The organism is Arthrobacter sp. ISL-72, from assembly GCF_018613755.1.
In the GTDB taxonomy this organism is placed as follows: domain Bacteria; phylum Actinomycetota; class Actinomycetes; order Actinomycetales; family Micrococcaceae; genus Arthrobacter.
On record NZ_JAGGPP010000023.1, the window covers coordinates 57,003 to 114,673 of the forward strand.

Annotated in this window: 49 protein-coding genes and 1 pseudogene (2 of these 50 cut by a window edge); 31 read left to right on the plus strand and 19 right to left on the minus strand. The window is 66.4% G+C overall.

Annotated elements, in window-relative coordinates; translation table 11 throughout:
- Together J7I92_RS18190 and J7I92_RS18195 are read right to left on the minus strand one after the other, a co-directional pair.
- A protein-coding gene (locus J7I92_RS18190; RefSeq protein ID WP_214842827.1) for a CaiB/BaiF CoA-transferase family protein crosses the window boundary here: on the minus strand, positions 1-1,182 show its 5' portion. 66 nt of this gene lie to the left of the window's left edge; the window shows 1,182 of its 1,248 coding nt (coding positions 1-1,182); the start codon lies at positions 1,180-1,182; its stop codon lies off the left edge, out of view.
- A 59-nt stretch (positions 1,183-1,241) separates the two neighbouring features.
- A complete protein-coding gene (locus tag J7I92_RS18195) occupies positions 1,242-2,651 on the minus strand; it encodes an SLC13 family permease (protein ID WP_214842829.1) in 1,410 nt (469 codons plus the stop codon).
- A 141-nt stretch (positions 2,652-2,792) separates the two neighbouring features.
- On the opposite strand from J7I92_RS18195, the gene J7I92_RS18200 reads away from it, so the two are divergent.
- Positions 2,793-3,500 (plus strand): FadR/GntR family transcriptional regulator, encoded by a 708-nt coding sequence (locus J7I92_RS18200; RefSeq protein ID WP_214842831.1) that lies wholly within the window; start codon positions 2,793-2,795, stop codon positions 3,498-3,500.
- 38 nt (positions 3,501-3,538) lie between these two features.
- Here J7I92_RS18200 and J7I92_RS18205 read toward each other — a convergent pair whose 3' ends face one another.
- A complete protein-coding gene (locus J7I92_RS18205) occupies positions 3,539-4,030 on the minus strand; it encodes a MarR family winged helix-turn-helix transcriptional regulator (RefSeq protein ID WP_214842833.1) in 492 nt (163 codons plus the stop codon).
- A gap of 137 nt (positions 4,031-4,167) precedes the next feature.
- On the opposite strand from J7I92_RS18205, the gene ribA reads away from it, so the two are divergent.
- Both ribA and J7I92_RS18215 read left to right on the plus strand, forming a co-directional pair.
- Entirely contained in the window at positions 4,168-4,872 is a 705-nt protein-coding gene (gene ribA / locus J7I92_RS18210) for a GTP cyclohydrolase II (RefSeq protein WP_285290129.1), read from the plus strand.
- The gene (locus J7I92_RS18215) at positions 4,869-6,083 is read left to right on the plus strand and encodes an acyl-CoA dehydrogenase family protein (RefSeq protein ID WP_214842834.1); all 1,215 of its coding nucleotides are present in this window, start codon (positions 4,869-4,871) and stop codon (positions 6,081-6,083) included. The genes ribA and J7I92_RS18215 overlap by 4 nt, the downstream gene beginning before the upstream one ends.
- Before the next feature lie 40 nt (positions 6,084-6,123).
- On the opposite strand, the gene J7I92_RS18220 is transcribed toward J7I92_RS18215, so the two are convergent.
- From J7I92_RS18220 to J7I92_RS18235, 4 genes are all read right to left on the minus strand, one after another.
- On the minus strand, positions 6,124-6,702 hold the full coding sequence (locus tag J7I92_RS18220; protein WP_214842835.1) for a hypothetical protein: 579 nt from the start codon (positions 6,700-6,702) through the stop codon (positions 6,124-6,126).
- A gap of 81 nt (positions 6,703-6,783) precedes the next feature.
- A complete protein-coding gene (locus tag J7I92_RS18225) occupies positions 6,784-7,641 on the minus strand; it encodes an SDR family oxidoreductase (protein WP_214842836.1) in 858 nt (285 codons plus the stop codon).
- Between the two features lie 409 nt (positions 7,642-8,050).
- On the minus strand, positions 8,051-8,710 hold the full coding sequence (locus tag J7I92_RS18230) for a class I SAM-dependent methyltransferase (RefSeq protein WP_214842837.1): 660 nt from the start codon (positions 8,708-8,710) through the stop codon (positions 8,051-8,053).
- A gap of 57 nt (positions 8,711-8,767) precedes the next feature.
- Positions 8,768-9,919: a DUF6226 family protein gene (locus J7I92_RS18235; RefSeq protein ID WP_214842838.1), complete on the minus strand. Its 1,152-nt coding sequence runs from the start codon at positions 9,917-9,919 to the stop codon at positions 8,768-8,770.
- A gap of 133 nt (positions 9,920-10,052) precedes the next feature.
- Between J7I92_RS18235 and hrpB the strand changes: the two genes are divergently transcribed.
- The 8 genes from hrpB to J7I92_RS18275 all read left to right on the plus strand — a co-directional run bounded on the left by hrpB (position 10,053) and on the right by J7I92_RS18275 (position 23,223).
- On the plus strand, positions 10,053-12,770 hold the full coding sequence (hrpB, locus tag J7I92_RS18240; protein WP_214842840.1) for an ATP-dependent helicase HrpB: 2,718 nt from the start codon (positions 10,053-10,055) through the stop codon (positions 12,768-12,770).
- Between the two features lie 110 nt (positions 12,771-12,880).
- Positions 12,881-15,067 carry an RNA polymerase recycling motor ATPase HelR gene (gene helR / locus J7I92_RS18245; RefSeq protein WP_311380424.1) on the plus strand — a complete coding sequence of 729 codons (2,187 nt, stop codon included), beginning with the start codon at positions 12,881-12,883 and terminating at the stop codon, positions 15,065-15,067.
- 102 nt (positions 15,068-15,169) lie between these two features.
- The gene (locus J7I92_RS18250) at positions 15,170-15,775 is read left to right on the plus strand and encodes a PadR family transcriptional regulator (RefSeq protein ID WP_214842842.1); all 606 of its coding nucleotides are present in this window, start codon (positions 15,170-15,172) and stop codon (positions 15,773-15,775) included.
- Between the two features lie 152 nt (positions 15,776-15,927).
- The gene (locus tag J7I92_RS18255; RefSeq protein WP_214842942.1) at positions 15,928-16,080 is read left to right on the plus strand and encodes a hypothetical protein; all 153 of its coding nucleotides are present in this window, start codon (positions 15,928-15,930) and stop codon (positions 16,078-16,080) included.
- A 111-nt stretch (positions 16,081-16,191) separates the two neighbouring features.
- A complete protein-coding gene (locus J7I92_RS18260) occupies positions 16,192-18,372 on the plus strand; it encodes an elongation factor G-like protein EF-G2 (protein WP_214842844.1) in 2,181 nt (726 codons plus the stop codon).
- A gap of 124 nt (positions 18,373-18,496) precedes the next feature.
- Positions 18,497-20,041: an MDR family MFS transporter gene (locus J7I92_RS18265; RefSeq protein WP_214842846.1), complete on the plus strand. Its 1,545-nt coding sequence runs from the start codon at positions 18,497-18,499 to the stop codon at positions 20,039-20,041.
- Between the two features lie 28 nt (positions 20,042-20,069).
- On the plus strand, positions 20,070-22,601 hold the full coding sequence (locus J7I92_RS24250; RefSeq protein WP_214842848.1) for a PEP/pyruvate-binding domain-containing protein: 2,532 nt from the start codon (positions 20,070-20,072) through the stop codon (positions 22,599-22,601).
- Positions 22,594-23,223 (plus strand): TetR/AcrR family transcriptional regulator, encoded by a 630-nt coding sequence (locus tag J7I92_RS18275; protein WP_214842850.1) that lies wholly within the window; start codon positions 22,594-22,596, stop codon positions 23,221-23,223. The genes J7I92_RS24250 and J7I92_RS18275 overlap by 8 nt, the downstream gene beginning before the upstream one ends.
- On the opposite strand, the gene J7I92_RS18280 is transcribed toward J7I92_RS18275, so the two are convergent.
- Together J7I92_RS18280 and J7I92_RS18285 are read right to left on the minus strand one after the other, a co-directional pair.
- The gene (locus tag J7I92_RS18280) at positions 23,220-23,897 is read right to left on the minus strand and encodes an alpha/beta family hydrolase (RefSeq protein WP_214842852.1); all 678 of its coding nucleotides are present in this window, start codon (positions 23,895-23,897) and stop codon (positions 23,220-23,222) included. The genes J7I92_RS18275 and J7I92_RS18280 overlap by 4 nt on opposite strands.
- A gap of 17 nt (positions 23,898-23,914) precedes the next feature.
- Positions 23,915-25,831, minus strand: a complete 1,917-nt coding sequence (locus J7I92_RS18285; RefSeq protein ID WP_214842854.1) for an amylosucrase — start codon at positions 25,829-25,831, stop codon at positions 23,915-23,917.
- A gap of 160 nt (positions 25,832-25,991) precedes the next feature.
- On the opposite strand from J7I92_RS18285, the gene ligD reads away from it, so the two are divergent.
- Complete coding sequence (gene ligD, locus J7I92_RS18290) at positions 25,992-27,014, plus strand: non-homologous end-joining DNA ligase (RefSeq protein WP_214842856.1); 1,023 nt, start codon at positions 25,992-25,994, stop codon at positions 27,012-27,014.
- Positions 27,015-27,023: 9 nt separating this feature from the next.
- On the opposite strand, the gene J7I92_RS18295 is transcribed toward ligD, so the two are convergent.
- Positions 27,024-27,644, minus strand: coding sequence for an L-threonylcarbamoyladenylate synthase (locus tag J7I92_RS18295; protein WP_214842858.1), 621 nt, complete (start codon positions 27,642-27,644; stop codon positions 27,024-27,026).
- Positions 27,645-27,804: 160 nt separating this feature from the next.
- Between J7I92_RS18295 and J7I92_RS18300 the strand changes: the two genes are divergently transcribed.
- Entirely contained in the window at positions 27,805-28,221 is a 417-nt protein-coding gene (locus J7I92_RS18300) for a VOC family protein (protein WP_214842860.1), read from the plus strand.
- Between the two features lie 42 nt (positions 28,222-28,263).
- Here J7I92_RS18300 and J7I92_RS18305 read toward each other — a convergent pair whose 3' ends face one another.
- Positions 28,264-28,413: a hypothetical protein gene (locus J7I92_RS18305; protein WP_214842862.1), complete on the minus strand. Its 150-nt coding sequence runs from the start codon at positions 28,411-28,413 to the stop codon at positions 28,264-28,266.
- On the opposite strand from J7I92_RS18305, the gene J7I92_RS18310 reads away from it, so the two are divergent.
- Together J7I92_RS18310 and J7I92_RS18315 are read left to right on the plus strand one after the other, a co-directional pair.
- Positions 28,399-29,781 (plus strand): MBL fold metallo-hydrolase RNA specificity domain-containing protein, encoded by a 1,383-nt coding sequence (locus J7I92_RS18310; RefSeq protein ID WP_214842863.1) that lies wholly within the window; start codon positions 28,399-28,401, stop codon positions 29,779-29,781. The two genes, J7I92_RS18305 and J7I92_RS18310, sit on opposite strands and share 15 nt — an antisense overlap.
- Positions 29,782-29,952: 171 nt before the next feature.
- Positions 29,953-30,822, plus strand: a complete 870-nt coding sequence (locus J7I92_RS18315; RefSeq protein ID WP_214842864.1) for a universal stress protein — start codon at positions 29,953-29,955, stop codon at positions 30,820-30,822.
- 11 nt (positions 30,823-30,833) lie between these two features.
- On the opposite strand, the gene J7I92_RS18320 is transcribed toward J7I92_RS18315, so the two are convergent.
- From J7I92_RS18320 to J7I92_RS18335, 4 genes are all read right to left on the minus strand, one after another.
- On the minus strand, positions 30,834-31,634 hold the full coding sequence (locus tag J7I92_RS18320) for a maleylpyruvate isomerase family mycothiol-dependent enzyme (RefSeq protein WP_214842865.1): 801 nt from the start codon (positions 31,632-31,634) through the stop codon (positions 30,834-30,836).
- On the minus strand, positions 31,634-32,482 hold the full coding sequence (locus J7I92_RS18325) for a fumarylacetoacetate hydrolase family protein (protein WP_214842866.1): 849 nt from the start codon (positions 32,480-32,482) through the stop codon (positions 31,634-31,636). Before J7I92_RS18325 ends, J7I92_RS18320 begins: the two co-directional genes overlap by 1 nt.
- Entirely contained in the window at positions 32,483-33,622 is a 1,140-nt protein-coding gene (locus J7I92_RS18330) for a cupin domain-containing protein (protein ID WP_214842867.1), read from the minus strand.
- Positions 33,623-33,724: 102 nt separating this feature from the next.
- The gene (locus J7I92_RS18335; RefSeq protein ID WP_214842869.1) at positions 33,725-34,546 is read right to left on the minus strand and encodes an IclR family transcriptional regulator; all 822 of its coding nucleotides are present in this window, start codon (positions 34,544-34,546) and stop codon (positions 33,725-33,727) included.
- A 49-nt stretch (positions 34,547-34,595) separates the two neighbouring features.
- On the opposite strand from J7I92_RS18335, the gene J7I92_RS18340 reads away from it, so the two are divergent.
- The 9 genes from J7I92_RS18340 to J7I92_RS18380 all read left to right on the plus strand — a co-directional run bounded on the left by J7I92_RS18340 (position 34,596) and on the right by J7I92_RS18380 (position 41,999).
- Positions 34,596-35,936 carry an aromatic acid/H+ symport family MFS transporter gene (locus J7I92_RS18340; protein WP_214842871.1) on the plus strand — a complete coding sequence of 447 codons (1,341 nt, stop codon included), beginning with the start codon at positions 34,596-34,598 and terminating at the stop codon, positions 35,934-35,936.
- Positions 35,929-37,179: an FAD-dependent oxidoreductase gene (locus tag J7I92_RS18345; RefSeq protein ID WP_214842872.1), complete on the plus strand. Its 1,251-nt coding sequence runs from the start codon at positions 35,929-35,931 to the stop codon at positions 37,177-37,179. Before J7I92_RS18340 ends, J7I92_RS18345 begins: the two co-directional genes overlap by 8 nt.
- A 100-nt stretch (positions 37,180-37,279) precedes the next feature.
- Entirely contained in the window at positions 37,280-37,774 is a 495-nt protein-coding gene (locus J7I92_RS18350) for an HAD domain-containing protein (RefSeq protein ID WP_214842875.1), read from the plus strand.
- Positions 37,775-37,943: 169 nt separating this feature from the next.
- A complete protein-coding gene (locus tag J7I92_RS18355) occupies positions 37,944-39,152 on the plus strand; it encodes an inorganic phosphate transporter (RefSeq protein ID WP_214842877.1) in 1,209 nt (402 codons plus the stop codon).
- Positions 39,153-39,374: a hypothetical protein gene (locus J7I92_RS18360; protein ID WP_214842879.1), complete on the plus strand. Its 222-nt coding sequence runs from the start codon at positions 39,153-39,155 to the stop codon at positions 39,372-39,374.
- 239 nt (positions 39,375-39,613) lie between these two features.
- A complete protein-coding gene (locus tag J7I92_RS18365; RefSeq protein WP_214842881.1) occupies positions 39,614-39,784 on the plus strand; it encodes a hypothetical protein in 171 nt (56 codons plus the stop codon).
- Complete coding sequence (locus J7I92_RS18370; protein WP_214842883.1) at positions 39,768-40,550, plus strand: hypothetical protein; 783 nt, start codon at positions 39,768-39,770, stop codon at positions 40,548-40,550. The genes J7I92_RS18365 and J7I92_RS18370 overlap by 17 nt, the downstream gene beginning before the upstream one ends.
- On the plus strand, positions 40,547-41,419 hold the full coding sequence (locus tag J7I92_RS18375) for a hypothetical protein (RefSeq protein WP_214842885.1): 873 nt from the start codon (positions 40,547-40,549) through the stop codon (positions 41,417-41,419). The genes J7I92_RS18370 and J7I92_RS18375 overlap by 4 nt, the downstream gene beginning before the upstream one ends.
- Before the next feature lie 13 nt (positions 41,420-41,432).
- Positions 41,433-41,999, plus strand: coding sequence for a dihydrofolate reductase family protein (locus J7I92_RS18380; RefSeq protein ID WP_214842887.1), 567 nt, complete (start codon positions 41,433-41,435; stop codon positions 41,997-41,999).
- Between the two features lie 15 nt (positions 42,000-42,014).
- Here the strand turns inward: J7I92_RS18380 and J7I92_RS18385 are convergent, their stop codons facing one another.
- A complete protein-coding gene (locus J7I92_RS18385; RefSeq protein WP_214842889.1) occupies positions 42,015-42,479 on the minus strand; it encodes a hotdog fold thioesterase in 465 nt (154 codons plus the stop codon).
- Positions 42,480-42,690: 211 nt separating this feature from the next.
- Here J7I92_RS18385 and polA point away from each other — a divergent pair, with 211 nt between their 5' ends.
- The 3 genes from polA (at position 42,691) to rpsA (ending at position 48,339) form a co-directional block, all read left to right on the plus strand.
- Positions 42,691-45,330: a DNA polymerase I gene (gene polA / locus J7I92_RS18390; protein ID WP_251040136.1), complete on the plus strand. Its 2,640-nt coding sequence runs from the start codon at positions 42,691-42,693 to the stop codon at positions 45,328-45,330.
- A 35-nt stretch (positions 45,331-45,365) separates the two neighbouring features.
- A complete protein-coding gene (locus tag J7I92_RS18395) occupies positions 45,366-46,655 on the plus strand; it encodes a GNAT family N-acetyltransferase (RefSeq protein ID WP_214842894.1) in 1,290 nt (429 codons plus the stop codon).
- 205 nt (positions 46,656-46,860) lie between these two features.
- On the plus strand, positions 46,861-48,339 hold the full coding sequence (gene rpsA / locus J7I92_RS18400; RefSeq protein WP_013600871.1) for a 30S ribosomal protein S1: 1,479 nt from the start codon (positions 46,861-46,863) through the stop codon (positions 48,337-48,339).
- 192 nt (positions 48,340-48,531) lie between these two features.
- Here rpsA and J7I92_RS18405 read toward each other — a convergent pair whose 3' ends face one another.
- The 3 genes from J7I92_RS18405 to J7I92_RS18415 form a co-directional block, all read right to left on the minus strand.
- Positions 48,532-48,960 carry a DUF1810 domain-containing protein gene (locus tag J7I92_RS18405; RefSeq protein ID WP_214842896.1) on the minus strand — a complete coding sequence of 143 codons (429 nt, stop codon included), beginning with the start codon at positions 48,958-48,960 and terminating at the stop codon, positions 48,532-48,534.
- A 205-nt stretch (positions 48,961-49,165) separates the two neighbouring features.
- A complete protein-coding gene (locus J7I92_RS18410) occupies positions 49,166-49,864 on the minus strand; it encodes a YigZ family protein (RefSeq protein ID WP_214842898.1) in 699 nt (232 codons plus the stop codon).
- A gap of 238 nt (positions 49,865-50,102) precedes the next feature.
- Positions 50,103-51,809 (minus strand): HNH endonuclease signature motif containing protein, encoded by a 1,707-nt coding sequence (locus J7I92_RS18415; protein ID WP_214842900.1) that lies wholly within the window; start codon positions 51,807-51,809, stop codon positions 50,103-50,105.
- 162 nt (positions 51,810-51,971) lie between these two features.
- On the opposite strand from J7I92_RS18415, the gene coaE reads away from it, so the two are divergent.
- From coaE to J7I92_RS18435, 4 genes and pseudogenes are all read left to right on the plus strand, one after another.
- A complete protein-coding gene (gene coaE / locus J7I92_RS18420) occupies positions 51,972-53,219 on the plus strand; it encodes a dephospho-CoA kinase (RefSeq protein WP_214842902.1) in 1,248 nt (415 codons plus the stop codon).
- Positions 53,220-53,228: 9 nt separating this feature from the next.
- Positions 53,229-55,310, plus strand: coding sequence for an excinuclease ABC subunit UvrB (gene uvrB / locus J7I92_RS18425; RefSeq protein WP_214842903.1), 2,082 nt, complete (start codon positions 53,229-53,231; stop codon positions 55,308-55,310).
- A 164-nt stretch (positions 55,311-55,474) separates the two neighbouring features.
- Positions 55,475-56,503 (plus strand): TerC family protein, encoded by a 1,029-nt coding sequence (locus J7I92_RS18430; protein WP_214842904.1) that lies wholly within the window; start codon positions 55,475-55,477, stop codon positions 56,501-56,503.
- 130 nt (positions 56,504-56,633) lie between these two features.
- Positions 56,634-57,671, plus strand: a pseudogene (locus tag J7I92_RS18435) (MFS transporter) (its annotated part continues 396 nt past the right edge of the window); the annotation flags it as partial.

Here is a 57,671-nt window from a genome sequence, read left to right on the forward strand (position 1 = left end):
CTGCCGGATCTGCTCGCCGTCCTGGTCCAGCAACGGCGGCGCGGTGTGAGTTTTCACTGTGGTTTCCGCAGCATCGGCGGAGCTGAAGAACCGCAGCGGCGGACCGGGCAGGCTCACGGTGCCCAGGATCCTGTGGTCGACATTGATCACCAGCCCCTGCGAATGGACCTGCTCCCACTCGTACACTTCGTCCAGGGTGCGGACCTTGCCTGCGGGGATGCCCGCATCGTCGAGCTTGGCGAGGAGCGGCCCGGCCTCGACATCGGAGAAGGCACGCTCCACTTCTTCGATGACCTTTTCGCGATTGCGCACGCGGTCCGCGTTGGTGGCGAACTCGGGCCGGGCGGCATCGATTCCAAAGGTCGTGGCGAAGGTGTTCCAGAGTTTTTCGCTGCCCACGCTGATCTGGACCCGGCCCTGCCGGCAGTGGAACAGGCCGTACGGGGCGATGGAGGGGTGATGGTTGCCCTGTGCCCGGGGGACTTCGCCGGCAACTGTGGCCCTGGTGCCTTGGAACGCGTGCACCCCGATAAGCGCGGCGAGCAGTGACGTGCGGACAATCTGGCCCTGGCCCGTCCGCTCGCGCTGCAGCAGCGCCGCCAGCGTACCGAATGCGCCGTACATGCCGGACAAAAGATCGGCGATCGGAACTCCCACCCGCTGCGGGTCATCCGGGCCGGCCCCGGTAAGGGACATCAGGCCGGCTTCGCCCTGCAAGATCTGGTCGTAGCCGCTGCGCCGGGATTCCGGTCCGTCGTGCCCGAAGCCCGTGATGGAGAGGATTACAAGTGCCGGATTCAGGGCGTGCATTTCCGCTGCCGAGAAGCCTAGGCGGTCCAGGACACCGGGGCGGAAGTTCTCTATGACGACGTCGGCGCGTTCCAGCAGCTCGCGCAAAACTGTCCGCCCGTCGTCGCTCTTCAAGTCCAGGGCGATGGATTCCTTATTCCGGTTGCAGGACAGGAAGTATGTTGCCTGCGGATCGTCCTCGGGGCCGACGAAGGGCGGCCCCCAGCCGCGGGTATCGTCACCCGTTCCGGGGTTCTCCACTTTGATGACCCGGGCGCCAAGATCAGCCAGCATCATGCCGGCGTGAGGTCCTGCCAGGGCCCGGCTCAGGTCCACCACGAGGTAGCCCGAGAGGGGACCGTCGGTCCGGGGCGTGAATTCAGTGCTGTCCATGGGGTTTCCTTCTCTTGCTTGTTGGTGCCTGCGAATGCTCTGCGGATGAGGACGTCCGATTACAGCCAGCCGGGAACAACCATGACCAGCCAGGCGATGGCGGGCCCAGCCACAACGACGATGCCGCTGTACGCCAGGATCTGCTTGTAGAACCTGTCCTTGTCCACGTCTTCGGGCGCGTTTGCCAGCACCAGGGCTCCGTTGGTGGAGAACGGGGAGACGTCGACGATGGTGGAGGCCACGGCCAGCGCTGCGATGACGCCGACGGCACCGACTTCCCCCGTGGCCAGGAACGGCACAGCCAGGGGAATGAGGGCAGCCAGGATGGCGGTTGAGGAAGCGAAGGCAGAGACCACCCCGCCGATGTAGCAGATCAGCAGCGCTGCGAGCAGCGGCATGCCAAGCTGCGCAACGCCGTCGGACACGAACTTGATGGTGCCTGCTTCTTCGAGGACTCCGACAAAGGTGAGCATGCCGCAGAGCAGCAGCACCGTGGACCAGCTGATTTTGTTGACGGCGCCCTTCTGGGCCGCCGGCGATACCAGGGCCAGAACCATGGCGATGGTGATGGAGACGAATCCGACGTCCACCTTGAAACCCAGGGAGATCACGGCGAGGGCGATCAGGCCGAGGATGGTTACGAGCTGCGGAGCGGAGGCGCGTGCGTTGGCGACGGTCTGTTCGCCTGCCCCGGGAGAAGAATTCTTCGCCTCGCCGCTGCCTCCAGTGGTGCCTTTGGACGACACACGCGCGGAGGAAATGTCCGTTCCGGAGCCCTGCAGGGTAACACCGGCGGCGCGGGCGCCCACGCTCATGGCCATGCGCTTCTCGGCGGCCTGTTCCACCAGCCGGCTGCCGGTGGAAGACCGGAACTTGTTGCTGCCGAGAACGATGAACAGTACCAGTGCAATGGCCAGGTTGAAGATGAAGCTTGCCAGGAAGATCGCCATCGGGCTGGCTTCCAGCTCCGTCTTGGCAATGATGCCGTTGACAGTGACGCCGTAGACGGCGATGGGGGAGAACCCGCCGGCCTGCGCTCCATGGATCACCATCATGCCCATCATCAGCGGGTTGATTTTGTGCTTTGCCGCGAAGCTGAGAGCGATCGGCGCGATGATCGCGACGGCTGCCGGCGAGAGGGCGCCAACTGCCGTGATGACGGCGGTGATTGCAAACATGATCCACGGGATCAGGGCCACTTTGCTGCCAACCAGGCGCACCGCGCCCCGGACCAAAAGGTCGATGGTGCCGTTGTTCTGCGCGATGGCGAACAAGTATGTGACGCCGACTATTGTCAGGAACAGTCCGCCGGGGAAATTGGCGAGGATGTCGCTAGTGGACATTCCCAGGACTACGGAGCCCAGCAGGAATGCTCCGACAAAGGCCAGGGCGCCCATGTTGAGGGGCAGGACGGTGGCGAGCAGGAACATCACCGCCAGGATGATGATGGACAGGACAGGAGCGGACATCTTTGTACCTCCGGATCGGACATGCGGTTTTGGTTGGGGAAAGCTTCGACTGGCTTAGTGGCCTAGCCTCCTAGACACTAGGTGTCTTTGTCAATAGTTCTCCGGTACTCTTGGGGTTCAGGACTCCGTGAAAGGATGCACATGGCAAAGCAGAGGGCAGCCCAGCAGATTGCCCGCGTTTCCCGGCCCCGGCTCTATGAGCAGCTGGTGGAGCAACTGCTGGACTTCATTGAAGCCGCCGAGTTGGGCCCTGGAGATACTTTGCCTGCCGAACGGGAGCTCGCCGAGCGGCTGGGCGTTTCGCGCGCAACGCTGGCGCAGGCCCTGGTGGCCTTGGAAGTGCTCGGCGTCATCGATGTCCAGCATGGCACCGGAGCGGTCCTGGTCTACCGGCCCAATGTTCCGTCCGTAATCAAGGGGCTGCGCGACCACCGCAATCGCCTCCCGGAGATCGTCGAGGCGCGAAGCACTCTTGAGGTGAAACTTGCTGAGCTGGCCGCGGTCAGGCGCAGCGACGAGGACATGAAGGCCATCGATAAGGCGCTGGAGGCGATGGCCGATGAAGTTGCCTCGGGGGCCCGGGGCGCCCACGGCGACGAGCTGTTCCACCAGGCCGTCACTGCCGCCGCACACTCCGCGGTGCTGGCCCAGTTAATGACCTTTATCGCCGGAATGGTCTTGGAAACGCGTCTCGAGTCGCTCGGCCAGCCGGGACGCCCGGAGCAGTCCCTCGCTTCCCACCGCAAGATCGCCGACGCGATCCGGGACCAGGATCCGGACGCGGCTTCCGCGGCGATGCAGGAGCACATTGACCTCGTCTCTGATGTGGCGCTGCTGAAGAACGCGTAAGTCGGCCTAGCCGCGGAGCCTATCCTGGCCGCCTTACGCTAGCCGGCGCCGCTGCGGGGGCAGCAGAAGGTGTCGATGGCGCGCATAATGCGGTCCCCGATGTGGCCGAGCTGCCGGCACTGCGCCTTGGTCAGGGGATCGAAGACAAGGTTACGCACAGCTTCGACATGCCCGGGGGCGGTGTGAACCACCTTCGCCCAGCCGTCCTCGGTGAGGATAGCCAAGGTAATGCGGCCGTCCGAGGGGTCCGGGGAACGGTGCACCCAGCCACGCTTTTCAAGGCGGCCGACGACCTGGGACAGGCGGGGGAGGCCTGATTCGATGAAGCCGGCCAGTTCGCTCATCCGGCGGGTCCGGTCCGGGGCTTCGGACAGTCCGGCGAGGACCATGTACTCAAAGTGGCTTAGCCCGGCATCCCGCTGGAGCTGGGCGTCAAGGGCGGCAGGCAGCCGCATCATTACGCCCACCAGCGAACGCCAGGCCTGGCGCTCGTCGTCGCTCAGCCAGCGGGGTTCCGGAGTGGATTCCATGACGCAAGAATACCCCAGTAACTTCAAGTGTGAAGTTTTATCAGATCAAAATCACTTGCTTCCTTAACTAATGGCCTGTACGGTTAACTTTAATCTTCAAGTAATTGCGATCCTTCCACATTGATTGAGGCCACGAGATGACCGTTGTGTCAGAAACTCTCATGCCGCCGGCCAGCGCGTTGAACGCGGCAGCGGTGCGCAGCCGCGTCACCGTCCCCCTGCGGTTCCCGGACGGCTTCACGTCCACCGCAGAGGTGCTGACCTTCCACGGGCTGGTCGACGGCAAGGAACACCTGCTGCTGGCCTTGGGCAGCTGGGAGCAGGCTCTGCTGGCTGCGGCGTCGGGAGGCCGCGGCCCGCTGGTCCGGCTGCACAGTGAGTGCCTGACCGGCGACGTCTTTGGCAGCGAACGCTGTGACTGCGGTCCACAACTGCGGGAAGCCGCGGAGGAAATCACGGCGGCCGGCGGGTTCCTGCTCTATCTCCGGCAGGAGGGACGGGGAATCGGCCTGTATTCCAAGCTTGACGCCTACGCCCTGCAGGACACCGGTCTTGACACCTACGAAGCGAACCTGGCCCTGGGCCACGGCGAGGACGAGCGCGACTACACGGCCGCGGCCCAGATGCTGGCTGCCCTGGGTGCCACCAATGTCCGGCTGCTGACCAACAATCCGGACAAGAGCGCTCAGCTCACTGCACTGGGCATTGGCATTGCCGAACAGGTCCCTACCGGCGTTCATGTCTCGCCCGCCAATCACCGCTACCTGGCCGTCAAGCGCGACCACACCGCGCACACCCTTACCCTTCCGCACCTGGCCGGAAACCGGCAGGACAACGCATGACCACCTTGCCCGCCGACGTCGTTACCTTTTGGGAGACTACTGCCGCCGGTCCTGTCCCCGGCCACGACGAAATTCTTGCCCGCGTGGACGCGCTCATTCCCCGCTTGCGCGACCGCGCCGAGGAGACCGAGCACCTGCGCCGCCTTCCGGAAGCCACCATAAAGGACCTGAAAGAGGCGGGAGTCTTCAACGTGCTCTCGCCAAGGGCAGTCGGGGGATTCGGCATGGGGGTGGAAACCTATGTTGAAGTTGTGCGCCGGCTTGCCCGGGGATGCCCTTCCACCGCGTGGACGGTCGGACACCTCATCGAGCACGTCTGGATGCTCGCCCGCTGGCCCGGCGAAGTGCAGGACGAGGTGTTTTCCGACGGGCCGGCTCCTCTGGCCGCCGCCACCGGCGCACCGGCGGGGCTGGCTGCCAAAATTCCGGGCGGTTATTCCATCACGGGCCGTTGGACTTTTGCCTCGGGAGTAATGCACTCGGACTGGGCACTGCTGGCCGCACAGCACGGGGACGTCCGCCTGCAGTGCCTGGTGCCGGTGTCCGACGTCGAGTTATTGGACGTGTGGCACACCGCCGGACTCAGGGGGACCGGCAGCAACGACATCCTGGCGGAGGAGCTGTTTGTCCCGGAGCATCGGACACTGCAGTGGTCCCTCCTGGCCGCCGCGGACAACCCCGGAAGCCGGATCCACCAGGACCCGATGATCCACACTCCCATGGCTACGCTGCTGAACATGGTGGCGCCCGCCGCCGCCCTGGGGGCGGCGGAGCACGCCGTCGAATTGTTCCGCGAGCGGGTTCTGGTGCGGAAGGTCAAGAACTCCCGGGAGGACCGCCAGGCGGATTCGCCGCTCGCGCAGGCGCGCTTCTCGCACGCGTACGGGCTGGTCGCCACGGCGCGGCTGCACTGGGAAGAGGCGGTCCGGGTGGTGGCTGCCTCCTATCGTCGCCGGACCGGGACAATGTCTGATGAGGAGCGGGCCAGCTACCGCCTCTCGCTGGCGCTCAGCGGCGAGGCGTCTGCGGAAGCGGTGCGTCTCATCATGGCGGGATCGGGAGGAAGCGCGCACCGGCTGTCACATCCGCTCCAGCGGATCCAGCGCGACGTCGACGTTCTGCTGAACCATCCGACACTGACCATGGACCCGATTCTCGAGCAGGCCGGCCGGGGACTGCTGGGACTCGGGTTCACGACTCCCGCGTTCTAGCCGGGCCCGCTTCGGCAGCGCGGGTGAGCCGGGCCGCCGGCTATTGCCCGGGATCCGGGAGCAGCTGACGGTTACGGATTTGTGAGCGGCCAAATTCCATGGTCACAGGTTCAATTTCCCACGAGCCGCGCCCCTTCGGGCTTCCGATGGCAACGTGCGGCAGCCAGTGCGGGGATCTGAAACCCAGGGAGCGCGAGCTGAGGATAAAGTCATCCACGTTGTCCACCAGCAGCCCCGTCAAGAGGCCGTGGAGAGCCTGGACGAGGGAAACCTGAAAGTCATGCACGTGGTCCGGCACACTGACTTCAAGTCCGGCCACGCCGCCGCCGCCCAGCACGATCAGCCGGTCGGCGCTGCCGGAGAAGCCGTCCAGCACCGGCAAGCCGTCCAACCAGGCAACCGTGCTGCGCATGGCTGATGCAACGCCGGTAAAGCCCTTGGTCCACTCTGCGACGTCAACGGCGAACTCTTCAAGGACCCCGATGTGCAGCAGTGTCAGGTGGAGTCCCCGCTGCCTGCGCAGGGCACGGACGTAGTTGCCAAGTTCCTCGTAGTCGGAGGGGCCGGAGCCGATGCTGAGCACGGGCGCCTCCACCGTGATGCGCGGAATCGCATTCATTCCGGCCCCTCCTGACTGCGCTCGCTGTGGGCTATCGATGCCATTATGCGCCGCGGCGCGGCTGCCTGCCCACGAAAGGGATCAGCCGGCGAGTGGACGCAGGCCCTCAAGCAGGGGAGTCGTGGGGCGCCCGGCCAGCCGCGAGAGGTCGCCGGTTGTCAGCTCGAGTGCTCCTTGCCGGATGTTCCCGTCGAGTGCGGCGAGGAATCCGGCCGTTGCGGGGTCAAGGCCTGCAGCCTCCAGTGCAAGGACATGTTCCTCGGACGTCACCGCGCCATAGCTGACGCTGCGCCCGAGGACGGTGGAGAAGGCGGAGGCCAACTCCTCGTAGGTCCAGGCGTGGTCGCCGGACAGTTCGTAGACGCTGCCTTCATGCCCGGGCGTGGTCAGTACGGCGGCGATCGCGGCGGCGTAGTCCGCGCGGGTGGCGCTGGCCACGCGGCCCCCGCCTGCGCTGCCCAGTACAGTTCCGGTTTCGCGGGCAGTGAGCAGCGCGGCCGCGTAGTTCTCCGTGTACCACCCGTTGCGGAAGAACGTGAACGGAAGGCCGCTGGCCCGGATGCGCTCTTCGGCCTTGACGTGGTCCGGTGCCAGGACAAGCGGAGTGGTGTCAGCCGCCAGGACGCTGGTGTACAGGATGTGGCCAACCTTGGCCTGCACGGCCGCATCGATCACGGCTTCATGCTGCGCCGTACGGTTCTGGATGTCGTTACCGGAAATGAGGAGGAGGATGTCGCCTTCGTTCAGGGCCGCGTTGACACTGGCCGGGTCGTTGTAGTCCAACTGCGCCGTGTTGACACCGCGCCCCGCCAGCTCCGTGAGCTGGTCCGCTGACCGGCCCGCAGCCACGATCTGCCCCGCGGGTACGCCGCGGCCCAGCAGTTCCTCCACGACGAGCCGTCCCAGCTGGCCGGTTGCTCCTGCAATAACAATGGACATGAGGTTCTCCTTGATTACGGGCGCCGCCCTGGTCGGGGCGCCTTCCGTAATGGCCAACCGCCCTCGAAAGGGAACAATTCCGGCTTTGGATCACGCACTTTTAAGTGCAATAGGCACCTTCAGGTAAGTCATGGGCAGGGCTGTGGTCGGGGATGGCAAAGTCGGTAATGACGTCGGTCCCTCCCGGTCGGTACGGACGGGACCCGTCAGTGGGCATCCGTTGAGCCGGAGCTCGTGCGCGCAGTCCTCGACGGCGCGGATGGATGCCGGCGAAGGGCTCCAGCAGGATGGTCCGGGACGTCCCGTTGGCGTCCACAGCTGTGAGTTCCGCCGCGAGGACCGTCGCGAACAGTCTTGTTAGCCCTAACAGCTGGAATTACTGGAGACTAGGCGGCGCCAACTTTTCCTGTCAATGGAGCAGCTGCTCCGGCCTCTCGACGAGGACAACCGCCTGCGGTATCTGTTCAAAACCGCGGGGTTCGCGGGTCATCTGGGCAACCGGTCTGAAACCTGCGGTGGCCAGGTGGTCGGTGACGGTGGCGGGCAGGAAGAGCTGCGCCTCCATTGAGACGTCGTGGCCATAGGCGCGCGAAATATGCCGGGTGCCCTCGCCGGCCTGGAAGCTGACCAGTGCATATCCGCCAGGGGCAAGGACCCGAAAGAACTCTGCGAATACGCCGGCGAGGTCGTGGGGCGCCGAATGAATGATGGAATACCACGCGAAGACTCCCCCCAATTGCGCATCGGCGTAGGGAAGATTCGCCAGCTCCGCCACCTCGAAGCCGAGCCCGGGATGGCTGCGCCGGGCGACGTCGATCATTCCGGCGGATGCGTCAATCCCGGCAGCGTCGATTCCCAGGGAAGTCAGGAAGCGGGTCATCCGGCCAGTGCCGCAGCCAACGTCGGCCACTGGCCCTCGGTTGCAACCCTTCACATGAGCGGCGAAGGCTTCGATCATTCCGCGGTCCGCGGGCGCTTCGAAGCCGGCATCAGGCAACAGCTTCGAATAGCTTTCCGCCACGGCGTCATAGGCCGACCGGACGCTGGCAAGAGGGTCATTAGCATCCATGTGCCAAGGCTACCGCGGGCTCGGCCGCGGCCCACTGCCTCGACTGAGGACAGGTCCTCAGTGCCTGAGCGGCCACGGACGCCATCCGCCGGTTACCTCGCGCAACCGGGCCTCTGCGTCCTGCAGGCGGGCGGCGTCTACAGTTTCTACGCCGCCACTTCCGCTTTCGGAACCGCTTCCGTCGAAAGCGGCCAGCGCATATTCCCTCCACCGCCGGCTGCCGACAGGATAGCGTTCGCTGTATCCGCCCGCTGCGACCGTGAGTACCAGCATCTCCATCCGGTCCGCTGACGATTCGACCGTTTCGTCGCACGCATCGCAGCCGCAAACAGGAAACGGGAAGTCATGCAGCACACCGGCATGGATCAGGACACCCGGATACCCGGTCAGGACAAACGTCAGGGACGCTGTTCCGGACATACGGGGCGTGACTTTGATGGCCTGAACCACCTCGCGGGCCTCCATCACAAGCTCCGCAGCATGACCAGGGTTGCCATCCACATCGATGTCGTAGACGGCGGTCAGGTGAGCGATAAGCGCCAGGGCCACGCTGTGAAGCCCTGCGAAACGTTCGGCATGGCTGAGCACGCTGTAAGAATCCGCCGCCGGACCGTCGGCACCCCATCGGTTGCCGTACGGGATGGCTGCACCTCCGGGTGAGTAGTACTTCGCGGTTGGCAGCGGCGGCCGGACATAGCGGGCCCGGCGTGGCCCCGGTGAAACCGGTCGGAGCGCGGGGGCGGGTGATCCTACTTCTTCGCGGGCCCAGTCCGACAGCACGGAAATGAGCATGCTGACGGCGTCGTCGTCGGCACTGCGCAGGGCCTCTAGCAGCCGGCTGACATCGAATTGCTTCCGCCGGTTTCCAGCCAATGGCGGACTGCCCTCGTAGGCGGTCCACTGTGCATCCGGCCTCAACCCGACGATGGCATTCCCGGCGAACACAGCCGCGGCGGCACTCACGCTGTTTTCGTCATGTATCTCAGCACCGAGCTTGTGCAGGAACCACATCAGGCGCGCCGGATCGGAGGCCAGCTTTTCCGCCGCTACGCCATGGCGGGCGCAGAAAGCGATGAATGCCGAATAGCCGGCGGCATGCCTGACCTTGGCTAGGCCGGGTTGCTCCGGCGCGTAAAGCGATGCACCGCGGGCCATCGGCTCCGGCAATTCGGCGGGAAGCCCCTCGAACAAATCCTCCATGGACCCCATAGCGCGATCCTAGTCTTCGCGGCTTGATCTTTCCCGGGCATTCCTGATCGCTGCGTTTCAGCCCGCCGTCTCCGACGCGTTCGAGCCGTCCGGACGAGCCAAGGCACTCCAGCAAACTTGGCACAATGGAGTGGTGACTTCACCGCTCCTTCCGCCGGCCGCCGCACGCCCCGACCACCCCTTCGATTTGTCTGTTCTCGGCGCGGGCCTGGCCTTTGCCGCGTCGCTGGGAGAGCTGGCTGACGCCCTGCGTGCGGGAGGCCTTGCGGGAACCGCCGTGGTCCAGGCGCCCCCGGGCACGGGTAAGACCACACTGGTTCCGCCGCTACTCGCGAACATTGCATCCGCCGCCATGCCAGCTGCCGCAAGTGCTGCAGCCACCGGACGGAGTGGCCGCCGCCCGCGCATCGTGGTGACCCAGCCGAGGCGCGTCGCCGCGCGTTCGGCGGCGCGCCGCCTGGCCGCGCTGGACGGCAGCCGGCTCGGGGACCGCATCGGCTATACGGTCCGCGGCGAACGCGTGGGCGGTGCGGGCACCCTGATCGAGTTCGTCACGCCCGGCATCCTCCTGCAGCGGCTCCTCAGCGATCCGGGCCTGGAAGCGGTGGACGCCGTGATCCTGGATGAGGTCCACGAGCGCGGACTGGAGACCGACCTGCTGCTCGGACTCCTCGCCGAGGTCCGCGAGCTGCGCGGCGACCTCACGCTTGTCGCCATGTCCGCCACCCTGGATGCCCCCCGCTTCGCCGCCCTCCTCGGGAGCAACCTGCCAGGAGGCAGCCTCCCCGGGCAAGGGCCGGAAATGAACCACGACGGCGGCACCCCGGCTCCCGTGGTCGACTGTCCGTCCGCGCTGTATCCCTTGGAAACCGAGTGGGCGCCGGCCCCGGTGGCACGGCTGGATGCCCGGGGAGTGACCCGCGCATTCCTTGACCATGTGGCGGATACCGCGGGGGCAGCGCATGCCCGGGCGCTCGCAGCCGATCCCGGGGTGGACGCCCTGGTTTTTGTTCCCGGTGCCTGGGAGGTGGCGCATGTCGCCGGCCGCCTCCGGGGCCGGGTGGACGCCGACGTCCTGGAGCTGCACGGCCAGGCCAGCCCGGCTGAACAGGACCGCGCGGTGTCCGGCCGGGAACCTGGCGCACGGGCACGGATCATCGTCTCCACCGCGCTGGCCGAGTCCTCCCTGACCGTCCCGGGAGTCAGGCTGGTCATCGACTCCGGCCTGTCCAGGGAGCCGCGGCGCGACACGAACCGCGGCATGTCCGGCCTCGTGACCGTCTCCTGCTCCCGGGCATCTGCCGAACAGCGCGCCGGCCGCGCCGCACGCCAGGGTCCGGGCAGGGTGGTCCGGTGCTACGACCAGAAGGCCTTCGGGGCGGCCCCCGCCCACCAGACACCGGAAATCGCGGTGGCCGACCTGACCGGAGCAGCGCTGGTCGTTGCCTGCTGGGGATCACCCGGCGGGCGCGGCCTCGCCCTCCCCGACTCCCCGCCGAAGGTTGCAATGGACGAGGCCGTCGAGGTCCTCCGCGAGCTGGGTGCGGTGGGACCGGACGGCCTGGCCACGGACCTGGGAAGGACCCTGGCCCGTATCCCCGCCGACCCGCGGCTGGCCCGCGCCCTGCTGGACGGCGCCGCAAGCGTCGGCCATCGGATTGCTGCGGAGACGGTCGCAGTTGTCTCCGGAGATCAACGCCCGCCCGGCGCCGACCTCACCCAGCTGCTGGCCACACTGCGTTCGGGCAAGGATCCGGCCGCCCGGCGTTGGAAGGAAGACGTCAAGCGGATGGAAGCCATCGTGCGCAAGGAAACCGCCGCCGTCGAACACTCCCGCACCGCCCCGCCGGTGACCGCCGCAGAGTCAGTCGGATTCGTCGTCGGGCTTGCTTTCCCGGACCGGGTGGCGCGCCGGGTACCGGGCGAAGGGGAGCGGTACCTGCTGTCCTCGGGCACCCGGGCCGGACTTCCGGCCGGCAGTCCGCTGTCCGGGCATGACTGGCTGGCTGTCGCCGAGGTCTCGCGCGCGGAAGGCCGCGACGCGGCCGGAACCGGCGCCGTCATCCGTTCCGCAGCGCCATTGGCCGCCGACACCGCGGAGGCTGCGGCCCGGCACCTGCTGGGCGAAACCGTGGAAGCCGGCTTCGGGCAAGGACGGGTGACGGCCCGCCGGGACCGCCGGTTGGGCGCCATCCTGCTGTCCTCGACGCCGGTGCGGCCGTCAGCCGCCGAGGGGCGGACCGCCGTCGCCCGTGCACTGGCCAAGGAAGGGCTGGAAAGCATCGGATGGTCGACGGCGGCGGACGCCTTGCGCCGCCGGCTCGCGCTGCTGCACCGCGTACTCGGTGATCCCTGGCCGGACGTTTCCGAAGAGGCGCTGCTATCCCGGCTTGACGACTGGCTGGCCCCCGAGCTCGAAGCGCTTGCCGGCGGGGCTGCCACGGCCGGCGTCGACCTCGCCGAACCGCTGCGCCGGCTGCTGCCGTGGCCCGACGCCGCCCGCCTGGCGGAACTGGCACCGGAGGCGCTGGACGTGCCGAGCGGTTCCCGGGTCAGGATCGACTACCCGGATACGGAGCACGACGACGGCCGGCCGGTAGTGGCGGTCAAACTGCAGGAGTGTTTTGGCTGGGCTGAAACGCCGAGGCTGGCGGGCGGAAGGGTTCCGGTGCTGTTCCACCTGCTTTCACCGGCAAGGCGGCCCCTCGCGGTGACGGATGACCTCGCGTCCTTCTGGTCAGGACCCTACGCGCAGGTGCGGGCAGAGATGCGCGGCCGCTACCCGAAGCATCCCTGGCCGGAGGACCCGTGGACGGCGCCGGCGACTGCCCGGACCAAGAACAGGATGTAGGTCGACCGGGGGATTGATCCGGAAAGGGGAACAAATCCCTCCTTACTTTCAATCTATAGGGCACCCGGGCGCTTGCCGCAAGATCCGGGTACCGGCGCAGAATTGATGGCGTGCCCCTGACCGCCAGCGCTTTCAACCTTCCCGAGAACCTTGCACCCAAGGCCGAGCCGGCGCTGATCGCCGAGGACGAGCGGCACTTCGCGGCCGTCGCAGAGAGCCTCGAGCGCTCAATGACCGAGCTGTCGGACCATCTCGATGCCGTGCGCAGGGCGCCCGGCCGCCTAGGCCAGGAGGCGCTGGAACGGGATGTGGAGATCCGCCGGCTGACGGCCCGCTTGCGAGCCCTGGGCCGCTTCGGCCCAGACCTGTGCCTCGGACGCATCGTCAGCGCGGACGACCCTGAGCCCGTGTACATCGGACGGCTTGGCCTCACCGACAGCGACGGCCGCCGGCTGCTCATCGACTGGCGCGCCCCCGCAGCTGAGCCGTTCTTTGGCGCGACCCACGCGAATCCGATGGGGCTGGCCAGCCGCCGCAGGTACCGTTGGACCCGCGGCCGGATCAGCGACTACTGGGACGAAGTTTTTACCATGGACGGCACAGCCGCATTGGAAGGGGACGCCGCCCTCGAAGACCTGTCCGCCTTCATCGCCAGCCTGGGCAGCAGCCGGTCAGCCCGGATGCGCGACGTGCTCGGAACCATCCAGTCCGACCAAGACGCCATCATCCGCGCTCCTTCCCGCGGCGCCCTTGTGGTCGACGGCGGTCCGGGCACGGGGAAAACCGTCGTCGCACTCCACCGCTCCGCTTACCTCCTCTACTCCGATCCCCGCATTGGCCACCGCGGTTCCCACAGCAAAAGCGGCGTGTTGTTCATCGGCCCGCACCGGCCCTACCTGGCCTACGTCGCCGACGTCCTGCCCAGCCTCGGCGAGGAAGGGGTGCAGACCTGCACCCTGCGGGACCTCGTCCCCGAGGGCGCCGCGGCAGCGGTTGAAGCCGACCCGGACGTAGCCCTCCTGAAGTCGTCCGCAGCCATGGTGAAGGCGATCGAGCCGGCCGTTCGGTTCTATGAGCAACCGCCCGCCAGCGGGATGGAGATCGAGACACCGTACGCCGACATCTGGCTCAGCGCCGACGAGTGGGCCGAGGCGTTCGAGGCACCGGCCGCCGGCACTCTCCGCACAACGAGGCGCGTGATGAAGTCTGGAAGGAGCTGCTCACCAATCCTCGTGGACAGGCACGATGACGATGACGTCCCCGACGACGTGCTCCGCAGGGCATTGGCGCGGAACGAGGAGTTGGCTGACGCATTCAGCAGGGCGTGGCCGCTGCTGGACTACACCGACCTTGTCGGCGACCTCTGGTCGGTGCCCGCCTATCTGCGCCTGTGTGTACCCGGACTTCGCCCCGAGGAGGTCAGGAAGCTGCAGCGCCGGGCCGCCCAAGCCTGGACCACTTCAGACCTGCCGCTCCTGGACGCCGCCCGTCAGCGACTCGGCGACCCCGAAGCATCACGGCGCCGGCGTCGGCAGGATGCTGCCGTCGCCGCTGAGCGGGAACTCATGGACCGCGTGGTGGAGGACCTGATTGCTGCCGACGACTCCGAACTCCGGGTGATGTCGATGCTCCGCGGGCAGGACATGCAGGACAAATTGGTCGACGACGGTGCACTGCCGGCCGCTGACCCGGACACGCTCGCCGGGCCGTTCGCCCACGTCGTGGTGGACGAAGCGCAGGAGCTGACCGACGCAGAGTGGCAGATGCTGCTGCTCCGATGCCCGTCCCGGAGCTTCACAGTGGTCGGGGACCGCGCCCAAGCCAGGCATGGATTCAAGGAGTCGTGGCAGGAGCGCCTGAACCGGGTCGGATTTGCCAACGTGAACCTGGCAACCCTCAGCATCAACTATCGAACGCCGGAGGAGGTGATGGCGGAAGCCGAGCCGGTCATCAGGGCCGTGTTCCCGGACGCGAACGTCCCGACCTCCATCCGCAGCACCGGTGTCCCCGTCGTGCACGGATCCACCGCCGGGCTGGGCTCGGTCCTGGGCACGTGGCTCGCCGAGCACGCCGACGGTACGGCCTGCGTGATCAGTACGAGCGACGTCAGGCCCGGTTCGTTCCGGGGAATGTCCCGGGTCAGATGGCTGACCCCGGAGCTGTCGAAAGGGCTTGAATTCGACCTGGTGGTCCTCGTCGACCCGGAGGCTTTCGGCACGGGCATCGAAGGCGCCGTGGACCACTATGTGGCGATGACCCGGGCGACCCGCCAACTCGTCATCCTCACAGCGCCGTGAGGTTCTGCGCTGCATCGGACTCTTGACGGGCGATACTTACCGATATATCGTTAAGTATCGCCGATGGTCGGTGACGACAACATTCGGAAGGACGATGCCACCATGAAAGGCATTCACGACAAATTTTCAGACAACGGCCCGGATAGGGGACGGTTCGAGCGCGGCCGGGGCCGCCGCGGGCCCCACGGGCACGGCGGGGGCGGGTTCGGCGGAAGGGGTTTCGGTCCAGGCTTCGGTCCAGGCTTCGGTCCCGGCTTTGGACCCGGAGGTTCCCGGCGCGCCAACAGGGGCGACGTTCGCTCCGCAATTCTTTCCCTCCTGGCGGAAGCCCCGTCCAACGGGTACGGGCTGATCAGGACAATCGCGGAAAAAACGTCCGGGGCCTGGCGTCCAAGTCCGGGTTCGGTCTACCCGACGCTGCAGCAGCTTGTCGACGAGGACCTCATTACCCCCGTTGGTGAGGGCCGGCGCACAGAGTTCACCCTCACTGAGGCCGGCAAGGCTTACGTGGCAGAGCACGCCGAAGAACTGGGCAACGCCTGGAACACCGATCCCGAGGGCACCGGACCCGCGTTTCACCAAAGCGTGGGAAAGCTTATGGGCGTCATTCACCAGTTCAGGGTCGCGGCTACCGATGAACAGCGCCAGGCCGCCGTGGAGAAGATCGACGAAGCCCGCCGCGCGCTCTACCTCATCCTCGCGGAATAACTCCCGCGGGGTAATCGGGGAAGTGTCCAAAGGGGAGGCGTGAGGATACTGATACACGCCTGAAACCTGACGTCGTGGCGGTGAAACATTGCACCTATACGCTCGTTTCTACCTGGACGTAGTGGTCCACGCAGCGAACGGAAGGACACACCATGATGATGCTTTTGAGCAACTTGACGCTCTCCCTTCATTCCGGCTGGAAGGACCGGGATCCTCACGCAGGAGGGTCCGGCGCCTTGGGCGCATTCCCCAGCGGCCAGCTGTCATCCACGCCCTGGGAAGGCTGGTGGCACGACGAAGCCTGACCGGTAACCAAGGGCAACACCTCTTCCTCTTGAAGTTCGGCGGCCTCAGGGTGTCGAATCGTCTTACAGAGGCCGCGCGGCGGCTCACGACTAAGACGCCTGGAGTTGCTCATGTCGGTAAAAGGCACAAATGGCCGGGCCAAGAGCCCGGCCCGCGGAACCTCTGAGACCCGGCGGGCGGACGCCTCCGCCGGGGCTCCTGCCGACGCACCGGAGAAAGTCCGCAACGTGGCACTCGTGGGGCATTCAGGCGCGGGAAAGACAATGCTGGTGGAAGCGCTGCTGGCGGCAACCGGCGTCATCTCACGGATGGGATCGATCGAGGACGGGACAACTGTCAGCGACGCCGAGCCCTCCGAGGTGCACCAGCAACGCTCCGTGGTGCTCTCCGTGGCGCCACTCGTGGTGGAGGGCATCAAGGTCAACCTCCTCGACACACCGGGCTACGGCGATTTCACCGGCGAACTCCGGGCAGGTCTGCGGGGAGCGGACTCAGCGCTGTTCGTAGTGTCGGCTATCGACGACATCGACGCCGCCACTACGGCACTATGGGCCGAATGCGACCAGGTAGGGATGCCCCGGGCGGTGGTGATCAGCCGCCTGGACCACCCGCGCGCGAACTTCGAGGCGGCGGTGGCCGCCTGCCAGCGCGCATTCGGAGACTCGGTGGTGCCGGCCTATCTTCCCGTCCGCACAGGCGCTGCCACCAGCGGGCTGCTCGGACTGCTCTCCGGAACCGTTTCGGAGTACGCCGCCGGGTCGTCAACACCGACCGTCCGGGCTGCCACCACCGACGAGACCGCCGTCTCCGAAAGCGCACGCGGGACGCTCATCGAGGGAATCATTTCAGAGAGCGAAGACGAAACCCTCATGGACCGCTATCTCGGAGGTGAGGAGATCGACGTCGACGCCCTCGTCACCGACCTGGAGACCGCCGTCGCCCGCGGAACGTTCTTTCCCGTGCTGGCGACGTCCGCCGAAACGGGACTGGGCATGGCCGAACTCCTGGATATGCTGACCCGCGCATTTCCCTCACCGCTGGAGCGCACACTCCCGCAGGTGACCAGCCTTTCGGGCGCCCCCGCAGCGGCGCTGGCGTGCGATCCTGCGGGCCCTCTTGCCGGCGAGGTGGTGCGCACGACCATTGACCCTTTCCTGGGCCGCGTCTGCCTGGTCCGCGTCTTCTCCGGGACTTTGCGCGAGGATTCAGCCGTGCACGTCAGCGGGCGGGGGCTGGCCGAGCGGGGCCACGAGGACCATGACAGTGATGAGCGCCTCACCCACCTCTACTCCCCGGTGGGGTCCAACCTCAAAGCGGTGCCTTACTGCGTGGCGGGGGACATCTGCGCGATCGCCAAGCTGGCCAGCGCCGAGACCGGAGACACCGTATCGGCCAAGGACGACCCAGTGCTGATCGTTTCGTGGGACATGCCGGAGCCCCTGATGCCCGTGGCCGTGGAAGCGGCCTCCCGCAGCGATGAGGACGCCCTTGCCAAGAGCCTGGGGAAGGTGGCGGCCGGGGACCCCACGCTGCGGGTGGAACGGAATTCCGAAACCCACCAGCTGATCCTGTGGTGCATGGGCGAAGCCCACGGGGAGGTGGTGCTGGACAGGCTGCGCGAGCAGGGGGTCAAGCTGCAGACCGTGGACGTGATTACGCCGCTGCGCGAAACGTTCGCGGCGCCGGCTTCAGGCCACGGACGGCACGTCAAACAGTCCGGCGGCCATGGCCAGTACGCCATCTGCGACATCGAGGTGGAGCCGTTGGAACGCGGCGCCGGCTTCGAGTTCGTTGACAAGACCGTGGGAGGCGTCATCCCGGGGCAGTACATCGGCTCGGTGGAGAAAGGTGTCCGGGCCCAAATGCAGAAGGGGGTGTCAGCGGGCTTCCCGGTGGTGGACATCCGCGTGACACTGACCGGCGGGAAGGCGCACAGCGTCGACTCGTCGGACGCGGCGTTCCAGGCAGCAGGGGCGCTGGCCCTGCGGGAAGCGGCAGCCGGGGGCCGGATCCAGCTCCTTGAACCGGTCCTGGCGGTGACCATCAGTGTCGCCGATGACTATGTGGGCGCGGTGATGAGCGATCTCTCGTCCCGCCGCGGCCGGCTGACCGGAACAACGTCGGCCGACGGCAGCGGCACCGAGATCAGCGCCGAGATACCCGAGCAGGAACTGCTCCGCTACGCCGTGGAGCTGCGGGCACTGACAGCCGGCACCGGGCGGTTCCGCCGCACCTACCTGCGCCACGAACCCGTGCCGCCGAACCTGGCCCACGCCGGGTCGAAGTCCTGAGGACAGGGCGCACCGCTCCTCTACTGCAAGGCCGCCCCCGCCCTGCAAAGCCGCCCCTGTACGGCGCAACCGGACCGGCGTACGTTTAGAGAACTAGACGTTCTCTAAACTCCCGGGCCAGGCCATGGATCGAACCGAACACCCGCCACTGCTCACAGCCGGCGTCCGCAGGGCGCTGCCAGGCATTCTCCTGGTCATGTTCCTCGGCGCCCTGGACCAGACAGTTATGGCTTCGGCGCTGCCCACCGTGGCGGGGGACCTCCGCGGGCTCGACCAGATGCCGGCAATCATCACGGGCTACCTCGTCGCAGCCACCGCCGCCATGCCCCTGACCGGAAAGCTCGGCGACGCGTTCGGACGCAAGAAGGTTCTGCAGGCTTCTCTGGTGGTCTTCATCCTCGGGGCGGCATTGTGTTCCCTGGCCCAGTCCGTCCCGGAACTCATTGCCTACCGAGCCGTCCAGGGAACCGGCGGCGGCGGCCTCATGATCGGAGCCCAGACAGTCATAGGGGAGCTGGTCAGCCCCCGGGACCGCGGGCGGTTCCTCGGCATCATCGGGGCCGCCTTCATTGTGGCGGCGGTGGTCGGGCCGCTGGCCGGCGGTGCCGTGGTGGACCATCTGTCCTGGCGCTGGATTTTCTATTTTTACGTGCCCCTCGGCCTTGCCGCCCTGGCCGTCGTGACCCTTACGCTCCGGCTTCCTGCCCCGCCCGGCGGCCGGCACGTCGACTATGGCGGCGCTGCGTTGCTGAGCCTTGCCATCGTGTCCGTGATTCTGCTGTGCAGCACCGGGAGCTACGCCGGCCCGGCCTGGGTGGTGCCCGCCCTCGTTGTGCTCAGCGTGCTGTCGCTGGCCGGCTGGATCTTCGTCTCCCTGCGCACGCCGGACCCCATCATCCCTTTGGCGCTGTTCCGCGACGCAGCTTTCGCCATCCCGACGGCCGTCAGCTTCCTGCTCGGCTTCGCGATGTTCGCCACGCTGAGCTACCTGCCTGCGTTCCTGCAGGTGGGCATGGGCATGTCCGCCACCGCCTCCGGAGGCATGCTGATCGCCCTGATGGCAGGAATATTGATCACGACGGCGGCGTCGGGCGCGCTGATCACCAGGACCGGCCGCTACAAGCTCTATCCCGTGGCCGGGACACTGCTCGCCGTTCCCGGAGTCTGGCTGTTCAGCACCATGGATGCGGGCAGCAGCCCCTGGTCCGTGCTCTTTTCGATGCTCCTGCTCGGGCTGGGGATCGGACTGGTGATGCAGGTGATGGTGCTGGTGGTGCAGAACGCCGTGGATCGCCGTGACCTGGGCGCCGCAACGTCCACCGTGACGTTCCTGCGGCAGGTGGGAAGTTCGGTGGGCGTGGCCGTGCTGGGCACCCTCATCACCGTTCGTTTCGCCGCCGCGGTGCCCGCCCCCGTGGCCGCCGGGCTGGGGGACCGCATCCGGTCACTGACCCCGAAGGCCCTGGAGCAGCTGCCGCCGCCGGACCGCGCCGCGGTTGCCGAGGCGTTCGGGCACGCACTTCCGCCGGTGTTCGGGTACGCGGCGCTGGTCCTGGCCGTGGCCTTCGTGCTGACCCTCTTCCTTCCCGAGCGGGAGCTGCGCACCACCGCCCACGCAGATACTGTCCACGATTCCGACCCCACGCCCGGAGGAGCCCCCCATGACTGAACAAAAGCCAGTGACCGAGCAACAGCCAATGACTGGGCAAAGGCCGATCATAGAGAAGGCGACAGCGCCGCTGGACGATTTCCGTATGGCCGACATCGACGCCGCCGGCGGAAAGGGTGCCGCCCTCGGCGAACTGCGGCGGCTGGGATTCCCGGTGCCGGCGGGATTCATCATCACCACCCGCGCCTACCGGTCACTCCTGGCAGAAACAAGCTTGGGCGCCGCGCTGGATGAGCTGCTGGGGGCGGCCTCGGAAGAAGAGCCCGACGGCGCCGCGATCCGCACGCTGTTCGCGGCCACCGCGATGCCGCGCAGCCTGCGGGACGAGATCGCTGCGGGGTACGCCGCCCTTGGCGGCGGTGCCGTGGCCGTGCGGTCCAGCGCCACCGCGGAAGACCTGCCGGGGGCGGCATTCGCCGGCCAGCAGGACACCTACCTGAACGTCCGGGGCGAGGAGGACGTGCTCCGCGCGGTTGCAGACTGCTGGGCCTCGCTGTGGACCGACAGGGCCATCGCCTACCGCCGGCGCCAGGGCATCCGCCCGCACGAAGTGGCCATCGCCGTCGTCGTGCAAAACATGGTGGCGGCCGAAACCGCCGGGGTCATGTTCACCGCCCATCCCGTCACCGGGGAGCGCAACGAGATTGTGCTGGAGGCAAGTGCGGGGCTCGGCGAGGCGGTGGTCTCGGGGCGGGTCACACCGGAGCGCTATGTCCTGGACCGGAACGGGAAGTCGCTCAGTTTTACCCCCGGGGGCAGTGAAGTGGTGATCAGCGCGGCCGAATCCGGCGGGACCCGGGAGGGAGCCGGGAGGGCCGGAACCCGGCCGCGGCTGGCTCCGGACCAGCTGGCCGAGCTGGCAGCCCTGGCCCGGCGCTCTCAGGAGCATTTTGGCCGCCCCCAGGACATCGAGTGGGCCGCCGCCGACGGCCGCATCTTTATTCTGCAGTCCAGGCCGATGACGGCGTTGCCGCCGCAGCCGCAAAAGCTCAACGCCTTCCAAAAGAAGGTGGGGCCGTTCTTTGTGGAGATGTTCCAGGAGCGGCCCTATCCGCTGGACGTTTCCGGATGGATGAGCCGGGGGATCCTGGCCATGCTGCACCGGATGGCGGGAAGCATGGGTGTGGTCTTTCCCGGGGTCGGGCAGCTGCTCCCTGAGGAGGACGGAGTGGTGGTCCGGCTGGTGCCGCCGGTGCCGCGGCCCACCATCCGCACCTTGGCTGCGCCCGTGTCCGTTGTCCGGCGTGCCAGGCAGTTCAGGACCGCCGAATGGACCCGGGACCCGAGGTTCTCCGCCTTCCTGGGCCGCGTGCAACGGCTCAATGAGCAGGAGCCGGCCCTGCTTCACTGGGCCGGCGTGGTGGGGATGGCCGAGGACTGCTTCACCACGATGCGGGACATCACGGACTTGCGTATCTCCTACCTGCCGGGGATCTTCCTGCCGCAGCTGAGGCTCCGCGCCATGCTGCTCCTGCTGGGAAAGCTCAAACTGGCCTCCGCGCTGGTGGCGGGGGCGGAAACCCGTACAAGCCAGGCCAACCATGCCCTGGAACAGCTGGCCGACATTGCACGCGCGGACCCCGCGCTGGTGCGCGCCTTTGACGGCGTCAACGAAGCCCGCCTGCCGCAGCTGGTGAACCAGGAGCCCGCCCATGCGGCCTTCCGCCATGCCTTCGAGGAGTTCCTGGCCGAATACGGCAACCGCGAAACGGTCAGCGTGGTGCTGAGCAGCACGCCCACCTGGTCCGACGCTCCGGATGTGGTCCTGGGGCTGGTGAAGACGATGCTCGGTGAACGCCACCAGGCGGCCGACCAGACCGGGGCGGCCCTGGCGGAACTGAAACGGCACCCGGTGCTGCGTTTCGGGCCGCTGCGGCGGCGGGTGCTTGCCGCCGTCGAGGATGCACGGCAGGGGATGGCGTTCCGGGAGGACAGCCACTTCTACGCCACCAAGCTCATTCCGCCGCTGCGGCGCGCCTACCGCGACCTCGGCCGGCGCCTTGTTGACGCCGGCGTGGTGGACACTGCCCAGGATGTCTACCACCTGCGGTTCGAGGAACTGGCGTCTATCCGGGACAACGACGACGGCGGGACCCTGCCGCCGTCCGTCCGGGAACGCTACCGGCCGCTGGTGCTGGCCCGGGCCGCCAAGCGGCGCGAACTGGACGGCATCCCGCTGCTGGACCAGGCCCTGCTCTTTAGCGGCAAGCGGCAGGTGCCCGGGGCCCTCGTCTCAGGCACGCCCGCAAGCCGGGGCCGTGCCGAGGGGCCCGTGCGGGTGATCCACGGGCCTGCCGGGTTCGGTCAGCTGCGCAGCGGCGACGTCCTGGTCTGCCCCTATACGAATCCGTCCTGGACGCCGCTCTTCCAACGCGCCGCCGCCGTCGTGGTAGACACCGGCGGGACCGGCTCGCACGCAGCAATCGTGGCCAGGGAGTACGGCATCCCGGCCGTCATGGGAACCGGCACCGGCACCAAGATCCTGGCCACCGGGCAACGGGTGGTTGTGGACGGAAACACCGGCGCGGTCCTGCCCGCCGCACAGGACGACGGTGCCTGACGAGGCGGCAGGCCGGGACCACCGCACCCTGCCGCGCCGCCGGGGGGCAGCGCTGAACAGCGCCATCTTCGAAGCAGTGTGGGCGGAAATCGCGGAGCACGGCTATGCGGCGGTGACCATGGACGGAGTGGCCGGACGGGCCCGGGCCAGCAAGGCCTCGCTGTACCGGCGGTGGCCCGGACGCGCGGCCCTGGTGCTGGAAGCGGCCTACGACGCGATGCACGGGCCGGAGTCCGTGCCCGACACGGGAAGCCTGCGCGAGGACGCCCTGGCGGTTCTGCGGCACGCGGCGCGGCAGCTGAACGGCCCGGTGGGGCAGGCTCTGCGGGGGCTGCTGGGTGAGACACTGCAAAATCCGTCCGTTGCCGCCGAAGTCCGGGAATACACCCGCGGCAACGTCGGCAGGGTCATGCACGCGATCATCGAACAAGCCGCGGCGCGCGGCGAATGCGATCCGGCCCTGGTGACGGATCGCAAAGTCGAGGCGGGCCCGGCCCTGCTGCGGCAAAGGTTCATATTCTCGGCCCTGCCCCTCGACGACGACTACCTTGTCCAAGTGGTTGACGAGGTGATGCTGCCGCTGCTGGGCGTCTGCCCGGATGTGGTGGCCGGCGATCCCTAGGCGTGCGAGCGGAGGTAGGCAGCGACCGGGGCCGCCACGGAGGCACCGATCTCTTCCGCGCTTCGCTTGTTGCCCTTGACCGCAAACGAGTGGTCTCCGCCCTCGTACCAATGGAGGGTCGCGGCGGGGCCGATCCGGGCAAGCACACCCTCCAGAAGGTCAGGGGTGGCAAAGGTGTCCCGCGTCCCCTGCAGGAACAGCATCGGCAGGGTCAGCCCGTACAGGTGCTCGTCGCGCAGTTTCTCCGGCTTGCCCGGGGGATGCAACGGGTAGCCCAGGTAGACCAGCCCCGCCGCGGGCATTCCCTCCGCAACCGCCATTGACGCCATCCGGCCACCGAACGACTTGCCGGCCGCCCACAGCGGACCGTCGTCTGAATGCTTGGCGGCCTGGGCCGCGGCCTCGTCCATGGCGGCACGCCACGCGGCTATCGCAAGGGGCGGCCGGTCCGGGAACTTCCGCCCGGCCTCGCGGTAGGGGAAGTTGAAGCGCAAGGTGGCCACGCCGTCGTCATTCAACGCCTTGGTGAAGCCGCCCATAAAGGGATGCTCCATGCCCGCGCCCGCCCCGTGGGCGAGGACGAGCGTTGCGAACGGGTTGTCCGGCCGGGCGTAGATGCCGGAGACCCGGACGTCGCCGACGCTGATGGAAACGGAGGACTCGGATGAAGGCATGAGTCAATGATGCCGGATCAGCTAGTTCCCGCGGTGACCCTGAGCCACACGAACTCCTGCGGCCCGAGCATGATCCCTTCGCCGATCCGAACCGTGCCCCCAGTGAGGATATCCATCCCCTCGGCGGCGAAGCCCGAAAGCGTCTGCGCAGTGATCGCCTGGTGACCGTCGCTGAAATTGGCGAGCACCAGGATGCCGGTTCCGTCTCCGGGCCGCTGGTACCCCAGTACGCCGCGGTTGTTCGTGTTGAAGTGCACCAGCCGGGTGCCGGCGAACTCCGGAGTCCGGGACCGCACGTCAATCATCTTCCGGAGCCCCTCGAACACCGCACCCTCGGGCGTTGCCGGGTCGTGGCGCTTTGCGTAGCGGTCGGCGGGGTAGTGCGGACGGTGCACCCAGCGGCTGTCCGCCCCGTGCCCCTCCTCCAGCGCGTACCCGTAGTCGTTGAGCTGGCCCACTTCGTCGCCCAGGTAGAGCAGCGGGATTCCACCCGCGCTGAAGGCCACCGAATGGGCGAGCAGGATCCTGTCCACCGCCTGCGCGGTTCCCTCCTCCAGGCCGCACAGCGACGCGGTTGTGCCCGAAATGCGGCAATCACCCGTCCGCGGGTTGTCCTGGAAGGGGACACCGCGGGCGAAGCTGCCCGGGAAACGGTTGACGTAGAAGGCATTCAGGAAGCGGCGGTGGTCGAAGCCGTTGATGCCAAGCTCCGCCGCGTCCTCGTCCGCGAAAGTCCAGCCGATGTCGTCGTGGCTCCGCACGTAGTTCACCCACGACGTTCCCGCCGGGATGTTGTGCCGGCGTTCCAGGGCCTGCGACAGCAGCGACACGTCGCGCGTCGCCATCGCCTCCCAGATCAGCGCCATCTGCAGCGGGTTGTAGGAAATCTGGCACTCGGCGGGGTCAATGTACAGTGCAACTTCGTCCGGGTGGACAATGGCCTCGGATTTGAAGAGCAGCGATGGCGCCGCGAGCCGGCAGACGGCGTTGAAGGCCTGCAACAGGGTGTGGGCCTCAGGCAGGTTCTCGCACGGCGTCCCCAGCTGCTTCCAGATGAAAGCGACGGCATCCATCCGCAGGATCTCCACGCCCTGGTTGGCAAGGAAGAGCATCTCGCCGGCCATGGCCCGGAAGACGTCCGGATTGGAGTAGTTCAGGTCCCACTGGTACGTGTGGAATGTGGACCAGACCCACCGGCCATCGGGCATTTCGATGAAGGAACCCGGGTGATCCTCCGGGAAGATCTCCCGAACGTTCTGTTCGAAGGCGTCCGGCATGATCCTGTCCGGATAGATCCAGTAGTAGTCACTGAACTCCGGGTCGCCTTTCGCAGCACGCCGTGCCCAGTCGTGTTCGTCGGAGGTGTGGTTGAAAATGAAATCCACCACCAGGCTGATGCCGTTGGCCCGCAATTCCGCGGCCAGCGCCCGAAGCTGTTCCATGGTGCCGAGTCCGGGGTTCACTTCCCGGTAGCTGGAGACCGCGTAGCCGCCGTCGGAGTGGGGTTCGGGCGCCAGAAACAGGGGCATGAGGTGCAGGTACGTGAGGCCGAGTTCTTTGAAATAGGGGATCCGGGCGCGGACTCCCTCAAGATCCTCCGCATACCGGTCCACGTAGCAGACGCCGCCGAGCATGCTGTTGGAGAGGAACCAACCCTCGTTGGTGTCACGTTGGGCATCCACGGCCTTGAGCTCCGCGGGGCGCTCGTACCAGGAGCGGGCGGTCTGCGCGACAAGTGCGCTCAGCTGCTCCTGGATGTCGGGGCGTCCTCCGTACAAAGAGTGGAAAAGCCGGTACAGCTGAGGGAAGTGGCGGTCGAAGCGCTGCAGGAAGTCGGCGTTGTCCCGCCCCCCGGTCATCAGGTCCGCCTCCGCACGCAGGGCATTCAGCGCACTCTGCTCCGGGGCGTGGTGCACACTTGCGGCCTCAACCATGGAACGCGTCTCCTTTGACAAAATTTTCGGGCCGCCGTTCGGCCGCCGGTAGCTTCACATCCTTACAGACGGACCCGGACGTGCCCAGCGGACCGAACATGTTTCTTCCTTTCCGGCGGCAACTGCTGACGCGGCGCATCGGGCGGGGTAGGTTGTCCCCATGGCGAGCGAAGCGACGACACTTACCGTTGACGGGCAGAACGGCCCCCGTGAAATGCGGATCTCGAGTCCCAGCCGCGTCCTCTGGCCTGATCTGGGCCTGACCAAGCTGGACCTGGCCCGGTACATGGCGGAGGTGGGGGAGGCTTTCATCGCGGCGAACGGCGACCGGCCGGTGGCGTTGCAGCGGTTTTCGGACAACGTGGACGGCGAGCAGTATTTCTCCAAGAACCCGCCAAAGGGAGTACCGGACTTCATCCGGTCGGTGAAGGTGGTCTTTCCGAGTGCGCGCTCGCATCCCATGCTGGTCCTTGATGAACCGGCTGCCGCCGTCTGGGCCGCCCAGATGAATACCGTGGTCTTCCACCCCTGGCCGTCGCGCGCTGAAAATACAGACAACCCGGACCAGTTGCGGATCGACCTCGACCCCCAGCCCGGAACAGACTTCGAGGACGCGATCCCTGCGGCCTTTGAGTTGAAGGATGTGCTCGCGGAAGCCGGCCTGGAAACGTTCATCAAGACCTCCGGGAACCGTGGCCTCCACGTGTATGCCCCCGTGGAGCCGACGCGCGAGTTCCTGGACGTCCGCCACGCTGTCATCGCCGCAGCCCGTGAACTGGAGCGGCGGATGCCCGACAAGGTCACCACCGCCTGGTGGAAGGAAGAGCGCGGCGAACGGGTGTTCGTGGACTTCAACCAGGCCAACCGGGACCGCACAATAGCCGGCGCCTACAGCCCCCGTGCACTGGCCCATGCCCCGGTGTCCTGCCCCATCAGCTGGGACGAACTGGGCACCGCCCACCCGAAGAACTACACCATCCTCACCGTCCCGGAGCGCCTGAAAACCGTTGGAGACCCGTGGGCGGACATGAACGCGAAACCGGGAAAAATCGACGTCCTGCTCGAGTGGTGGAAACGCGACGTCGATGCCGGCCTGGGGGAGCTGCCGTTCCCGCCGGACTACCCGAAGATGCCGGGGGAACCGCCCCGGGTCCAGCCCAGCAGGGCGCGCAAGAAGGACTGACCGGAAGCTCTACTCGAACCGGGACGGATCACCCATGCCGTGCCGCACCACTTCAGCCGAACCGCCGGAGAAGTCGATGACCGTCGTCGGCTCCGCACCGCAGTCACCGGAATCAACCACGGCGTCCACCACGTGGTCCAGCCGTTCCTTGATTTCCCAGCCCTGGGTCAGCGGGTCCTCCTCGTCCGGTAGCAGCAGCGTGCTGGACAGCAGCGGCTCGCCCAGTTCGGCCAGCAGTGCCTGGACCACTGCGTTGTCCGGGATGCGGACTCCCACCGTCTTCTTTTTCGGGTGCAGCAGGCGCTTGGGCACCTCTTTGGTGGCGGGAAGGATGAACGTGTAGCTGCCCGGCGTGACCGCCTTGATGCTGCGGAACACGTCGTTGTCGATCTGGACGAATTGGCCCAGCTGGGCAAAATCCTTGCAGACCAGGGTGAAGTGGTGCTTGCTGTCCAGCTGGCGGATGGCACGGATACGGTCCAGCGCGTCCCGGTTGCCCAGCTGCGCCCCGAGCGCGTAGCAGGAGTCGGTGGGGTACGCGATCAGCCCGCCGGACCGCACCAGCTCCACTACTTGTCCGATCGAGCGCGGCTGGGGGTCATCGGGGTGCACGTCAAAGTATCTCGCCATGCCCCGAGCTTATGGCCCGGCCGGGAATTCTGCACTTGCCCGCGGAAACACCCCTATGCAGTCCCGCCTGACTGGGGCAACATATGAAGTGTTTCAGGCCCGGGCAGCCACCGGATCAGGAGGCGGTCCGGGTTCGACCGGTACGAGAGGACACTTGACGATGACCACGACACTTAATCCCTACCTGGGGTTCCGGGACAATGCGCGGGATGCCATGAACTTCTACCAGTCCGTCTTCGGCGGCGAACTGGCCCTCAGTACCTTCGCCGATTTCCAAGCCAGCGAAGATGCGGGCGAGCAGGACAAGATCATGCACGGCATGCTGACCACCGGGTCAGGCATGGTGCTCATGGGGGCGGATACACCCAAGGACATGAGCTACACACCAGGGGACAACTTCTCCGTCTCCCTCAGCGGCGACGACGACGCCGAACTGCGGGGCTACTGGGAGAAGCTGTCCGACGGCGGCACCGTGACCGTGCCCCTCGATAAGGCGCCGTGGGGCGACACATTCGGAATGTGCACGGACAAGTTCGGCATTGCCTGGCTGGTGAACATCGCGGGTCCCCAGCAGTAAAGGGACCGCCGCGGGATGCGTTCGGCGCCTACTTGCCGGCCGCTACTTTTTGGCCATGAAGTAGGCGTTGAACGGATCCTTCTCCAGCTCCTTCAGCTCCACATTGCCGTGCAACGTGGAGACCGCGTAGAGGAACGTCCCGAAAGTGGGACCTAGCTCGCGAGTACAGGACACACCATGAAGCACGGACACCCGCAACTCAGGTTCCTCGGAGCCACGGACAGCGTGACCGGTTCCAGGTACCTTGTAGAAGCCGGGGGTAAGCGCATCCTCGTCGACTGTGGCCTGTTCCAGGGCTATAAGGTGCTCCGCGACCGCAACCGGATCCCTTTCCACGTCCACCCGCGGTCCATTGACGCCGTGCTGCTGACCCACGCCCATCTCGACCATTCCGGATACATTCCAGCCCTGGTGCGGGGCGGCTTCAGCGGTCCCGTCTATGCCACGGAAGGCACCACGGAGCTGTGCGCCCTGCTCCTTCCGGACAACGGACACTCCCAGGAAGAGGACGCCGCATACGCCCGCGGGACCGGATCGTCCAGGCACAATCCTCCCGTTCCGCTCTATACGGCTGCGGACGCCGCCCGGTCTCTTGACCGTTTCCGGGAACAGGGCTTCGACACGCCCCTGCAGCTTGGAGGTGACATCTGCGCCACGTTCCTGCCCGCCGGTCACATTCTCGGCGCCGCCCAGCTCAGGCTGGAGGTGGAACAACACCACGTACACTTCACCGGCGACCTCGGGCGCAAGGAAGATCCTGTGACGTTTCCGCCCCGGAAACTCGGTGCCACTGACGTGCTCGTCACCGAATCCACGTACGGCAACCGCGCCCACTCGAGCCTTGACCCCGAACTGCAGCTGGGCGAGATCATCACCCGTGTGGCGCAGAAGAACGGCGTGATCATGATTGCCGCGGTCGCCGTGGGACAGGCCGAGACACTGCTGCTGCACCTTTCCCGCCTCCGCGGCAAGAACGCCATTCCGGACCTCCCCGTCTACGTGGACAGCCCCATGGCCATGGATGCCTCCGCACTGTACCAGCGGCACCGCGACGGACACCGGCTCAAGGAGCGCGAGTATGAGGATATGTACAAGACAGCCAGGATGGCCCGGACGGTGGCCGAATCGAACGTGCTGAACCTCCGTGGCGGGCCCATGGTGGTTATTTCCGGCAGCGGCACGCTCACCGGAGGGAGGATCGTGCAGCACATTGCCAAATACGGATCCGATCCGAAGAACGCCATCATCCTCAGCGGCTACCAGACGGGCGGGACACGCGGTGCTGCGCTCGCCGCCGGCGAACGGGAACTGCGCATCCTGGGCCGCGACATTCCCGTCCGCGCCGAAGTGATCCAGGTGCAGGGCCTGGCGGCGCACGCGGACTCCGACGGACTCATCGAGTGGATGGGCTCGGCGGGGCGGCGACCGCGGATGACGTACATTACCCATGGTGAACCGGCAGCGTCCGATGCCCTCCGGGTCAGGATCAAGCGGGAACTCGGATGGCGTGCCCGGGTTCCCGAGCACCTCGAAAGCATCTCCCTCGCCGACCCCCGCTGATCCTGCGCGGCTATACCGACGCGCCCGTGCAGCCGCGCCGGCGACGGCTGGCGAGGGCGCTCCCGCCGGGGCTTAAGGCCCTAACCCCTGCGTCGGCCCCGGAGCACACTGAAGGTGTCAGCGGCCGTCCGTGTGCTGGCCGCAATCCGCGATGGAGAAAAGCAGGGTGTGATGGGCAAGCCAATCGTCGTCGGCATCAATGGCTCCACGGGCAGTGAAGCCGCAATGGCGTGGTCGCTTCACCGGGCGGCCAGGCTCAAGCTCCCGGTCATAGCCATCCACGCCGTGGACGACCGGTGGATGTCCCCGGACTTCCAGTATCACGAACTGATCCGGGAATCAGGCATGGAGCTTCTCAGGCAGGTGCAGGAGGATGCCGCCAAGAAGGAACCGGGCGTTGCCGTCGACGTGCAGCTGCGGCACGGCAGTGCCGGCTCGGCCCTGAAGGAAATGTCCAAAGAAGCGTCCATGGTAGCCATCGGATCGCACCACCGGCACTGGGCCGACGGAGGTCCCATGACTGACCGGGCACTCCAGGTGGTGACCGCCTCGGACAGCCCGGTGGCCGTCATTCCGCAGGACCAGGGACCGGAGGGTCGCGGCGTGGTGGTCGGAGTGGACGGCTCGGAGGAGTCGATGCAGGCCGTCGCGTTCGCCGCGGTGGAAGCGGACCGCGAGGGTGATGAACTGACGGTCCTGCTGGCTTTCCGCCGCCCCGCCCGCTGGGTCCAGAGCGGCATGCCTGCCAGCGGCCTCGCCGAAGTCATCGAGGAAGAGGACAGGATCGTGCTCGCCGAATCCGTCGCCGGGCTCCGGGACAGGTACCCGGACCTCGTGGTGAACCAGCGGCTCGACAAGGACACCGACCCTGCCAAGGCCCTCGTCGAAGCCGCCGCTGATTCCCGCCTCCTGGTGATCGGCAGCCGCGGACGCGGGGGATTCAGCAGGCTCCTGCTCGGCTCAACCGCCCACGCCGTCCTGCTCCGTGTCCCTTGCCCCACGGTGGTCACCCGGCTGCACAGGGTCAAGCACGAGGAATAGCGGGCGTCCCGCTAGATCCACTTGGGTGCCGCAGGCACCTCGGTCAAGACAGCGTCCGACGTCGGCGCTGCGGCTCCCGCTGCGGTGACGCCCGCCGCTGCTCCGCGTTCCGCCCTGACACCGTTAGTGCCGCGGCCGGCGGCCCATCGGGTGATGGCGGCGAGCGGGCCGGTGATGATGACCGGTGTTTCGGTGCTGGTATCTCCGAATGTCATGGCTGGCTGGCCGGTGGTCTTGATGAGGAGTCCGGTGTCGGTTCCGCGGGTGTGCCAGGCTGCGGTGATATCGGTGAGTAGCCGAGCCAGGACGGGTTCGGGGATGTCGGCGAAGGTTGCGCCGTTGTCCAGGTCGACGGCGTGGATCCAGACTTCCCGGGTGCGCATCCAGACGGTTTCCTCGGCCGGAACGGTGCGTCCCTGGGCGGTTTTTACTTTGTGCTGCCAGGCATCTGCGGGGAGGTCGCGCCATTCGACGTTCAGGTGCACCGCGGAGTGGCCAAACAGGTTCCGCAGCGCGATCGGGGACAGGGTGGCGCCGAACTCGATTTCGTGGTCCCGTGCCTCCGGGGAGGGGTACATGGGTGTTTCCACCCCGGTGGCGGCCCATTCGATCAGCCGCGCGATGGCGCGGGCGTTGTAGCCGATGTGCGCCGTGACGTGCCGGCGGGTCCAGCCGGGCAGCAGCGACGCGCCGTCGAAATCCGCGTCGGTGAGCTCGTTGAGTTTGCGGGCGAAGAACGCGGACCCGCGCCGGGCCTGCAGCAGCGCCTCGAGCAGCTGCGGGTCCCTGGTTAGGTCGCTGCGGGCGACCATCAGGCTTCCTTGACCACGCGGTTGTTCAGCCGGCCCAGGCCCTCGATGGTGGTGACCAGGAGCTGGCCTTCCTGCAGGTACCGTTTGGGGTCCTGGGCGTGGCCCACACCACCGGGGGTGCCGGTGGCGATCACGTCGCCCGGGTTCAGCGTGATGATCGTGGAGATGTAGGAGACCAGGAATTCGGGCGTGAACACGAGGTCCCCGGTGGGGGTCTGCTGCTGGATTTCACCGTCCACGGCCGAGGTCATCAGCGGCCCGGCGCTGAATTCGTCGCCAGTGACCAGGGCCGGGCCGAACGGGGTGGACTTCTCCCAGGTCTTGCCCTGGAGCCACTGGATGGTGCGGAACTGGTAGTCGCGCATGCTGATGTCGTTCAGGACGGAGTAGCCGGCAATGTGGTCGGCTGCCTGGGCTTCGGGGATGCGGCGGCCGGACTTGCCGATCACGACGGCGAGTTCGGCTTCCCAGTCCACGGTGTCGGATTCCTGCGGCAGGGCCAGGTCATCGTTCGGGCCGATCAGGGACTCTGCGTACTTGGCGAACAGGGCGGGGTATTCCGGGATGTCGCGGCCCATCTCCTTGATGTGGTTGCGGTAGTTGTGGCCCACGCAGATGATCTTGCCCGGGAACGGGACCACCGGGGCGAGGTCGGCGCCGGCCAGGGGGTGCGTGGCCCCGGATGCGGCTGCTGCTTTTTCTTCCCAGGCGGGATCCTTCAGCAGGGCTCCGACGTCGGCGAACCCGGGGATTTCGGTGAGGGTATCGCCGTCCTGGCGGACCGCCGTCGTGCTCTGGCCGGTGCTGTTGCCGGTGCTGTTGTTGAGGCGGAGGGTGAGGAGTCTCATTTACTTGCGTCCTTCGGTGTACGTGCGGTTGAAGTTCAGGCGTTCAAAAATCGGGGCGTCGCTGAAGCGGAAAAGGTCGAACTCGGTGTCTGACTGCGGGTCCGCTTCCAGGGACCACTGGGTCCAGGAGGGGACGACGAACAGGTCACCCTTGGCCAGGTTCCGGGTTTCGCCGTTCAGGGTGACGGTGCCGGTGCCTTCGAAGACCTGCCAGACGCTCGAGCCGACCTCCCGGAGGGGCTCGGTGGCGGCGCCGGCGCGCAGGCGGTGGAACTCGGCCCGGATCGTGGGCATCACGTCCCCGCCCGTGGTCGGGTTCGAATAGCGGACCGCGGCGTGGCCCTGGGACACCGTGGCCGGGTGGCCCTCATCCTCAAGCAGAAGCTGTTCACGCAGGGCAGCGTCGGTGTGTTCCCACCGGTACGCCGCGATGGGGGAGTTCGTGGTGTTCTCCAGACCCGAGAGGGGCCGCAGGCCCGGATGGGCCCAAAGCCGCTCGGAGCGGGAAACCTCCGGGGTGGCCTCGTCCGTGACGCGTTCGGTGCCGAACTCGAAGAACCCGGCATCCGCGTAGTGCACGAACGGGATATCCAGCCCGTCAATCCATGCCATCGGGGCGTCGGTGTCATTGTGGTGGCCGTGGAAGTTCCAGCCCGGGGTCAGCAGGAAATCCCCTCGGCGCATCGCCACCGGGTCCCCGTTCACCACCGTCCACACCCCCTCGCCCTCCACCACGAACCGGAACGCGTTCTGCGAATGCCGGTGCTCCGGAGCCGTCTCGCGGGCACCCAAGTACTGGATCGCGGCCCACAGCGTCGGCGTCGCGTACGGGGTCCCGGCCAAGCCCGGGTTGGCCAGCGCAATCGCGCGGCGCTCACCGCCGCGCCCCACCGGCACCAGGTCCCCGGCCCGGGCAGCCAGCGGATACAAGTCATCCCACCGCCACACATGCGGCACCGCCTTCGGCGACGGCACCATCGGCATCAAATCCGCGATCTCCGTCCACAACGGGATCAGGTTCTCCCTATCAAAGTCCCGGTACAGCTGCTCCAGCTGCACCGCCTCCTCCGCCGTCGGCTCCGCAGCGACATGCTGCGCAGCAACAGATTCATGGGTTGTGTTCTCGGCGCTGATGGACACGTGAGCCTCCTCGGTGCTTGCGGATCAGTTCGTTTGGCGTGATCCGACTCTAGGAGGACAGCACTGTGAGCCCCAGCATATTCTGCTGAACAGAACTTGCTTCTAGTCCGCGTCGGCGGGATTAGCGGCGATGTCGATCTCCAGTTGGCGGCATGTCTCCCGCATCGCGGGCACCATCCCGGCGTCGAACGCCTGGCGGAAGCGGGTGACCGGCGTGGCGACGCTGAGCGCACCCACAACGTGTCCGTTGCGGTTATGCAGGGCCATTCCCAAGGCACTGATGCCCTCCTCGGTTCCCTCAAAGTTGGCTGCAAAGCCGTTCGCTCGGATCGTTTCGAGTTCACGGAGGAAGCCTGGATATTCGTCGTCGGGAATGCTGTCCCCGCCAATTTCCGCATTCTGGCTCCGGAAGAGCTGTTCGATCAGTGGCAGTTCCAGTTCGGCCAGCATGGCCTTGCCCCCGGACGCCTTGTTGGCGGGCATCACTGTGCCCTGCCGGTCTCCAACACGCAGGACAGTGTCGCCTTCCACCGTGGCCAGGAAACGCACTTTCGTGCCCACCCGGACCATCAGGTTCACGGTTTCATTGATCCGGCTGCAGAGGAGCTCCATGTGCGGCTGTGCCAGGGACCGCAGCAGCCGTGTCCAGCTCAGTCCTGCCGGGCCCACACCCATGGCCGGGCCTGGAACGTAGCGGCGGGTTTCGTCCTGCACGGCAAAGCCGCGGTAGACGAGCATGGCAAGCAGCCGGTGGGCAGTCGACGGAGCCACGCCCAGTTCAGCAGCGGCGTCCTTGAGCCGCAGCGCTCCGCCGTCCCGCAGGAGTTGAAGCAGCTGCAGCGCGTTGTCCACGGCCTCGATGGAATAGGTAGGTTTCTTCTGGACCGGGGCCATCTTCGTGGCGCGCGGGGGAATGTTCTGCATAACAGAATTATATTGTGGTTCATCTCCCGGGGCCGGGACAGTTGGTGGCATGAATCACACACCTTCCGCTGCAGCGCCGGAGCGGCCCGCGCCCGGTCTTTCCCCGTCGATTGCACGTGACGGGCGCCAGCCCCGCTTCCCGCGCCGGTCAGTGCTGGCAGTGCTCGTCTGCTGGCTGCTGGTGGTCTTCGACGGCTACGACCTCATCGTCTACGGCACGGTGCAGTCTTCCCTGATTGCAGATACCGGCTGGGGGCTGACCAAGGCCACCGCAGGAACCATCGGTTCGATGGCGTTCCTGGGCATGATGATCGGAGCCGTCTTCGCCGGCCGCATGGCCGACAGCTGGGGACGCCGGCGCACCATCCTGGGGTGCGCGATCGCTTTCTCCGTTTTCACCATCGCGTGCGCCTTTGCCCCGAACGCGGCGGTCTTCGGCGCGCTTCGGCTGCTGGCCGGCATTGGACTGGGCGGGCTGGTTCCTTCCGCCAATGCACTCGTGGCCGAGCTGGTGCCCGAGAAGTGGCGCTCCACCATCGCCACCCTCATGATGTCCGGTGTTCCGATCGGCGGCTCCATTGCCGCACTGGTGGGCATTCCGCTGATCCCCGCGTTCGGCTGGCCCGCAATGTTCCTCGTTGCCGTCCTGGCCCTGGCCGTCGTCGTTCCCTTGGGGCTGCGGTTCCTGCCGGAGACACTGCCGACGGCACCTCCTGAAACACTTCCCGGAAATGCGGAGAAGCCGGCGGTCGCACCGCAGGAAAAAGCGGGATTCGGTTCCCTGCTGCGCGCGCCCTACCTCGGCGTCAGCCTGCTGTTCGCCCTCGCCACGCTGGCGACGCTCTTTGCCTGGTACGGGCTCGGCACGTGGCTGCCCAACCTGATGCAGCTGGCCGGCTATAACCTCGGTTCGGCACTGACCTTTGCCCTCGCACTGAACCTCGGAGCCGTGGCCGGATCGGTCATCACGGCCTGGGCGGGGACGCGGTACGGTCCGGTGCCGACGGCGATCGCCGCGGCCGGCGTGGCAGCCCTCGCACTGCTGGTGCTGGTGACCGGCCCCTCCGTCACAGTGCTGTACCTCATGCTGGTCCTCGCCGGCGTCGGAACGCACGGCACGCAGTGCCTGGTGATTGCCGCCGTCGCCAGCCATTATCCGGGCCACCTTCGTGGCACGGCGCTCGGGTGGGCGCTAGGAGTGGGCCGAATCGGCGCCGTCGCGGCGCCCCAGGCGGGCGGGCTCCTGCTGGCAGCCGGTCTGGGTGTCAACTCCAACTTCCTCGCCTTTGCGGCAGCCGCCGCCGTTGCAGCCGTCCTGCTTGCCGCGGTGGGAATCAAGCTGAAAACACAAACCTCAACCTCAACCTCAATGGGAGTCAACAATGTCTGAGCACGCAACATCCACGGATGTCCTCGTCATCGGCGGCGGAATGGCCGGCCTCGCAGGTGCACTTGCCCTGCGGGCGAACGGAGCCGACGTCACCCTCGTGGAACGCGCACCCGAGTTCGGCGAGGTGGGCGCGGGGCTGCAGATGGCGCCCAACGCGTCCCGGGTGCTCAAGCGCTGGGGACTGCTGGAGAAGGCACTGGAGATCGGCGTGCAGCCGAAGCACCTGGTGTTCCGTGATGCCGTGACCGGCGAGGAGCTCACCCGCCAGTCCCTGGGCGGCGAATTCGAGGAGCGTTACGGCGCCCCCTACGTGGTCATCCACCGCAGCGACCTGCACCGCGTGCTCCTGGAAGCATGCCAGGAAGCGGGCGTCCGCCTGGTCAACGACGTTTTCGTGGAGAGCGTGGAGACCGTGGACGGCCGCGGGGTGGCGCACACTGCGGCCGGCGTCGATTACGACGCGGACGTGGTGATTGGCGCGGACGGACTGAAGTCCACTCTCCGCCGCTTGGTGGCCAATGACGAACCGGTGGGCTCCGCCTACGTTGCGTACCGCGGCACTGTCCCCATCACGGAGAGCACCCCCAGGACGGATCTCGAGGACGTCATCGTGTACCTGGGGCCGGACTGCCACCTGGTCCAGTACCCCCTGCGCAAGGGCAAACTGCTGAACACCGTGGCTGTCTTCAAATCGGCATCGTTTGAACGCGGCGAAGAGCAGTACGGCGGGGTGGACGAACTGGAGGCCGCCTACAAGGACTGCGTCCCCGCTGTGCAGGACGCGCTCAAGAACCTCGCCACCGGCATCCGCTGGCCCATGTACGACCGCGACCCCATCGAGAACTGGATCGCCGGCCGTATGGTGCTGATGGGCGACGCCGCCCACCCCATGCTCCAGTACCTCGCGCAGGGCGCCTGCCAGGCACTCGAAGATGCCGCCGTGCTGCAGGACGCCAGCAACGGCACCGTATTCACCGACGACGGAGTGGACCCCGCCGCCTGGGACGAAGCGATCCGCCGCTTCAACGAACTTCGGGCCGGCCGCACGGCGAGGGTTCAGCGGACCGCCCGCATCTGGGGCGAGTCCTGGCATGTTTCCGGTTTGGCGCGGACGCTGCGCAACCTGCTCTTCAAGAGCCGCGGGGATGGCAACTTCCAGTACAACGACTGGCTGTACGGGCAGGAGGGCGAAGGAATCCCTGCGGCCGGCCGCACGGAATCGGCCGCGAAAGTTCCCGCCTGATAGCCAGGCCCAGGGCAGGCCGCCTCAGCAGCGAAGGCGTTGCCTGCCCCGGGGCCCGTCGGTAACGTTTTGGGTGGAGCTCCCGGAGGAAGGACCCACCGTGAGGAATGTCTCCCTCTACCTGGATGTGGACGGCGTGATCTGCCCTTTCGGGGCAACAGGAACCACCGACTGGGGGAGCCTGTGGCAGATTTCCGACGCCGGCCTCCTGGAAGTCACGTATGCCCGGGAGCTTGTTGATTCGCTCAACATCCTGACCAGGACACCGGGCCTGCGCTGTGTTTGGCTCACCAGCTGGGAGGACATGGCGCCGGAATACCTGTGCCCTGCCATCGGTCTCGCCGGGGAGGAATGGCCTGTCCTGAGTAGTGACGGGCTGGGCGGCGGCGATAACTGGTGGAAACTCCAGGCGCTGCAGCAGGACATCGAGGCCTCGGCGCCGGACCGTGCCGTGTGGATTGATGACCAGCTTGAATTCGAAGCCGCGGCCCGTGCGTGGGCGTCCATCCTTGGCGCACGGCTGCTGTTAATTTCCCCGCATCCCCGCCGGGGATTGTCCCGGGCTGAGCTGGACGCCGTGCGCGCTTTCCTTTGACTGCATGGTGTTTTGTCCTTCCGGCGTTGACGCGTACGATCGATAGGGTTTCAAGCCTCCTCCGAACAACACTGATGAACGTCCAGTAAAAGCTGGCGCCATCCTGTATGCCGGGCGGGGCACGGGGAAGTGGAACTGCTGACCGTCGACTCTGCAGATTGGGCAACAGGTGGAAATCACCTTCATGGTGGCGCTGGTTATAGCGCTGGCACTTTTTTTCGACTTCACCAACGGCTTTCATGACACCGCCAACGCAATGGCGACGCCTATTGCCACCGGTGCGATCAAGCCCAAGACGGCCGTTGCCCTGGCAGCGGTCCTGAACCTGGTCGGAGCGTTCCTGTCCACGGAAGTGGCCAAAACCGTTTCCGGCGGCATCATCAAGGAAGGGTCCGACGGGATCCAGATCACTCCGGACATCATTTTTGCCGGCCTGATGGGCGCCATCCTGTGGAACATGATCACCTGGCTGAAGGGGCTCCCGTCGAGCTCATCACACGCCCTGTTCGGCGGCCTGATCGGTGCTGCGATCGCCGGCATCGGGATCCACTCGGTTAACTTCGCGTCCCTGATGCAGAAGGTCATCCTCCCCGCCATTTTCGCGCCAATCATTGCCGGTGCCGTGGCCTACGTTTGTACCCGCCTTGCCTACGCCCTGACGTCCCGGCATGATCCGGAGACCGGCAGCAAGCTCACCCAGAAGCGCGGCGGTTTCCGCACCGGACAGATCTTCACGTCCAGCCTGGTAGCACTGGCCCACGGAACCAACGATGCGCAGAAGACCATGGGCATCATCACCCTGGTGCTGATCGCCGCCGGAACCCAGGAGCCGGGCTCCGGACCGCAGTTCTGGGTGATTGCCGCCTGTGCTCTCGCCATTGCCATCGGCACCTACGCCGGTGGCTGGCGGATCATCCGCACCATGGGTTCCGGCCTCACCGACGTCAAACCCGCCCAGGGCTTCGCCGCAGAAAGCAGCACCGCCTCGGCGATCCTCGCTTCCTCGCACCTCGGTTTCGCGCTGTCCACCACGCAGGTGGCCTCCGGATCCGTGATCGGCTCCGGGCTGGGCCGCAAGGGCACCTCGGTGCGCTGGGGCACTGCCGGCCGAATCGCCGTAGGCTGGCTTTTCACTCTTCCTGCCGCCGGGATCGTCGGCGCCCTGACCGCATTGCTTGTCAAGACCGGCATCGTCGGTGTGGTGATCGCGGCCGTCGCCGGGACGGGTGCCGTGCTGTTTATGTTCTTCCAGTCCCGCAAGTCCCACGTGGGCCATCACAATGCCGTGGAGGTCGAGGAGGCCGGACAGGCTGTCCGCTTCCGCAAGAAAAAGGCATTGGCCGCCAGCCGCGCCAACAAGCTGAAGGATGGCAAGTAAATGAAATGGTTGGAACTGGTCCAGGTGGCCGGCGCCACGCTCCTTGCCGCCGCAACCGTGGTTGTCCTGTACTCCATCGGAGTCCGCTTCACCGCCATCGCCGGTGACCCCGAGCAGTCCGCTCCTCGCTGGATGAAGTCGCTCGCCTACGTTTGCTTCGGCCTCTGCGGCGTCGCAGTGCTGTTCGGCCTGTACCTGATCATCCCGTACTTCAATAAGTAGGGCTGCTCCGGCAAATAGGGCTGCGCAAATAGGGCTGCTCTGGCGGATATCGCCCGACGGGGGAATAGTTAACACTGTTTAAGCGTGTTTGGCCCGGCGTGGCTGCCGGACCATACCGGGAGTCCTCCCGATGGTTCTATCCAGGCCGGTTCTCCCTGCCGGGAACCGCAAGCAGGTGGGTCTGTCATGCGCAGTCAAACCGGGGCTTCGGCCCGAATAGCGGGTACCGCCACGGCGGTGTGCCTGCTGGCTTTGACGAGCGGATGCTTCGGCCCACCGCCTGCCCCGCCGTCGTCGTCGGAACCGCAAACAAGTACAACGTCGGCGTCCTCCTCTGCAGCGACACCTTCCGGGAGTGCTTCCTCCGCCAACGGAAACCCAACGGCTGCGCCGTTGCCCGGCCCCGGTGACGGCCCGCCTGCGCCCGACGCACTCGTCATCCGCTGGATCCCCATCGGTCCGGCGTCCCCGTCCGATCCGCCCGAGGGGACCCTCTACGAACTCCTGCGCAAGCGGGACTGCAGCGGTTTGCGGGAATCCACCCTCACCACGGCGTTCCCGGCGGTCTGGTCTGCGGCCGAGGCAACCTGCGAGGCGCTGGCCACGGACCTGCCCCGGGATTGGCAGCGGGCGGGGGACGAACTGGGTCGCGTCCCTGACCTGCCGCGCAGCAGGTGCTGGGAAATCAAAGTCATCGAATCGCTGCGCCAGGCCGTGGAGCTCCGGGCCGCTCATCCGGGCGGCCGGCTCTACGTCGATAGTGCAGGCGCAGGGGACGACTGCCCCCGCCGGCTGAGAGGGCTGACAGTGCTCGACGGGCCCCACGCCGGCGCGGCGCCGCCTCTGGTCCCCGCCGGCGGCGGACCCCCGGTGCAGCTGGAGGGGTTCCTGGTGAATGTGGATCGCGTGCTGGTGAACGGGAGCCCGGTTGAAGCCGAAGGACCGCAGTTCGGCCCCTTCGTGTTTTATGCCCCGCCGTCCGGGGGTGCTACCTCCGCCACGGTCACAGTGGAGGCGTCGCCTCCGGTTTCCGGTACAGCCGAGTTATTCTACGACCCGGCAGTGCCCGGTCCGGGTCCCGGCCCGACCGGCACTTCCACGGCGCCGCCTTCGACACCGCCTCCTACTACGCCGCCTCCGACGGGCGGGGCTTCGCCGGCAGAGCCGCCGTCATGAGCGGTGAACCGGAGGCGGCGGATCCCCGCTGGAAACGCGCCGTGGACATGCTGGCGGTCGTCGGCCCGCCGTTGACCATGGCAACGGCCCTGCTGGTTTACTTCGGGTGGGCGCGGACTGATGCCCAGGCGAAGGCGATGGGACTGGACGTGAGTCTCTTCGGGTACACCGTGCAGGATTTTGTCCTTAGGAGCATTCCGTCGTTGTTCATCCCGCTGGTCTGGCTGCTGATTGTGGCTGTCCTGTGGCTGGCCCTGGACCGCTTTCTGGCCGGTCACCTCGTTGCCGGCCGCGTCGCAGGCATCCGTCGGCTGGCGGCGGTGATTCTGGTTGGCGGGGTGGCCTGTGCCGCCGCAATGTGGCTGGTGGTGATGCTCCAGCCGGAACGAACCGTGCTGTTTGTGCCGTACATCATGGCCGCCGGTGTCCTTCTGGCGGCATGGGGCCTGAGCCTGTGGCGGCGGTCCACGGAAGCGTCCGGCCGCAGCTTCAGTCCGTTGTCCAGGGGATCCGAAAAGACCCTCATCTTCTGCCTGGTGACCCTGTTGCTTTTCTGGGGCACATCGGACTACGCCCAGGCCCTGGGCAGGGGACTGGCGGTCAGCTACGAACAGCGGTCCGCGCTCCTGCCCACCGCAGTTGTCTACAGCAAGGACCCGCTGGGCATCAGCGCGCCCAACGTTCGCGAACAGCCCGGCGGCACCGCTGAGCATCCTGTCTACCAGTACAGCGGCCTCCGGCTCCTGGTGGTCAGCGGGGGGCGCATCTTCCTGCTCAACGAGGGCTGGACGCTGCGGAGCGGCAAAGTGGTGGTGCTCCGCGATGATCCCGGGGTGCGCGTGGAGTATGGGAACCCCGAGTCGAAATGATTAGGCTGGGGTCATGTCCCGTCTCCAGTACTTCGTGGCTCAGTCCCTCGACGGATTCATCGCCACATCAGATGACAACCTGGCATGGCTCCTGCAGTTTGACGGCTTCGAGGGCGGCGGAGAAAGCTACGAAGCCTTCATGGCCGGGGTCGGCTGCATCGTGATGGGCGGCGAAACCTACACCTGGCTGATGGAGCACGAGCCGGGCAAGTGGCCCTATCCTGACACCCCGTGCTGGGTCTTCACCCACCACGAATATTCACCGCCGCGGGGAGCGGACATCACCTTCGTCCGGGGCGACGTCCGCGAGTTCATGGACGACTTCAGGGCTGAGGCGGGGGACAAGAACGTCTGGCTGGTGGGCGGCGGGGAGCTCGCGGCCCAGTTCGCCGACGCCGGCCTGCTGGATGAAATCATCGTGTCCATCATTCCGGTGGTGCTCGGCGCGGGCAAGCAGCTGCTCCCCATCAAGGCCGGCCCCACGCCGCCGCTGGAACTGGTGGCGTCCAACACCATGGGCCGGGGCATCGTGGAGCTACGCTACCGGCTCGGCAGTACGCCGGACAGGGCGCCTGACTGACCCGGCACGGGGAAGTCAGGAAGCGCTGTTGCGGATCAGGTTGGTGATCCGGGCGGTGGACAGCCGGCGGCCCTTTTCATCGGTCATCACAATCTCGTGCGTGGTCAGAGTGCGGCCCAGGTGGATGGCGGTACAGGTTCCGGTCACCGTGCCGGAGGCTATGGCACGGTGATGGGTTGCCCCTACTTCTATTCCCACCGCATGCCGCCCCGGTCCGGCGTGCATCCCCGCCGCGAACGAGCCGAGCGTCTCGGCCAGCACCACGTGCGCGCCGCCGTGCAGGATCCCGGCCACCTGCGTGTTGCCTTCCACGGGCATGGTGGCAACCGTGCGTTCGGGGGACATTTCAAGGAAGTGGATGCCCATCTTCACTACCAGCGCGCCAACACCGTACTCGGCCAGCCACTCATGCATTTCTTCCGGGACTCCGGCAGCTGTCAGTTCGGCGGCGAACTGCCCGGGCGTGAAATTGTCCATCATGCCAACTAGGCTGGCACTTGTGAGCGAAACTACCAAACCGGCCCTAGCCCCCTCTGCTACAGACATCCTCCCGGCAACTGAGTCCGAATCAGTAACTGCGGCCACGCCCGCCCGGAAAACAACGCGGACCACGGAGCCGGTTTCCGCTACCGAGGCCCCTGTGATTCCCATCACGGACCAGCCCCGCCTCCTGGTGCTGGACGGGCACTCGATGGCGTTCCGGGCGTTCTTCGCCCTGCCTGCGGACAAGTTCTCCACCGCAAACGGGCAGCACACCAACGCCATCCATGGATTCACGTCCATGCTCATCAACCTGATCAAGGAACAGAAGCCCACCCACATCGCCGTGGCCTTCGATGTCTCGGATGAAACCACCCACCGGAAAGCTGAGTACAGCGAATACAAGGGCGGCCGGAACGAAACGCCCCGGGAGATGAGCGGCCAGATCGACCTCATCGACAAGGTCATGCAGGCCTGGGGCATCAAGACGATCAAACTGCCCGGCTACGAGGCCGATGACGTCCTGGCGACTCTCGCCACGATGGGCGAAAAGGCCGGCTACGAAGTACTCCTCGTGACGGGTGACCGTGACGCCTTCCAACTCATTACCGACAACGTGTTTGTGCTCTACCCCCGCAAAGGCGTCAGCGACATTCCCCGGTTGGACACCGCGGCGATCCTGGAGAAGTATTTTGTGACGCCGCCGCAGTACTCGGACCTCGCCGCCCTGGTGGGGGAGTCCGCGGACAACCTCCCGGGGGTTCCCGGCGTCGGCCCCAAAACGGCAGCCAAGTGGATCAACCTTTATGGCGGTCTGGAAGGGGTCCTGGAGCACCTCGACAAGATCGGCGGCAAAGTGGGGGATGCGCTCAGGGCCAATGTCGAGGCCGTCAGGCGCAACCGGAAGCTGAACCGGCTGCACACGGATCTGGAGCTTCCGGTGACGCTGGACGAGCTGGCCGACCCGCGGCCGGACCAGGCTGCCCTGGAGCAGCTGTTCGACGACCTCGAATTCAAGACCATCCGCGCCCGGCTCTTTGCGCTCTACGGCAGCGAGGTTGTTGAAGCGGAGCGGGAAAGCCTGGACACCCCGGACTTCGTGACCCCGGTCAGCGCCGCCGAACTGACCGCGTTCCTCGAGGCGGGTGCCGGCAAACGCTCAGCTGTCGCCGTTGACCTCGTGCCGGGCCGCATCGGTGAAGATGCCGCCGCGGTGGCGATTGTCCACGAGGGCGGGGCTGCCTACATCGACCTGGCCAGCCAGGACGCCGCCGCCGAGAACGTCCTGGCCGGCTGGCTCAAGGACCCGAGTGCAGCCAAAGTCATGCACGGTTACAAGGCCGCCATCAAAGCCCTGCACAGCCGCGGACTGGGCCTGGAGGGTGTGGTGGACGACACCTCGATCTCCGGTTACCTCATCCAGCCGGACCGCCGGACCTATGAGCTCGCCGAACTGGCCCAGCACCACCTGAACATCATCATCTCGTCCGAAACCGCCAAGGCAGGCCAGCTCGAGCTGGCGTTTGACGGGGAAGACGAAGCCACAGCCGGCGCACTCGTCCACGCGGCCGCCGTCGTCCAGGCCCTGAGCCGCTACTTCGAGTCGGAACTGACGGAACGCCAGGCTGCGGACCTGCTGGCCACCCTTGAGCTGCCCGTCAGCCGGGTTCTGGCTGACATGGAACTTGCAGGAATTGCCATCGACATGGCCCGCATGGACGAACAGTTGGCGGATCTCGCGAAGGTGATCGACAACGCCCAGGAGCTTGCCTTCGCAGCCATCGGCCACCCGGTGAATCTCGGATCACCCAAGCAGCTCCAGACGGTGTTGTTCGAGGAACTCGGCCTGCCCAAGACCAAGAAAATCAAGTCCGGGTACACCACCGACGCCGCATCGCTGAAGAACCTGCTGGAAAAGACGGGGCACGAATTCCTGGTCCAGCTGATGGCGCACCGCGAGTCTTCAAAGCTGAGCCAGATGCTGGAGACGCTGAAGAAGTCTGTCGCAGAGGACGGCCGGATCCACACCACCTATGCGCAGAACGTCGCAGCGACGGGCCGGATCTCGTCCAACAACCCCAACCTGCAGAACATCCCCATCCGAAGCGAGGAAGGCCGGCGCGTCCGCGGCATCTTCGTGGTCAGCGAAGGCTACGACTGCCTGCTGTCCGCGGACTACTCGCAGATCGAAATGCGCATCATGGCCCACCTGTCGGGGGACGCCGGCCTGATCCAGGCGTACAGGGACGGCGAGGACCTCCACCGGTTCGTGGGGTCCAACATCTTCCATGTGCCAACTGACCAGGTGACCAGCGCCATGCGGTCCAAGGTCAAGGCGATGTCTTACGGCCTTGCTTACGGCCTGACGTCATTCGGCCTCTCCAAGCAGCTGGAGATTTCCGTAGACGAGGCGCGGACCCTCATGAAGGACTACTTCGACCGGTTCGGCGCCGTCCGCGACTACCTCCGCGGCGTGGTGGACCAGGCCCGGATCGACGGCTACACGGCCACGATCGAGGGGCGCCGCCGTTATCTTCCGGACCTCACCAGCACCGACCGCCAGCTGCGCGAGAATGCGGAGCGCATTGCGCTGAACTCTCCCATCCAGGGGTCCGCGGCTGACATCATCAAGCGCGCCATGCTGGGCGTGCATGCGGAACTGGCGGCCCAGGGCCTGAAGTCGCGCATGCTGCTGCAGGTCCATGACGAACTGGTCCTGGAGGTCGCGGCGGGGGAGCGTGAGGCTGTGGAGAAGCTGGTGACGGAGCAGATGGGCGCCGCGGCCCGGCTGAGCGTTCCGCTCGACGTCCAGATCGGCGTCGGCACCAGCTGGTACGACGCCGGCCACTAGCTGGTTCAAGCATTCGGTTCAAGGGGGAGCGGTACGTGGCAGACAAGTACGAGATCCGGAGGTTCAGCGCGGCGGAAAAGGGCGCGCCCGGCTATGCCCAGGGAACCGACTGGATTCAGGCCGTGGGATTCGGCTTCCACGATTCCCGCCGGAATGACGACTTCGTGGACAAGATCATGGACATGTACCGCGCAGATGGCCGTGAGCTGACCGGCGTCTATCAGACCGGGGAGGTGGCTCCGCATTCCCTGGGCTCAGACATTCCGGTGGCCACGTTCGGAACCCTGCGGAAAGACCTGAACGTCGGCTACGGTCGCCAGCTCCGGACGCACATGGTGACAGCGGTGACCGTGCGCGGGACGCACCGGCGGCAGGGACTGCTGCGCCGCATGATGAGCGAGGACCTGTCCGCGGCGAAAGCGGACGGGTTGGCGATGGCGGCGCTGACCGCTTCGGAAGGGTCCATCTACGGGCGGTTCGGCTACGGCGTTGCCACCTTTGAGCGCAGCATCAAGGTGGACACCGGACCCCGCTTTGGACTCCGGCACGTGCAGTCGGGGACCGTGGAGATTGCCGACCGGAAAGTCCTCCTTGAGCTGGCTCCCGAAGTGTTCGAACGCGTGCACCGGCTTACCCCGGGGTCCATCCTCAGGCAGGACGCCTACCGGCAGAACGTGTCGGGAACCGTTGGGCGGGAGGGCAAGGAAGATGAAGCCATCAAGTGCGCGCTCCACTATGATGCCGCCGGAACCGTGGACGGCTACGTTTCCTACAAGTTCGCCGGCTGGGACTCCAAGCCGTACACCGTTGACGTGGTGGACCTCGTTGCCGCCACCGATGCTGCCTACCTTGAGCTGTGGCAGTTCCTCGGGACGATCGACCTTGTCCAGCGCATCAGCTGGCCGGACGCGCCGGTGGACGATCCGCTGGGGTGGGCGTTAACGGACCCGCGTTGCGTCGAGGCCTCGGACCACCGGGACATGCTGTGGCTCCGGATCCTGGACAGCCTGCGGGCGCTGGGTGCCAGGCGTTACTCTGCGGATGGAACGCTGGTCCTGGGGATTGCGGACTCGCTGGACTTCGCTGGCGGGACGTTCGTTCTGGACGTGAAGGACGGCGAGGCCACCGTTTCAGTGGCCGGTCCGGAAACACGGGCGGACCTGTCCATGGATGTGGCCGACCTTGCCTCCATCTACCTCGGCGCTGTCTGCCCCGTGACGTTGAACGCGGCGGGACGGATCCAGGAACACACCGAAGGTGCCGGGGTCCGCGCGAAGCTGATGTTCGCCGTCGAGCGGGCGCCGCACTGCCTGACCCATTTCTGACGTGCCCAACGGGCCGGCCGCTTTGACCCGTGTTGGAGGCTACGACTAGAATAAACGGGCGTGTACTACGTGCACGTATCTAGAATCCACAAATCAGGATGAACCTGGCAGATCCATGCGTTCTGCCATCATCTGCGGGCCCGTCAATGCGGGTGCGCGGCGGTCCGCCTGACCGACTAACTATCCACAACGGAGCCCCTACTACATGACCATCACCTCCACCGAGAAGCCCGGTACCCCCGTAGTCGCGATTAACGACATCGGTACCGCTGAGGACTTCCTCGCAGCAGTCGACGCCACCATCAAGTACTTCAACGACGGAGACCTCGTCGAAGGTACCGTCGTCAAGGTCGACCGCGACGAAGTTCTGCTCGACATCGGTTACAAGACCGAAGGTGTCATCCCCTCCCGCGAGCTTTCCATCAAGCACGACGTTGATCCCGGAGACGTCGTCTCCGTTGGCGATCAGGTCGAAGCCCTGGTGCTCACCAAGGAAGACAAAGAAGGCCGCCTGATCCTCTCCAAGAAGCGTGCTCAGTACGAGCGCGCCTGGGGCGACATCGAGAAGGTCAAGGAAGAAGACGGTGTCGTCACCGGTACCGTCATCGAGGTTGTCAAGGGTGGTCTTATCCTCGACATCGGTCTGCGCGGCTTCCTGCCCGCATCCCTCGTCGAGATGCGCCGTGTGCGCGACCTTGCTCCGTACATCGGTCAGCAGATCGAAGCCAAGATCATCGAGCTGGACAAGAACCGCAACAACGTTGTGCTGTCCCGCCGTGCATGGCTCGAGCAGACCCAGTCCGAGGTCCGCTCCACGTTCCTCAACAAGCTGGAAAAGGGCCAGGTCCGTCCCGGCGTCGTTTCCTCCATCGTCAACTTCGGTGCCTTCGTGGACCTGGGCGGCGTAGACGGCCTGGTTCACGTTTCCGAGCTGTCCTGGAAGCACATCGACCACCCGTCCGAGGTTGTCGAAGTTGGCCAGGAAGTCACCGTCGAGGTTCTCGAGGTCGACCTGGACCGCGAGCGTGTCTCCCTGTCGCTCAAGGCTACGCAGGAAGACCCGTGGCAGACCTTCGCCCGCACCCACGCCCTCGGCCAGGTTGTTCCGGGTAAGGTCACCAAGCTCGTTCCGTTCGGTGCGTTCGTACGCGTCGAAGACGGCATCGAAGGCCTCGTGCACATCTCCGAGCTGGCAGTCCGCCACGTTGAGCTGGCTGAGCAGGTTGTCTCCGTTGGCGACGAGCTGTTCGTCAAGGTCATCGACATCGACCTCGAGCGCCGCCGCATCTCCCTCTCCCTCAAGCAGGCTAACGAGGGCGTTGACGCTGACAGCACCGAATTCGATCCGGCACTCTACGGCATGGCCGCCGAGTACGACGAAGAGGGCAACTACAAGTACCCGGAGGGCTTCGACCCGGAGTCCAACGAGTGGCTTGAAGGCTACGAGAACCAGCGCGCAGCCTGGGAGCAGCAGTACGCTGACGCCCAGACCCGCTGGGAAGCACACAAGAAGCAGGTTGCCCAGCACGCTGCCGACGACGCTGCAGCTGCAACGTCCGGCGACAGCGACTCCGGCACCACCAGCTACTCCTCCGAGCCGGCTGCTGAGTCGAACGCTGGGGCCGGTACCCTTGCTTCGGACGAGGCTCTTGCCGCACTGCGCGAGAAGCTGACCGGCAACTAATTTGCCGGTAGTCCCTGGGATCTGATTCCCCGGGAGCCAGGCAGTTAGCACGCTGAAGGTGGCCGTCCCCGGAAGGGGGCGGTCACCTTTTTGTTTACCGCGGTATTTTGTTGGCCGAGCTTTTTGTTTGGCCGGACTTTTGTGTTTGGCCGGACTTTCGTTTGGACCGTTTTGTGTTTGGCCCCGTTTCTGTTAGCCCAGCAGCCGTTCAGTCGCGGGGTCGGCCCTACCCTCGAAGTACCGGTCAAGGACCTCACGGAACACCGGTTCCGTGGGAGTGGCCCGGAGGAAGAGCGTCATGGAGGACCGGAGCTTCTGGGAATCGATCCCGCCGAAGATCCCGCTGGCCGTGAAGCCCTGGAGGTCAGCGACTGCCTTGGCACTGTCCAGCAGCCGCGGACCGAGGACGGGGTGCCGCAAGTAAGCCTCCGCTTCCGCCAAGGATGTGATGGCGTACTTCCTCGACGTGGCACTCTGCCCGAGGCCGGCGATCTGCGGAAAAATGAACCACATCCAATGGGTCTGCTTGGACCCGCTGCGCAGTTCGTTAAGGGCCCTGTTGTAGGTTCCGTTGGCGTCCTGGGCCAATACGAACCGTTCAAGGTCGAATGGATCTTCCACCGGTTGCCTCCTCACGTCAGTTCGTGAGTTCCATCCAACCACCGGCCGGCCGGGTCAGGGAAGGTCAGCCCGTGCCATCAAAAGGGCCGCGCCGGGTCAGCGCCCCGGTTCAGTGCCCCGGTTCAGTGCACCTGTTCGGTGCATCAGTTCAACGCGGCTGTTCTACCCGCCTGTACAACGAGGGGCCAGTCAGCGGGGGACAGGCTCAGAGGGGGACATCAATCCATTCCGTGCCCTCCGGCTGCAGCACGGCGCTGCCCGCTGTCATAGCTGCGAGCCGTTCCGCGGCCCGGTTGAGTTCGTCAGCCTGATCGGGCAGGGCGAGCCTGAGGACGGTGCTGCCGGACAAGTAGCTGGTTTCCGCCATCACATAGCCAGCCGAGCGGAGGTCGTTCTCCAGCCTCCCGGCCGCTGAATGGGCCACGTCCACCGAGCAGATCCTCAACCTGCTTCGCCCCACCAGCGGAGCGAGGTCAAGCGCGGAGGACACCGATTCCGAATACGCCCGCACCAGTCCGCCTGCGCCTAGGAGGATACCGCCAAAATAGCGGACGACGACGGCGCTCACGTCGCTGAGGTCAGTCACCCCGGGCGCTGTCTCTCGACGCATAAGGGCCTCCAGCATCGGGATGCCCGCGGTTCCCGACGGTTCGCCGTCATCACTGGAACGCTGGACGCCGCGGTCAGGCCCCAACACGAAGGCTGAGCAGTGGTGCCGGGCGTCATGGAATTCGCGACGCAGGTCCGCAACCAGCGCCCTGGCGCCGTCTTCGTCTTCGGAGCGCCGGATCACCGTGATGAACCTGGAGCGCTTGATCTCGAGTTCATGGCGGAAGTCCGGGCCCGCTGCAAGGGTCGTGTAGGCAGTTGCCCTGCTTTCCTGGGGATCCGCCTCTTCCAACACCGGTTCAGTCTAGTCTGACGGCGCTGTGGCGTCTTAGGTGACCGCGTTGTGGCGGCACTGCGGAAGTCAGTGATTTTCGCCCCGGAGGCAGCGAGCATGGGTGCTGCGTGCGCGGGCAGCAAGCGAGCAACGGGCGGGCGAAGCTGCGACGGCGCCCGGGCCGCCAGCATCAAGCTGGGTATAGCCGCGAAAGCGTGCATCAACAGCAACGACCCGGGCCGGTGGGGCAGGCATAATCCTAGGCGGCCGTGAAGAATGCCCAGTCAGGCAGGGGATCCACCGGTAGCGGCGGTTCAGCGTCCCCGAAGCTTCCCGGGCTGGCCGAAACGTCCGGCGATTCTGGCCACTCCCACCATTCGGGCCAGTCCGGCCAGTTGTGTGGTTCCGAGTCCGGGTCCTCGCCCGCATGGTCGGGCCAGTCCGGCAAGCGGACTGCCAGCCAGTGGGGTGGTTCCGAGGCATGGTCCTCCCGCGCGTGGTCTTCGTCCGCAGGGCGGGTCAAGTCTGGCCAGTGTGGTGGTTCCCAGTCCTGTTGTTCGCTGGGGTAGGACCGTCCGGTGGGTGAGATCCAGCCGGGCGGTTCGTCCCGCGTTGCGTTGACTGGGGTCCAGGTTGTGGTGTGTTTCAGGCGGTGGTGTCTGCGGCAGGGCTGGCCGAGGTTGCTGATGCCGGTTCCGCCGCCGTCTGCCCAGGCGAGGAGGTGGTCCGCGTCGTTGTCCAGGGAGGGGTTGTTGCACCCGGGAAACGGGCAGCGTCCGTCGCGGAGCCGGAGCCACTGCCGCAGGGTCGTCGGGATCCGGTAGGTGCTGCGGCCAATCTCCAAGGGTGCACCATCCCGCGGGTCGGTCAGGACCCGCCGGATCGAGGCGGCGCCGTCGGCGACGAGGCGGCGGGCCATGGACGGCGGGATCGGCCCGTACCCGTCCAGCATGGCCGGTTCCTCCGTCAGGCCGAGCAGCGAAAAGACCGGGACGGTGACCAGGACCTGCGCTGCAGGTGAGGGGACATCACCGGCACGCCCCGCACCGGCCCGCCCGGAACCGGCAGGGGCACGGTTAGCCCCGTCGACGCCGCCGGTTCCGTCAACCGCGTTGCCTGCCCCGAGCTGCCAGGCCGCGGCAACATCCACGCGGAGCTGCGTCAGGGTCCGGGGTTCGGCGGGGCCCTGCAGGGCGCGTGCGGCGGTGGTGGCCCGGTCCCAGATCCCGGCCGCGGTATCGGCGGGCAGGTACGCCGAAAGCCACGCCATCCCGTCCCGGTCCGGAACATACTCCAACCGCCGGTCCGCGGCGCTCTTGGTATGGCGTGCCTCGATGCTGACCGGGTGGTGCCGCTCCCGCCAGGCCCGTGCCTTGGCCCGGAACCGGCCAGGCACCAGTTCCCCGGCCGGGCAACCCCGCGCCGGGTTCACCGCGTCCGGGTCCAGGAAATGCACTTCCAACGCCGCGGCGGCGGCCGGTACCAGGTTCGCTGTTTCATCACACAGGATCCGTGCGTGCTGCCAGGAAATGGTCCCGGCCTGCAACGCGGCCAGCGTCAACGGCAGCCCGGCGGTGAGGGTGCGGGCCTCGCACAGCAGGGCACCGGCGGTGCGTTCACTGACCGTCAGCACACACGCGACCTCCGCGGTCACCGCCATCTCCTGCGCGGTGTGCTCCTGCGGGGACTTTGCCGGTGCCGCCAAAGCCTCCGCAGCGGCGGCGTAGCCCGCGGCGAGGTGCACCTTCAGCGCGGCCAGCCGGGCCTCCATCCTGCCCACCTCCGCCAGACCGTCCAGGAACGCATCCGCCTGATCCCGCAACGGATCAAGACCCACCGGATCAACACCCGCCGGATCCCCGCCCGCCGGGGCTACCTCACCGGCCGCGCCGCGGACACAAACAGCCAACGCAGCGACGGAGGACTCGATGCCCTCCAACGCCACCACAGCTGCTCTGCTTTCCATACCCACAGCATCCCAGCAGGCACCGACAATAATGCGACCGTGCCGCATTGGATCGGATGCAGAAGCAGCCTGGCGCGCACCACCCCAGTAAGCCGGCCTGGCGCCACCACCCCAGAAGGCGCCTTGCTACACCGATCATGAGACACGCCCTAGGCTGGATGAGTGCTGAAGATCGGGTTGACAGGCGGCATCGCCTCGGGGAAGTCAGTTGTTGCATCGCGCCTGCGGGAACTGGGGGCGGTGCTGGTGGATGCCGACGCCCTCGCCCGTGAAGTGGTGGCCCCGGGCAGCGTCGGCCTGGCCAGGGTGGTGGAAGCCTTCGGGGCGGAAATGCTGGACGCCGACGGCGGACTGGACAGGCCGCGGCTCGGAGCGGTAGTTTTCGGCGACCCGGACCGGCTCGCGGTGCTGAACAGTATCGTCCATCCCCTGGTCCGGGAGCGGGCCGCGGCGATGATTGCCGCCGCCCCCACTGGCGGCGTCGTCGTCCAGGACATTCCGCTACTCGTGGAAACGGGCCAGGGAAGCAGCTTTCATCTCGTGCTGGTGGTCGATGCACCGGACGATCTTCGGCTGCAGCGCATGATGGAGCGGCGGAACATGACCGAGGAGCAGGCCCTGTCCCGGATGGCGGCCCAGGCTGCACGGGACGTGCGCCTGGCCGCGGCTGACGTGGTGCTGGACAACTCCGGAACCTTGACCGAACTGAAAAACGCAGTGGACGACCTGTGGACGCGCCGGCTGGCCCCCTTCGCTCAAAACCTCAGCGAGGGTCGGGCGGCGCAACGGACGGGCGGACCAGTGCTTTCCCCGGCCGACCCGACTTGGCAGGCACAAGCCGCGCGTCTGGCGGCCCGCTTGGAGGCTGCCGCCCCGGCCCACATCCTGGGCGTGGAGCACATCGGATCCACCGCTGTTCCCGGGCTGGATGCCAAGAACATCATTGACCTCCAGTTGGCGGTTGCCGACCTCGCCACGGCGGACCGGATCGCCCCGCTGCTTGCCGCGGCCGGATTCCCCCTGTGGCGGGGCGTGCTTGCCGACAACCCGAAGCCTTTTCATCCTGATCCCGTCGACTGGGCCAAACGCCTGCATGGCAATGCGGACCCCGGCCGGCCGGTGAACCTGCATGTCCGGCCTGCCGGATCGCCTGGCTGGCGTTTTGCCCTGTGCTTCCGGGATTGGCTGCGCGACGATGCGGCAGCGCGCAATGACTATCTGGCGGAAAAGCGCAGGGTCGCCGCCCTCCACAGCGTGGACAAATCGACGGCGCGCTACGCTGCGGACAAGGAGGCATGGTTCACCGAACACGCCGCCGCCCGGATGGAGGAGTGGGTGCAGCGGACCGGCTGGCAGCCGCCGGCACTGCCCAAAGCTGAATCCGGGCAAGATGTCGGAGCCCGGCGGTAGATTAGATTCATGAGTCTTGCTCAGGAAATCAACCGCGTCGTAGCTCCCTTCGAGGTCATCAGCGAGTTCAAGCCCGCGGGCGACCAGCCGGCTGCCATCGTTGAACTCACTGAACGTATCCGGAACGGTGAAAAGGACGTTGTGCTGCTCGGAGCCACCGGTACCGGCAAGAGCGCCACCACGGCCTGGCTGATTGAGCAGGTGCAGCGGCCCACGCTGGTGATGGTGCAGAACAAGACCCTCGCGGCGCAGCTGGCCAACGAATTTCGGGAACTCCTGCCCAACAACGCGGTGGAGTACTTCGTGTCGTACTACGACTACTACCAGCCCGAGGCGTACGTGGCCCAGACGGACACCTTCATCGAGAAGGACTCCTCCATCAACGAGGAGGTGGAACGCCTCCGCCACTCCGCCACGAACGCCCTGCTGACACGCCGCGACGTCATCGTGGTGGCGACGGTGTCCTGCATCTACGGTCTCGGCACCCCGGAAGAATACATCGCCGGAATGGTCACGCTCCGCAAGGGAGCAGAGATGAACCGCGATGATCTCCTGCGGAAGTTTGTCTCCATGCAGTACGCGCGCAACGACATGGACTTCCACCGCGGCACGTTCCGGGTCCGCGGTGACACGGTCGAAATCATCCCGATGTACGAGGAACTGGCCATCCGGATTGAATTCTTCGGCGATGAAATTGAGAACATCCACACCCTGCATCCGCTGACCGGCGAGGTGATTCGGGACGAAGAGGAAATGTACGTCTTCCCGGCTTCCCACTACGTGGCCGGGCCCGAGCGGATGGCGCGTGCCATCAAGCGGATCGAAGACGAACTCGCTGAACGGCTGCAGGTACTGGAAAGCCAGAACAAGCTCGTCGAAGCCCAGCGGCTCCGCATGCGCACCACCTATGACCTTGAAATGATGCAGCAGATGGGCTTCTGCAACGGCATCGAGAACTACTCATCGCATATTGACGGCCGCGCCCGCGGCACCGCACCGCACTGCCTCCTGGACTACTTCCCGGACGACTTCCTGCTGGTGATCGATGAATCCCACGTCACCGTGCCCCAGATCGGCGCCATGTACGAGGGCGACATGTCGCGCAAACGAAACCTCGTGGACTTCGGCTTCCGGCTGCCCTCGGCCATGGACAACCGCCCACTCAAATGGGATGAATTCCTCGAACGCGTGGGGCAGACCGTCTACCTGTCGGCCACTCCCGGCAAGTACGAACTGGGCAAGGCTGACGGCTACGTGCAGCAGATCATCCGGCCCACCGGACTGATCGACCCCGAGGTGGTGGTCAAGCCCACCAAGGGCCAGATCGATGACCTGCTGGGCGAAATCAAGACCCGGACAGCCAAGAATGAACGCGTCCTGGTCACCACACTTACGAAGCGGATGGCGGAAGACCTCACCGACTACCTCCTGGGGCACGGCATCAAGGTGGAGTACCTGCACTCGGACGTGGACACCCTGCGTCGTGTGGAGCTGCTCCGTGAGCTCCGGCTGGGCACCTTCGATGTCCTGGTGGGCATCAACCTGCTCCGAGAAGGCCTTGACCTGCCCGAGGTTTCGCTGGTCAGCATCCTTGACGCCGACAAGGAAGGCTTCCTGCGGTCGTCCACCTCGCTGATCCAGACCATCGGCCGCGCGGCCCGTAACGTCTCGGGCCAGGTGCATATGTACGCCGACCGCATCACCGACTCCATGGCCCACGCCATCGACGAGACAAACAGGCGCCGGGCCATCCAGGTGGCCTACAACACGGAAAACGGCGTCGACCCCCAGCCGCTTCGGAAGAAGATCGCAGACATCACCGACCAGCTTGCAAAGGAGGACGCCGACACCCGCGAACTGCTCGCCACGGCCGGGAAGACGCGCGGCAAGGGCAAGGGCGCATCCACCGTTCGCGCGGACGGACTCGCGGCCGCCCCGGCCGAGGATCTCGTGGGCCTCATCGAGCAGCTGACGGAACAGATGCATGCAGCAGCCGCCGAACTTCAGTTTGAACTGGCGGCCCGGCTGCGCGACGAAGTGGGGGATCTGAAGAAGGAACTCCGGCAGATGCAGGCTGCCGGCCATGCCTAGGGTAAAGTTGTTCTCACGTAGGGGAGTATCCCAAGCGCTACGATCGTCAACACGCATGGCATTGATGCCCTGCCGGGCGTAGCGGGCTACCAATTCAGCACTAAGTGCGCAGGCTGGCCGGAGAGACTTACACCACTGTTCCGTACCCTGCGAAAGGCTACCCTGTGCTTGAATTACCCGTGTGGTTCGAGGTCGGCTCCCTTGTCGTCCTCGGCCTGATCCTCCTGATCGACCTGCTGCTGGTTGTCCGGCGCCCCCACGAACCCTCCATGAAGGAAGCCGGATTGTGGGTGGCGTTCTACGTATCGCTCGCCCTGGTGTTCGCCGGCGCGATGTTCGCCTTCACCGGCCCTGAGTTCGGCGGCCAGTTCGTTGCGGGCTGGGTCACTGAGTACAGCCTCAGCATCGACAACTTGTTTGTCTTCATCATCATCATGGCCCGCTTCTCGGTGCCCCGGAAGTACCAACAGGAAGTCCTGATGGTGGGCATCATCATCGCACTGATCCTCCGCGGCATCTTCATCCTGCTGGGCGCCATCGTTATCGAACAGTTCAGCTGGGTCTTCTACATCTTCGGCGCCTTCCTGCTCTGGACTGCCTGGAAGCAGGCCCAGGACGAGGGTGAAGACGAAGAGGACAAGGAAAACCCGCTGATCGCGAAGCTCCGCAAGGTGATTCCGATGTCGGAGAAGTTCGACGGCGGCAAGCTGCGCACCACTGTGAACGGCAAGAAGGTCTTCACCCCGATGCTGATCGTCTTCGTCACGATCGGCCTGACCGACCTGCTCTTCGCTGTTGACTCCATTCCCGCGATCTTCGGCCTGACCCAGAGCCCCTTCATCGTCTTCACCGCCAACCTGTTCGCCCTCATGGGCCTGCGGCAGCTGTACTTCCTGCTGGGCGGACTGATGAACCGCCTCATCTACCTGAAGCACGCGCTGTCCTTCATCCTGGCGTTCATCGGCGTCAAACTGGTCCTCCACGCAATGCACGTCAACGAGCTCCCCTTCATCAACGGCGGCCACCACATCGAGTGGGCCCCCGAGATCCCCACCTTCGTGTCCCTGGCTGTCATCGTGGGCACCATCATCGTCGCCGTCATCGCCAGCCTGGTGAGCTCGAAAGCCGCCCAGGCCAAGATGGACGCCCGTCTCGAAGAGGACGCACGCAAGAGCCTCAGCGACGCCGAATAAGGCCCGCACCGCGCCAAGCACGCACCAGACAACCCCGGTCACCTTGTTGGCCGGGGTTGCCTGCGTTTGCGGCAAATCGTCCGGCCCGCGGCACTGTCTGCCGGTGGGCATGCAGGGCTATGCTCTGAAGATGGCAAACACTTCCGGGGGGGAGCCCGGTGTGCGCCACGAAGAGCGGCCACCCCTGCAACGCCGGTCCGTCCAGCGGAGGACCGTGATTTTCCTCGGTTCGGCCCAGCTGCTCAGTGGAATCGGTACGGGCGCCACCGTCTCCATCGGCTCCCTGCTGGCAGTCGACCTCTCCGGTTCCAGCGCCTGGGCTGGCTCCGTGGCCACGGTCATGACACTTGCCGCTGCCCTCTCTGCGCTCCCGCTGGCGTCGCTGGCGGAACGCCGGGGCCGCCGGGCGGGCCTCGTGACAGGGCTGGCAGCAGCCCTCGCCGGCGCGGTGCTCATCGTGGCTGCCGTGATCTCCGGCAACTTCATAGTGCTGCTCCTGGGCACTGCCGGAGTCGGCGTTGGCACGGCATCGAGCCTGCAGGCGCGTTTCGCCGCGGTGGACCTCGCCGAAGACGAACACCGCGGGCGCGCCTTGTCCGCCGTCGTCTGGGCCATCACCATAGGGGCAGTGGCAGGGCCCAACCTCATCCAGCCCGGCGCCGCGGTGGGCCAGGCGCTAGGTCTACCGCCCATCGCCGGTCCGTTCATCATTTCGGCCGTCGGCCTTGCGCTGGCCTGCGCCCTTCTGCTCGCCGGCCTTCGGCCCGACCCGCTGCTGTTCGCGCGGCAACTCGCGGCAGGCGCGGCAACCAGCGCAGCAACCGGGCCGGCGATCGGGTCGGCGGCCGGCTCGGTGACCGCCCCGGCAAACAGCGCAGCGGCCGGGACGGCAACCGGAACATACCTGGCCGCCCGCACCCGGAGCGGAGCCCTGGCCCGCGGTCTCAGTGCCGCCCGGGGCTCGCCCTCCGCCATCCTGGCCCTGGCCGCCATCGTCGGTGCACACGCGGTCATGGTGGTTGTTATGTCCGTGACGCCCCTGCACCTGCAGGAGTTGGTGGCCGGCCCAGGCAGCTCGTCGCATGCCAGTCACACCGCGTCCGGGGACGTGCTGGTCATCATCGGCTTCACCATCTCGCTCCACATTGCCGGCATGTTCGCCTTTTCG

Coding starts and splice junctions, on each gene's coding strand:
- J7I92_RS18195 (WP_214842829.1), bottom strand. CDS start 2,651: ATGTCCGCTCCTGTCCTGTCCATCATCATCCTGGCGGTGATGTTCCTG.
- J7I92_RS18200 (WP_214842831.1), top strand. CDS start 2,793: ATGGCAAAGCAGAGGGCAGCCCAGCAGATTGCCCGCGTTTCCCGGCCC.
- J7I92_RS18205 (WP_214842833.1), bottom strand. CDS start 4,030: ATGGAATCCACTCCGGAACCCCGCTGGCTGAGCGACGACGAGCGCCAG.
- ribA (WP_285290129.1), top strand. CDS start 4,168: ATGACCGTTGTGTCAGAAACTCTCATGCCGCCGGCCAGCGCGTTGAAC.
- J7I92_RS18215 (WP_214842834.1), top strand. CDS start 4,869: ATGACCACCTTGCCCGCCGACGTCGTTACCTTTTGGGAGACTACTGCC.
- J7I92_RS18220 (WP_214842835.1), bottom strand. CDS start 6,702: ATGAATGCGATTCCGCGCATCACGGTGGAGGCGCCCGTGCTCAGCATC.
- J7I92_RS18225 (WP_214842836.1), bottom strand. CDS start 7,641: ATGTCCATTGTTATTGCAGGAGCAACCGGCCAGCTGGGACGGCTCGTC.
- J7I92_RS18230 (WP_214842837.1), bottom strand. CDS start 8,710: ATGGATGCTAATGACCCTCTTGCCAGCGTCCGGTCGGCCTATGACGCC.
- J7I92_RS18235 (WP_214842838.1), bottom strand. CDS start 9,919: ATGGGGTCCATGGAGGATTTGTTCGAGGGGCTTCCCGCCGAATTGCCG.
- J7I92_RS18250 (WP_214842842.1), top strand. CDS start 15,170: ATGAAAGGCATTCACGACAAATTTTCAGACAACGGCCCGGATAGGGGA.
- J7I92_RS18255 (WP_214842942.1), top strand. CDS start 15,928: ATGATGATGCTTTTGAGCAACTTGACGCTCTCCCTTCATTCCGGCTGG.
- J7I92_RS18260 (WP_214842844.1), top strand. CDS start 16,192: ATGTCGGTAAAAGGCACAAATGGCCGGGCCAAGAGCCCGGCCCGCGGA.
- J7I92_RS18265 (WP_214842846.1), top strand. CDS start 18,497: ATGGATCGAACCGAACACCCGCCACTGCTCACAGCCGGCGTCCGCAGG.
- J7I92_RS24250 (WP_214842848.1), top strand. CDS start 20,070: ATGACTGGGCAAAGGCCGATCATAGAGAAGGCGACAGCGCCGCTGGAC.
- J7I92_RS18280 (WP_214842852.1), bottom strand. CDS start 23,897: ATGCCTTCATCCGAGTCCTCCGTTTCCATCAGCGTCGGCGACGTCCGG.
- J7I92_RS18285 (WP_214842854.1), bottom strand. CDS start 25,831: ATGGTTGAGGCCGCAAGTGTGCACCACGCCCCGGAGCAGAGTGCGCTG.
- ligD (WP_214842856.1), top strand. CDS start 25,992: ATGGCGAGCGAAGCGACGACACTTACCGTTGACGGGCAGAACGGCCCC.
- J7I92_RS18295 (WP_214842858.1), bottom strand. CDS start 27,644: ATGGCGAGATACTTTGACGTGCACCCCGATGACCCCCAGCCGCGCTCG.
- J7I92_RS18300 (WP_214842860.1), top strand. CDS start 27,805: ATGACCACGACACTTAATCCCTACCTGGGGTTCCGGGACAATGCGCGG.
- J7I92_RS18310 (WP_214842863.1), top strand. CDS start 28,399: ATGAAGCACGGACACCCGCAACTCAGGTTCCTCGGAGCCACGGACAGC.
- J7I92_RS18315 (WP_214842864.1), top strand. CDS start 29,953: ATGGGCAAGCCAATCGTCGTCGGCATCAATGGCTCCACGGGCAGTGAA.
- J7I92_RS18320 (WP_214842865.1), bottom strand. CDS start 31,634: ATGGTCGCCCGCAGCGACCTAACCAGGGACCCGCAGCTGCTCGAGGCG.
- J7I92_RS18325 (WP_214842866.1), bottom strand. CDS start 32,482: ATGAGACTCCTCACCCTCCGCCTCAACAACAGCACCGGCAACAGCACC.
- J7I92_RS18335 (WP_214842869.1), bottom strand. CDS start 34,546: ATGCAGAACATTCCCCCGCGCGCCACGAAGATGGCCCCGGTCCAGAAG.
- J7I92_RS18340 (WP_214842871.1), top strand. CDS start 34,596: ATGAATCACACACCTTCCGCTGCAGCGCCGGAGCGGCCCGCGCCCGGT.
- J7I92_RS18345 (WP_214842872.1), top strand. CDS start 35,929: ATGTCTGAGCACGCAACATCCACGGATGTCCTCGTCATCGGCGGCGGA.
- J7I92_RS18360 (WP_214842879.1), top strand. CDS start 39,153: ATGAAATGGTTGGAACTGGTCCAGGTGGCCGGCGCCACGCTCCTTGCC.
- J7I92_RS18375 (WP_214842885.1), top strand. CDS start 40,547: ATGAGCGGTGAACCGGAGGCGGCGGATCCCCGCTGGAAACGCGCCGTG.
- J7I92_RS18380 (WP_214842887.1), top strand. CDS start 41,433: ATGTCCCGTCTCCAGTACTTCGTGGCTCAGTCCCTCGACGGATTCATC.
- J7I92_RS18385 (WP_214842889.1), bottom strand. CDS start 42,479: ATGATGGACAATTTCACGCCCGGGCAGTTCGCCGCCGAACTGACAGCT.
- polA (WP_251040136.1), top strand. CDS start 42,691: ATGGCGTTCCGGGCGTTCTTCGCCCTGCCTGCGGACAAGTTCTCCACC.
- rpsA (WP_013600871.1), top strand. CDS start 46,861: ATGACCATCACCTCCACCGAGAAGCCCGGTACCCCCGTAGTCGCGATT.
- J7I92_RS18415 (WP_214842900.1), bottom strand. CDS start 51,809: ATGGAAAGCAGAGCAGCTGTGGTGGCGTTGGAGGGCATCGAGTCCTCC.
- uvrB (WP_214842903.1), top strand. CDS start 53,229: ATGAGTCTTGCTCAGGAAATCAACCGCGTCGTAGCTCCCTTCGAGGTC.